This is a genomic window from Epibacterium sp. ABV4_022, from assembly GCF_056159345.1.
Window position 1 is genome coordinate 1850427 of record NZ_JBSWVA010000001.1, and the last position, 54223, is coordinate 1904649.

Consider the following 54223-nt stretch of genomic DNA (forward strand, 5'->3'; position numbering starts at 1 on the left):
GAGCGCCGGCCTCGTTGCTAGCCTGGGCGGCCGCGCGCTGGATTGTGGTTAACAACCCCTTAAAATGCTCCGGTTCTGTCGAATTCCTGCCCTCTTTGCACGACAAAACCCTGCCAAGCAGACAGAGAGAGTGCGCGCAACGGCGGCACGAAGGAGGGTTCCATGGGTTTCATGCGTTTTCTGGCAGTCCTCGCGTTGGGCGGATCGCTTGCCGCATGCGGGACGGTGGATGTGCCGTCGCGCAATGCGACTCTGGCGCCGCTGGGCAGCATTGCCCCGGCGATCGCCCCGATGCCTTCGGACAACGGCGCACATTGGGCGACGGCTGGTGGCTGGTGAGCAGAGGCTGCGCCTGACGGTTGACTGACCGGCCTCCCGGGCGGCGCGCCAGCCCTTGGGGCGGTGATGCGTTTTCTATCTTGGGGCAGGCGGGAACTCGCGCTATGTGGGGGCATGACAGATGCTGACCTGACCCTGCCGCCGCGCCCGCGCGTGAAGATGAAACCCAAATCCAATGCCCGCGCCATCCGCCACGGCTTTCCCTGGGTCTATGCCAACGAGTTGGTGACCGACCGGCGCACCAGGAAACTCGCACCCGGCAGCCTCGCGGTGCTGGAGGATGAGGCGGGCCGCAGCCTTGGGCTGGTGGCCGTGAACCCCGAAAGCAAGATCATCGCCCGGATGTTGGACCGCAAGCCAGACGCGCAGATTGATGTGGCGTGGTGTGCCGCGCGCCTGTCGCGGGCGCAGGAGTTGCGCGCCCAGCTTTACGATGCGCCGTTCTATCGTCTGGTGCACGCCGAAGCCGATGGGTTGCCCGGCGTGGTGATCGACCGTTTTGGCGACACATGCGTGATGCAACCCAATGCGGCTTGGGCAGAGGCCCATCTGGAGGCTTTGGCGCAGGCGCTGGGCGAGGTCACTGGCTGCACGGTGATCCTGAAAAACGCCTCCGGGCGCACCCGTGGGCTTGAGGGGCTGGACGATCAGAATGCGGTGCTGAAAGGCACGGCCCCCGAGGCACCGGTGCCGGTGGTGATGAATGGCGCCACCTATATGGCGGATCTGACCGGCGGGCAGAAGACCGGCCTGTTTTATGACCAGCGTGACAACCACGCCTTCGCCGCGCGTCTGGTGGCGCCGGGCGCACGGGTGCTGGATGTGTTCTCCCACGTGGGGGGCTTTGGTCTGGCGATGCTGGCGGCGGGCGCGGGCCATGCGACCTGCGTCGACGGTTCTGCTGCCGCGCTTGATCTTGCGACAGCGGGCGCCGCGGCCTCCGGCCACGGCGACAGGTTTGAAGCCCGTCAAGGCGATGCCTTCGACGTGCTGGCGGCACTTGGCGCGGAGGGCGCGCAATTCGATGTGGTGGTCTGTGATCCACCCGCATTTGCACCCTCAAAACAAGCGCTTGAGGCGGGGTTGCGCGCCTATGAGCGGGTGGCGAAGCTGGCGGCCCCCTTGGTCAAGCCCGGCGGATATCTGGGTCTGTGTTCCTGCTCTCATGCGGCGGACCTGACCCGGTTCCGCAATGCCTCGGCACGTGGGATCGGCAAGGGCGGGCGGCGTGGACAGCTGCTCCACACGGGCTATGCGGGCGCGGATCATCCGCAGATGCCGCAACTGGCCGAGAGCGGCTACCTGAAGGCCGTGTTCTTCCGTCTCGATTGAGGGTTTGCCTGTGAAGCTGCTGCTGGACACCTGTGTGCTCTACCCGACGGTGATGCGCGAAATGCTGTTGGGGGCAGCGCGGGCGGGGCATTTTGTGCCGCTCTGGTCGGCGCGTATTTTGGGCGAGTGGGAACGCGCAGCGGTCAAACTTGGTCCCACCGGTGCGGCGCAGGCCAAGGCCGAGATCGCGCTGCTGAACGCGGGCTGGCCGAAGGCGGCGGTCGCGGCCAATTCGGGCCTTGAGGCGCGTCTGTGGTTGCCGGATGAGAATGACATTCACGTTCTTGCCGCTGCGATTGCGGGCCATGCGGATGGGATTGTGACCGTCAACGCAAAGGACTTTCCCCGCCAGATGCTGGCGGAGGAGGGGCTGACGCGTATCGCGCCGGATGAGCTGCTCTATGACTTCTGGCTGAAAGATCCCCAAGGTATCGAAGCCGTGGGGCAGGCGGTTCTGGCAGAGGCGAACCGGCTGTCCGGCGAGGTCTGGCAGATGCGGGCGCTGTTGAAAAAGGCGCGCTTGCCACGTGTTGCCAAGGCTTTGGGTGAATAACAAGGCCACGTCCGACCGAGAGGTCGGACAGCCCCCGACCCTCCCCATGGGAGGGGGCTTTACCCCCACCCAGGCTCGGGGGCTGTCCTTTGTCAGCTATTGCCCAAAATCTCTGCCGCGATCTCGAAGGAGCGCAGCCGTGCGTCGTGATCATGGATCTGCCCGGTCAGGATCACCTCATCCGGCTGATAGGTCTCGATCAAACGCGACAGGTCTCCGCGCACCGTCTCCTTTGATCCCGTCGCCGATATGGTCAGTGCTTGATTGACCCCCGCCAGGATCTCCGGCGTCAAGGCGTCGGCGATATTGTCCACGGGCGCTGGTAGCTTGCCGGGCATGCCCAGACGCAGGCGGGCAAAAGCCTGCTGCATGGTGGTGCGCAGCCGCTCGCCCTCGGCATCGCTCTCGGCGGCAAAGACGTTGATCGCCAGCATCGCGTGGGGTTCTGCGAGGGTCGGCGAGGGGCGGAACTGGCGGCGATAAACATCAAAGGCCTGCTCCAATGCTTGCGGCGCAAAATGCGAGGCAAACGCATAGGGCAGCCCCAATGTCGCCGCAAGTTGCGCGCCGTAAAGGCTCGACCCCAGCATCCAGACCGGCACCTGCGTGTTCTCGCCGGGGATGGCGCGCAGAGTGCTGCCCTCACGCTGTGGCCCGAAGTAGGAGATCAATTCCTGCACGTCCTGCGGAAACCTATCCCCGGAGTCCTGCAACCCGCGTCGCATCGCGCGCATCGCCGCCATATCGGTTCCCGGTGCGCGCCCCAGACCAAGGTCGATCCTTGGGCCATGGATCTCGGCCAATGTGCCAAAGGCCTCTGCCACCATATAAGGCGCGTGATTGGGCAGCATGATGCCCCCCGCGCCGATGCGCATGGTGGAGGTTGCCTGTGCGATATGGCCGATCATCACCGCCGTTGCGGCGCTGGCGATACCGGGCATGTTGTGATGCTCCGCCAGCCAGTAGCGGTGGTAGCCCCAACGCTCTGCGTGTTGCGCCAGATCGGCACTATTGGCAAGCGCCTGAGCGGTGGTGGACCCTTCTGGCACCGGGGCGAGGTCGAGGACGGAATAGCGCATGAAAACCTTCTCCTTGCGGGAAGGTTTAGGTAAGGATCGCAGCGGGCGGGTGCAAGGGGGCGAGGAGAATAAGAGGGCCGGACCGGCGGGTCAGGCGTCGCCCCATTTGTGTTCCAGCTGCTCCAGGGCGGCAATGCGCTCTTCGGTCTTGGGGTGGCTCATGAGCCAAGCAGGGGCCATGCCCGCGCGGGAGTTGGTGAGCTCTTCCAGCTTGCGAAACAGGCTCTTTTGCGGCTCCACGCCGATCCCGGCCTTGGTCAGAAGGGCGGCCGCATATTCGTCGGCCTCGTATTCATCGCCGCGCGACAGGCGCGCCGCCAGAAGGCTGGTAAGAACACCCGCGATCCACGGGCCGATAAAGGGAATGTAGCGCCCGATCACCATCATCAGCACCGTGCGCAGCGCATTCTGGCCAGAAAAATCGATCATCCGTTTCTTGGCATGGCCCAATGCCACATGGCCCAGCTCATGCGCGATAACGCTTGTCAGCTCCGCGTCGGTGACCTCGCCGTTCTGGAACTTGCGATAAAATCCACGGGTGATGAAGATGCGCCCATCGGGGGCGGCGAGACCGTTCACCGGATCGATCTCGTAGATGTAGACCGGGATGCGCGGCAACTCCAGCGCGGCGGCAAGCCGGTCGGTCATGCGTTTGAGATGCGGATCGGCCAGCTCGGTCGAGCGGGCATCAAGTTCGCGGTGGGTGCGCCAAACGGACAGGCGGTACATCACCAGCCCGTAGATCACCGCCAAAAGGATGGGAGTCAGTCTCAGCATGGACCTGATATGGGCGGGTTTCGGCTCTGCGGCAAGCGGTTCGCGTAATTTTAAAGGGGCTGCATGCCTGCGCCATGTTACCCTAGGGCACAGTTCTGGCGACACGGGAGGGGGAAGCATGGATGGCACGGTCACGGTACTGGTGGGCACGACCAAGGGCGCGTTTCTGATCGACGGGGGCATGGATCGGACAGGCTGGCACGTGCGGGGCCCCTTTTGTGAGGGGTGGCCGATCAACCATGTGGTCGGCGATGCCGAGAGCGGGACGATCTGGGCTGGCGGTGGCAGCGAGTGGAATGGGGCCGGGATCTGGCGATCAGCGGATCAGGGCGAAAACTGGCAGGTCACGCGCCTCACCCGAGGCACCACCGATGATTGGGCCGAGAATGATCCCGATTTTGCGGCAATGATTGGCTATGAGCCCGTCGAGCTGCCCTTTGGCAGTGACTTCCAGCAGATCTGGTCCATCGGGATCGGGGCGGGGGTGCTTTATGCGGGCACCAAACCAGCATCCTTGTTGCAAAGCCGCGATGGCGGCGAGAACTGGACGCGTGTTGACGGGTTGAGCAATCATCCCTCGGCAGGCAGCTGGACCCCGGGCGCGGCGGGGCTGGTGCTGCACACGATCCTGACCGACCGGGCGCGCCCGTCGCATCTATGGTGCGGGATTTCGGCAGCCGGTGTTTTTGCGAGCGAGGATGGCGGTGAGACATGGGAGCGGCGCAACCGGATGTCCAATGCGGAAGGCTGCGCACATCACGACCACCCCGCAGCGCCGCGCGATGGCGAAACCGGGCATTGCGTTCATAACATGGTGCGCGCTCCGGGAGATAATGAGCTGATCTATCAGCAAAACCACCATGGGGTCTGGAAGTCGCGCGATGGTGGCCGCAGTTGGGACGACATCAACGCGGGGCTGCCTTCGACCTTTGGGTTTCCCATCCACGTGCATCCCCGCGACCCGGACACGATCTGGACGCTGCCCCTGAACGGGGATAGCGCCGGGCGCTTTCCACCGGACGCGGCAGCAGCGGTGTGGCGCTCGCGCGATGGGGGCGAGAGCTGGCAGGCGTGTCGGGACGGGCTGCCGCAGGAGGGGTGTTTCTTCACCGTGCTGCGTCAGGCCATGGCAGGGGATCGGCGTGACCCGGCCGGGGTCTATTTTGGCACCAATTCCGGATCGGTCTTTGCCAGCTTCAACGAAGGCGACCAATGGCAGGAGATTGCACGCCACCTGCCCACGATCCTGTCGGTTGAGGTGCTGGACCGCCGCTGAACCGAGCGCAGCCAGCGGAACAAGGGAGGTGTTGCGCTTTGCTTTGCAAATCGCGCTGGGGGGGGGGGGGGGGGGGGGGGGGGGGGGGGGGGGGGGGGGGGGAAGGCTCTGCCCGCCGCCCGGCCCAACGCTTTTGATGCAGGCTTTGCCTGTGTTGAAAGGGGCGGGAGCCTCCCCGACCACCCAATGCACCGCGACATTTGTTCCTATAGCGCCCTTACCGGGGGCGGTGTTCACTGCTGGTGACGGAGCAGGAGTTGATCCGATGAATGTCTTCTTATTGAGTGCGGCGGCCTTGGCTGCAGTCTGGACCTTGGTGCATGGGATCGTCGGGGGGCGTCAATCTGCGCGGCCCCTTGCTGCGGATCAGCAGCTCATCCCGGTTGTGCGCGAAACGGTTCTATTGTGCTGACATCTGGTGACCGGAGCATTGGCACTGATGGCGCTGTTTTTATGTCTCGGTGCGTTTGGGCGCACGGACATGGCGCTGGCGGGGATACTGCTGGCAGCGGTGACCGCGGGCATTGGCATCGCAGTGCCGCCCTTGCGCGGGGTGTCCTATGGGGTGTTGCCGCAGGGGTGGCTTTTTGTGCCAGTGGTCCTGTTGGGGGCGTGGGGGCTCTGGGGATAGCATTGGCCCTGTGCCCCTAAGGCATGTGGCAGCAAAGCTGACCTATTGTTTCGTGCGCGAAACATTGGGGAAATAACGCTGATACTTTTTGTGGGCCAGTAAACCAAGCGATCCCCCAAATGCGGGTTGCAATTTGAGAGAGCGTAGCTTTTACAATGCGTTAAGGCATATTTCTCACGTCATTCAACGTGTCAGTTCCCGCATGCCACGCTCCAGCCCGTCGAGGGTCATCGGCACCATGCGATCCTCAAAGATCTCGCGGATCATCTGGATGGAATGGGTGTATTCCCAGTATTTCTCTGGCACCGGATTGATCCACAGATGCGAGCTCCACTGCGCACGGGCGCGCTCCAGCCAGACCTGACCGGCCTCCTTGTTCCAGTGCTCATTTGCCCCGCCGGGATAGGCGATCTCATAGGGCGACATCGACGCATCGCCGACAAAGATGCATTTGTAATCCGGCCCATAGGTCCGCAGCACCTCATGGGTTGGGGTCTGGGCATCCCAGCGGCGGGCATTGTCGCGCCAGACGCCTTCATAGAGACAATTGTGGAAGTAGAAATACTCCAGATGCTTGAACTCGCTGCGGGCGGCGGAGAAGAGCTCCTCCACCAGTTTGATATGCGGATCCATGGAGCCGCCGACGTCGAGAAACAGCAGCACCTTGGCGGCGTTGTGACGCTCGGGGCGGGTCTTGACATCGAGATAGCCGTTTTCGGCGGTGGCGCGGATGGTGCCGTCGAGATCCAGCTCCTCGGCGGCGCCCTCGCGCACCCAGCGGCGCAGGCGTTTCAGGGCGACCTTGATATTGCGGGTGCCGAGTTCGACATCGCCGTCCAGGTTCCTGAAGTCGCGCTTGTCCCAAACCTTGACCGCACGCTGATGGCGGCTTTCGTGCTGGCCGATGCGCACGCCTTCGGGGTTGTAGCCATAGGCGCCAAAGGGCGAGGTTCCGGCGGTGCCGATCCATTTGTTGCCCCCCTGATGGCGGCCTTCTTGCTCCTTCAGGCGTTCCTTGAGTGTCTCCATCAGCTTGTCAAACCCGCCCAGAGCTTCAATCTCGGCGCGTTCCTCGGCCGAGAGATGTTTCTCCGCCATCTTGCGCAGCCACTCCTCGGGAATGTCCACGGCCTCCATCACCGCAGAGGCGGGGATCTGGTCTAGACCTTCGAAGGTGGCGGCAAAGGCGCGGTCGAATTTGTCGAGGTTGCGCTCGTCTTTGACCATCACCGCGCGGGCGAGATAGTAGAACGCCTCCACGTCATAGGTGGCCAGACCCGCCTTGAGCCCTTCCAGAAACGCAAGATATTCGCGCAATGAGACCGGAACGGCGGCGGCGCGCAGGTTCTCGAAGAAGGGCTGAAACATGGGGGCTCCGTCGTTTTGGGTCAGACCAGCATCCGGTGGGTGATGATGGTGCCGAACAGGCCGAGGATACCAAAGATCATGCCGTAGACAGCCCCGTATTGCAGCATATCGGCGATATTGCCGCCACGTTTGCGGGCCTTGAAGGCACCAAGGGCTGCACCAAAGAGCAATGCGAAGATCACGATCATGACGGGTCTCATTCAGATTGGGACTGACCGGTCAGAGACCGCCAGTGCGCGGAGTGGACCCCCGGGGCCGGTTTGGGGACGCGATCCAACCAGCGAAAGGGGGCGGTTGTTTCGCATATAGCTTGCGAGTCCGGGATGTGCAAAGGCCCGGTGGCGGGCGGGGAGGATGCCGGTTCCAGCGCGGGGGCGCGGGTTACGGGCGTGGCGCCTCGTGTGCGGCGGCCACCTCCTGCAGCGGGCTGGCATAGGGCACCTCGGCGCCATGACCATAGAGCCCCCACCCAAGGCTGTCGGTGCGTAAGGCAGCGGCAGCTTGCGGATCGCCGCGGAGGTCGGCCAGCTGTGCCTTGAGCATCAACAGGGTGGACAGCAGTGCGGCATTTTGGCCCCGCCGCGCAGCGGGCAAGGCGCGTTCGATCAGCGCGCTCGCGCGATCGAGGTCACCGGCCCGCAGCGCATAGGCGGCGAGGCGCGATTCGATCAGGGCGCGGTGTTTGGCGGTGTCGGCGCCGATGCCAAGATAGGTCAGCGCGGTGCGGAAATGCGCCTGCGCCAAGGCGGGGTTGCGGATCTGTTCGGAGCGCCCCACCAGAAAATGCCCAAAGGCGCGGCGGTGGTCGCGCCAGCCCAGGTCCCGGGCAATGGCAGCGGTGGCATGGGCGGCGCGCCTGCGGTCGGCATCGCTGGAGCCAGCCCCCAGCGCGGTTTCAACCGCCGCCACCCAGGCGGGGGGCGTGGCTGGCAAGGGGGCAGGGGCCTGCGTTCGGCCCCGCGGATTGAGCCGGTCGAAGATCGCGGGAAGACGGTCGGCCACCTGCTGGCGTGTCATCCCGGTGTGCAGGGCCGGGTCATATGTCGCGCGCAGGATGAGCATGTCAAACCCGGTGAGCACCGCGTGCACATTGTCATCGTTGAACACGGAATCCGGCAGGCGATAGAGATCGTTCAACGGTCCCAGCGCCTGTGCGAGCTCTTCGTGCAGACAGTCGCGCAGTTCCTGCGGGCTGACGTCATTGGGCACAAAGATGGCCAGCCGGTCCCGGCTGCGCAGCTCTTTCCAGTCGGTCTGCGGCGCGCGGCGGTTGTGACGGAACTCTTCCAGAGAGCTGACATTGGGCACCACAAAACAGGCGGCCTGGGGCAGCAGGCGCTGGATCCGATGGCGCGGCACCGCCTCGATGGTGATGCTGGCGGTGCCTGGCTCTTGGGTCATGCGGATGTCGAGGCCGGCCTCGGCGCGCAGCCGTGCCAGAAGTGCTGTCAGATCCGGTTGCATCGTGACCGTCGGCTGCCCGGTGATCGCCACCCGCACCGGGCCCTCGAACCGGGTGAAGACCGGCAGCGGTGTTCCGCCTTCGAGTTGAAAATGCAGATCAAGGAAGTCCCGCGCCATGTCGCTGTTGGCACGATGGGCCGGCGTGGCGGCGCGGGTGGGAAAGGTGCGGATCGGGGGGGGCGTCAACGTGGTCGAGGCCGAGGAGGCGCGCGAGGGCGGAGATCCGGCCGTGTCACATCCTGCCGCCAGCAGTGCCAGCGCCAGACCGGCCAGGGCCATGGGTCTTGTGACCGCCGCCAGACACCGACGTGTCCGTGCGGCTAGGAAAAGTAAAATCGTCAATCGAACATGCCCCGCATCGCTGCCAGACCGGCAGCCCCGGTAGAGTATGACAGTCTTTGCAGAAAATTGAGGCAAGAATTTGAAACAACCGCGCCCCGCCCGGTCTCGGGGCAGGGGCAGCCTTCTGTCCGGGGCTGAAACGGCTCTGCCCGGGGCAGAAACGGCGGAATCCGGCGGGCTGCTCAGCGCCCGCGCCGGGCCATGAAGGCGAGGCGTTCGAACAGATGCACATCCTGTTCGTTCTTGAGAAGCGCACCGTGCAATTTTGGCAGCGCATTGGCACCATCCCGTTTCAGATCTTCGGGGCTCAGGTCCTCGGCCAGCAGAAGCTTCAGCCAGTCGATCACCTCGGAGGTGGAGGGCTTTTTCTTCAGGCCCTGCGTCTCGCGGATTTCGTAGAACTGCGTCAGCGCGGCGGACAGCAGGTCGCCCTTGATGCCGGGATGATGCACCTCGACGATCTGGCGCATGGTGTCGGCATCGGGAAAGCGGATGTAGTGAAAGAAGCAGCGGCGCAGAAATGCGTCGGGCAGTTCTTTTTCATTGTTGGAGGTGATGATCATCACCGGGCGGTGCTTGGCCCTGATGGTCTCGCCGGTCTCGTAGACGTGGAACTCCATCTTGTCGAGCTCTTGCAGCAGGTCGTTGGGGAACTCGATGTCGGCCTTGTCGATCTCGTCGATCAGCAGCACGACCTTCTCATCCGCCTCAAAGGCCTCCCAGAGTTTGCCCTTCTTGATGTAGTTCCTGACGTCGTGAACGCGCTCCTCACCGAGCTGGCTGTCGCGCAGGCGCGAGACGGCATCATACTCGTAAAGCCCCTGCTGGGCGCGCGTGGTGGATTTCACGTTCCATTCGATCATGCGCAACCCAAGCGCGTCGGCAACCTGCTTTGCCAGCTCGGTCTTGCCGGTGCCCGGTTCGCCCTTGACCAGCAAGGGGCGCTCCAGCGTGACGGCGGCATTCACTGCCACTTTCAGGTCCTCGGTGGCCACATAATCCTTAGTGCCCTGAAATCTCATCAACTCTTCCTCCGGTTGCGCCTTAGTATTGCCGAATTGATCTGCCAGGGTCCGGTATAATCACAGCGCGCAACTATTGTGTAGTGACATTCGCGGCGCTTGGGATTAAACGCTGCGGCATGGGGGAGCTATGATGCTTGGAAAGATTGAAGAGACCAAGATTATGGGCCAGACCGAAGGAGCCGAAATGAAGCAGGACGTGTTTCTGCCGGAGGACTATCGCCCGGCCGAAGACGAGCCGTTTATGAATGAACGGCAGATGGAGTATTTTCGCCGCAAGTTGTTGAACTGGAAAGCCGAGCTTTTGGATGAAAGCCGGGATACCATCGAGGGCCTGCAAGAAAACACCCGCAACATTCCCGACGTGGCAGACCGTGCCAGCGAAGAGACCGACCGGGCCCTCGAGCTGCGCACACGCGACCGTCAGCGCAAGCTGGTGGCCAAGATCGATGCCGCGATCCGCCGGATTGACGAGGGGGAATATGGCTATTGCGACGTGACCGGAGAGCCGATCTCCCTGAAACGTCTCGACGCCCGCCCGATCGCCACCATGAGCCTTGAGGCGCAGGAACGGCATGAACGGCGCGAGAAGGTCCATCGCGACGACTAATTTTACAGTCATCCACAAGTTTATAAAGCGCCGGGCCTTTTGCTCCGGCGCTTTTTTGTTATGAGCTTGCTATTGGCAAGCGGGCATTGGGTGCATGGATTTCAAGGATATCAGGATAACGGTCATCGGTGCCGGGATTGGCGGGCTTGCAGCGGCCTACCTGTTGCAGCGCCAGGGGGCGCAGGTGACGGTGCTGGAGCAGGCCGAGGAAATCTCCGAGGTCGGGGCCGGATTGCAGGTGACACCGAACGGTGTCGCGGTGCTGAAGGCGATGGGTCTGGCCGATGACCTGGCCTGGTGTTCGCAGCGCGCCCGCGCCGTGGTGCTGCGCCATCACCGGGAAGGGCGCGAGGTGCTGCGGCTGGATCTGGATCAATACGCCCATGATCTGCGCTATTATTTCGTGCACCGCGCCGACCTGATCAATCTGCTGGCGGATGCGGTGCGCCGCTCCGGCGTGCAGCTGCGCCTGTTGCAAAAGGTAAGCACGGTGGTGCCGGGCGCGCGTCCGAAGGTGCAGCTTGGCAATGGCGCCAAATGCGGCGCCGATCTGGTCATCGGCGCGGATGGGCTGCACTCGCGGGTGCGTCCGGTGCTCAACGCCGCAGGGGCGCCGAAGTTTACCGGACAGGTGGCGTGGCGGGCGACGGTGCCAAACCGGTTTGATCTGCCGGCCGAAGCGCAGGTCTTTATGGGGCCGGGGCGGCATCTGGTGGCCTATCCGCTGAAAGACGGCTCTTTGGTCAATCTGGTGGCGGCTCAGGAGCGGCGGCAATGGGCGGAGGAAAGCTGGAGCCACGGGGACGATCCCGAAAACCTGCGGCGGGCGTTTGCGATGTTCGGAGGCCTTGCGGCGGAGATGCTGTCGGATGTGCGCGACGTGAAGCTCTGGGGGCTGTTTCGCCATCCGGTGGCGCAGGTTTGGGGGCGTGACGGTGTGGCCCTCTTGGGGGATGCGGCGCATCCGACGCTGCCCTTTATGGCGCAGGGGGCGAATATGGCGCTGGAAGATGCCTATGCCTTGGCGGATTGCCTGTCCGCTGCGGATGATCTTGAGGCGGGACTGGCGGCCTATCAGCTGCGTCGCCGGGCCCGGGTGGCCAAGGTGGTGGAGGCGGCCAATGGCAATGCGTGGAAATATCACCTGCGCCCGCCACTGAGCTGGCCTGCTCATCAGATGCTGCGTGCGGCGGGGGCGTTTGCGCCGCAAAAAATGGTGAGCCAGTTTGACTGGATCTATCGCCACGACGAGACGGCGCGCTAATCACTCCTGAATGTGATGAGGGATTTCGCTTTGGGCAAAGCCCAAAGCGACCAGCGCCGCGCAGGCGCGCCCGAAGGGCGCGCCTGCGCGGCGCTCGGCCCAACGGGAGCGGGCGCATTTTAATGCTGTCCGCGACGGGCGGGAGGGCACCCGGCGTGGCCGCTGTGCGCGATTTTTGCGTCAGAGATCCAGATCAACCCAGATCGGAACGTGATCAGAGGGTTTTTCGCGCCCGCGAATGTCCTTGTCGATCTGGCAGTCGCGCAGCAGATCCGCTGCCTGTGGTGTCAGCAGGACATGGTCGATGCGGATGCCGTCATCGCGGTTCCACGCCCCCGCCTGATAGTCCCAGAAGGTATAGTGGCCGGGGCCACGGGTGCGGGCGCGAAAGGCTTCGGTAAAGCCGAGGTTCACGATACGCTGAAACGCGGCGCGGCTTTCGGGGCGGTGCAGGGCATCCTCGCGCCAGGCCTCGGGGCGTTTGGCATCCTCGGCCTGGGGGATGATGTTGTAGTCGCCCGCCATCAGCGCCGGCATCTCATCCGCCATCAACTCGGTGGCGCGCGCCCTCAGACGCTCCATCCAGCCGAGCTTATATGCATATTTCCCCCCGGCAACCGGCGTGCCGTCATCGTTCAGTTCGACCGGGTTGCCGTTGGGCAGGTAGAGGCCACAAATACGCAGGGCCTGTTTGCCCACCACCGTTGCCTCGATCCAGCGCGCCTGTTCGTCGCTGTCATCCCCGGGCAGGCCACGACGGACATCCTCCAGCGGCAGCTTGGACAGGATCGCTACCCCGTTGAAGCTCTTCTGGCCGTGGGTTTCCACGTTATAGCCGCGCTCTTCAAAGATCTCCCGGGGGAAGGCTTCGTCGACGGATTTGATCTCCTGCAGCACCGCCACATCGGGCTGGGCCTCGTCGAGCCAGTCGGCCAGGGCGTTCACACGGGCCTTGATGCCGTTGATGTTGAAACTGGCGATCTTCATGGCGGCCTCCGAATTGAACGTGCTGCGATGTCTATCGCCCAAAACTCCGCCCCCCGCAAGGCGTCCCCCGGCACCGCGGCGCGGGCAAAGCGCAGATACCCGGTTTGCGAGAGAATCACCCTTTGTGATCCCGCTTAGCAAGAATGCACGCACAACCTGTCGGTGCTTCAATTTGTTTTGCAGTTTTGTAGTTGTGGGTAATGCTGTGGATTTTCTGTGGGCAAGTCCGAATGCATCCCGAAATCAATTTATTGTTAATCGAAATTAATGTAAGGTTTATTCTCTATTTCTGTCGTGTCGCAATTTAATGCTTGATTATTTTTGGAGGGCTGGCAGCTTTTAATTGTCGATTTATCCAGATGAGGAGAAAAATCATGGGTGCTTTGAAAAAGACTGTTGTCGTGTCCGAAACCGTTTCCGGTGCTTTTGCGGGTGAGAATGTGGGCCTGGTCAGCTCGACGTGCCTCGGTGGTGAACATGAGGGCGCGCATGTATCCCTCTACAGCTCCACATGTATTTCCACATCCAAGAGTGATCTGCACGCCGGCGATGATACCCATATGGTGTCTTCGACCTGCCTCGATCCGGTGAAGTAATTCACCATCCCCGGCCGGGATGGAGGTGTGATCCAGTTTCCGGCCGGGGCAAATTTCATTTTCCGAACATCGGGGGCTGTCATGGGGCAAGTGCTTTCATTTTCTTTGGCGCGGGCGCGTAAACCTGAATCCCCAATCCCGGGACTCCTCGAGAGTTTTGGTTCATTTCGCAAGGATCGTCTTGACGTTCTGTGGTTGAAAGAAAATGCAGAGCTTCTGAATGTTTTAGAAACCACAGGTAGTAAAATAAAAAATGAAGTAATGGAGCCTTTGTTTCCTTTTTATGAAGGAAGCCTGCGGCATCTGAATTTCTTTCGCCAGTATTACCGGTTCATTCTTTCGATCTGCCTGGATCTGGAGGATCTCGGTCTGCCGGGAACGCGTGGTGAGGTCATGGCGGATTGGGTGGCGCGCCGGGCGGTCGGGGTCAGTGAAATGTCCGATCTGCAACGGGCGGAGGCGCGCAGGCTCCTCGCGCGCAGGGGGATCGAGCTGGCCGGGGTCGACGGGCTCGACGACCGGTTGCGCGCGTTTATGCGCCAGAGTGCGGAATTTGCGGTGCCCAATCGCAAGGCGGCCTATGAGCTGACGCATGTGGTCTTCTACCTGTCCGAATACGGGCGCCGGCCGCTGCAGCTGGAGCCGGAGGAATGGCAGAGCCTGCTGTTTGCCGGGCTGGTGGCCTACCTCGACCAAGACGTTGATTTGCTGTCGGAAATCTGCATCGCAATGCGGTTCTGTGACGAGGCGCCGCCCGCGGAGTGGCAGGCCTGGCTGGACCGTCAGCTGCATGGGTTTTCCCTCACCCCGGCCCGCGGATGGGTCGGCAACGATGACTACCATCCCTACCTTATGTGCAACTGGTTTCAACTTGTGGTTGGACGCACGGCCTTTTCTGATGCAGACTGCGAAGGGTCGGTAGTGATTGAGGGGCCGCATAGCCCCGGTGCGTTACGGGGGGTGTCGATGGCGCTTTATACCTTGTTGGACCAGGCGCCAGGAGACTGGCCAAAGATCAAGAGCAGCTTGTGCCAGGCGCTGAGCGCCGAAGAGCGCGAGGTTCTGGCGCAGGCCGAGGCCAGCACGCCCGCGTTTGAAGCCTTCTTTGAGACCTTCGCGCGATTTGGGCAGGTTGGGCCGCAATGAGTCCGGTCGCCTTTGGGGTTCTGGCGGTCCTGATCTACACCGGCCTGATTGCCGGCGCCGATGGGATCACCAAGTTGATCGCCACGGGGTTTGCGCCCGCGCAGCTGTTTGCCGTCTCCGGCCTGCTGGTGGCGGGGTTCTGCCTGGCGGCCAGCCGGATGCAGGGACATCCCGAACGCCTCCGGACACAGTGTCCGCGCGCAATGGCGGTGCGGGCGGTGGCAACCGTTCTGGCCTGCACCAGCTTCTACTTTGCCTTCCGGTATCTGGCCCTGGCCGAGGTGTTTGTCTTTGTCGCGCTCATGCCGTTGATGGCGGCGGTGCTGTCCGGTCTGATCCTGAAAGAGCGCATCCGGCCTGCGGTCTGGCTGGCGATCTGCCTCGGCGGCATCGGGTTGCTGGTGATGCACCCGGGGGTGCATATGGGCGCGTTCACCGGCTCGGCGATGGCGATGGCCGGCATGAGTTTCGGAACCCTGTCCATCGTCATGGCGCGCTACATCAGCCGCTATGACGGCAATGTGCTGGCGCAGGTGTTCTATCCGAACCTGACGCTGGGGCTGGTGATGCTCTGCATTCTGCCCTTTGTCTGGAAGCCGATGACGGCGACGGATCTGGCCTGGGTGGGGGCCTATGCGGTGTTGCTGTTTGGCGCGCGCTGGCTGCTGGTGCTGGCACTGCGACATCTGCCAGCCTATACCGTGACACCCTTGCTGAACCTGCAATTTGTCTGGATGGCGCTGATCGGGCTCGTCGCCTTTGGAGAAGTGCCGCCGGTGACGACCTATCTGGGCATGGCGGTGGTCGCGGCCTCCGGTGTGTTCCTGGTGTGGGACCAGGCACAAGCCGCGCGCGCCGCGGCACAGCCTAAGCCACGCCTGCCCGCGGTGCCCGGTGGCGGTCGGCGGCGGACGCAGGCGCGCAATATCGTATCCACGGGTCGGGCGCGGCGCCGTGGCACCTGGCGGGCCGGGCGCTGAGCGTCAGCCGGTCTGCGCGTTTGTCTGTAAATGCGATTGGCGCTCGGGCGACGGTTGGTCACGTGCTGGATATATGGGCCACATCCTGCCCCGCGGGGGGCTGAGGTGCCCAAGCACGCGCCGCCGGGCCCAAGCCGTGGCGGCGCGAGCACGTTACATCGAAAACGACGTGCCGCAGCCGCAGCTGGAGGTGGCGTTGGGGTTCTCGATCGTAAAGCGCGCGCCGATCAGTTCCTCGGTAAAGTCGATCACCGCATTCTCCAGGAACGGCAGAGAGATTTCGTCGACGACGACCTTCTGACCCTTGCCTTCGAGCACGAGGTCGTCGGAATTTGGCGTGTCGAGCGCAATTTCATATTGAAAGCCCGAGCAGCCGCCGCCTTCGACCGCGATGCGCAGGGCCTGGCCCTGATCCGCTGCGCCGATCTCGGCGAGCCGGTCAAAGGCGCGATCCGTCACTTTTGGGGGCAGTTGCATGCTGGTTTTCTCCGATGGCGTGTTGCAGCGTCAGGTCAAATATAGAAAGGTGCGCGCGAGGCGACAAGATTTGCCGGGGAAAAGAAACACATGTACGCGCCCTATGCCACCATGCCCGACCGTTCGCGCGGGCGATCCGTTTCCGAGGAAGAGAGCAGTTTTCGCTCGCCGTTCCAGCGGGATCGGGACCGGATTATCCATGCCAGCGCCTTTCGGCGGCTAAAGCACAAAACACAGGTCTTTGTCGAGCATGAGGGCGACAATTACCGCACCCGGCTGACCCATTCCATTGAGGTGGCGCAGGTGGGGCGTACCATTGCGGGGGCGCTGGGGCTCAATCAGGAGCTCACCGAGGCCGTGGCGCTGGCACATGATCTGGGCCACACGCCCTTTGGCCACACCGGCGAGGATGCGCTGCACGAGATGATGGCGCCTTACGGCGGGTTTGATCACAATGCGCAGGCGATCCGCATCGTGACCGCGCTGGAAAAGCACTACGCCGAATTCGACGGGCTGAACCTGACATGGGAGACGCTGGAGGCGATTGCCAAGCACAACGGCCCCGTGATTGGCGAGCTGCCCTGGGCGCTGGCGGCCTGCAACAACGGGATCGATCTGGAGCTGCACACCCATGCCAGCGCCGAGGCACAGGTGGCGGCATTGGCGGATGACATCGCCTATAACCACCATGATCTGCATGACGGTCTGCGCGCGGGCCTGTTCAACGATGACGATGTGTGTAGCCTGTCGATCATCGCGCCGGCCTATGCGGAGGTGGATGCCAAATACCCCGGCCTCGACAAGAACCGCCGCCGGCACGAGGCGCTGCGCCGCTTTTTCGGTGTGATGGTGAGCGACGTGATCGACACATCAAGGGCCAAGATCGCCGCCTCCGGTGCGAAGTCAGTCGAAGAGATCCGCGCGCTGGATCATGCGGTGGTCACGTTCTCGGACGAGGTCTGGGCCCAGTTGAAGGAACTGCGGGCGTTCATGTTTACACGCATGTACCGCGCGCCCTCGGTGATGGTGGTGCGCGAGCGCGTCGCCGTGGTGGTGAAGGCGCTGTTTTCCTATTACCTCAAGAACACGATGGCGATGCCGGAGCGCTGGCACGAGGAGATCGGCCGGGCCGAGACCGAAACCGACCGGGCGCGGATCGTTTCGGACTATATCGCCGGAATGACGGATCGCTTTGCGCTGCAACTCTATGACCGCTTGGCGCTTGGCGAGTTGGCCAGCTGACCGGGCAACTGGCGCTATCATGACGTGCCGCTGGCCCTATGAGCGGCCCGCGTGCTGTTTCACATGCAGGAGCGAAAGGACCGCTCATGCCGTGTTGGATTGTGACATTCGAGGACAGTGACGGCGTCTCCGCGCTGCGGACCGATCCGGCGCGCCGTGCCGCGCATATCGCATTTGTGCGCGCCTGCCCGGGATTGCAGATCGGCGGCCCGCTGGCCCTGACGCCGATGCAGGATTTTCCCGGCGCCATCTGGACCGTCGAGGCCGAGACCCGGCAGGATGTGATGCGGCTGATCCAGCGCGATCCCTATTTCGTGGCCGGGCTGCGCCGTCCGGTGATCCGCAGGGAGACAGAGCAGGACCCGCTGGTCCGGCTCCTGCGCTGAGCCGCTTCGACGGTTGACCCTGAGCGCGCCCCTCGGTATCCGCAGAGGCTGATACCTATGGGACGCCAGATATGAACCTCTTTACCGATATTCGTACGCTTGTGATCGACAGCCTCGCGGCCATGACGGCTGAAGGCACGCTGCCGGAGGGGCTCGATTTTGCCAATGTGACCGTGGAGCCGCCCCGAGATGCGGCGCATGGCGACATGGCGACCAATGCGGCGATGGTGCTGGCGAAACCCGCCAAGAGCAAGCCGCGCGACATTGCCGAGGCGCTGGCCACAAAGCTGGCGCAGGATGCGCGCATCACCTCCGCCGAGGTGGCGGGGCCGGGGTTCCTGAACCTGCGGCTGGATCTGACGGTCTGGCAAAGCGTGCTGGGCAAGGCGCTGCATGAGGGCGAGGCCTATGGCCGCTCCGACATGGGGCAGGGCAAGAAGGTCAACGTCGAATATGTCTCCGCCAACCCGACGGGGCCCTTGCATGTGGGCCACACCCGCGGCGCGGTCTTTGGCGACGCGCTGGCGAGCCTGCTGGACTATGCGGGCTATGACGTCACCCGCGAATATTACATCAATGATGGCGGCGCGCAGGTCGATGTGCTCGCCCGCTCCGCCTATCTGCGGTATCTGGAGGCCCATGGCCAGACCGTGGAATTCCCCGATGGCACCTATCCCGGCGAGTACCTCAAGGACGTCGGCGCGGCGCTGAAGGAGAAGTTCGGTGATACCTTTGTCGGCCAGCCCGAGGATGTCTGGCTGGAACAGGTGCGCGCGTTCTCGACCGAGATGATGATGGATCTGATCCGCGCGGATCTCGGCCTATTGGGCGTGAAGATGGATGTCTTCTACTCGGAGAAATCCCTCTATGGCACCGGGCGGATCGAAGCGGCGCTGGACAGCCTGGAGGCGAAGGGGCTGATCTACGAAGGCGTGCTGGAGCCGCCGAAGGGCAAGAAGCCCGACGATTGGGAGCCGCGCGAGCAGACCCTGTTCAAATCCACCGAACACGGCGATGACGTCGACCGTCCGGTGAAGAAATCCGACGGCGCCTGGACCTATTTTGCGCCCGACATCGCCTATCACTATGACAAGGTCAGCCGCGGTTTTGACATGCTGATCGACATCTTTGGTGCCGATCACGGTGGCTATGTCAAACGGATGAAGGCGGCGGTGTCGGCGCTGTCCGATGGTCGGGTGCCGCTGGATATCAAGCTCTGCCAGCTGGTGAAGCTGTTCAAGGACGGGCAGGAATTCAAGATGTCCAAACGGGCAGGGACCTTTGTTACCCTGCGCGATGTGGTTGATGCCGTCGGCTCGGATGTCACCCGGTTCATGCTGCTGACGCGCAAGAACGATCAGGGCTTTGACTTTGATCTCGACAAGGCGCTGGAGCAGTCCAAGGACAACCCGGTGTTCTACGTGCAATATGCCAATGCGCGGATCTGTTCGACCCTGCGCAAGGCAGGCGAGGCGGGGATTGCCTGCGATGATGCGACCCTGAATGCGGCGGACCTGAGCCTGCTCACACATGAGGCGCAGCTGTCGGTTGCGCGGAAAGTCGCCGAGTGGCCGCGCCAGGTGGAGATCGCCGCGCGGACCAATGAACCGCACCGGATTGCCTTCTTCCTCTATGATCTGGCGTCTGATTTGCACGGGCTGTACCACCTTGGCAAATCTGAAGAAAGTTTACGATTTGTTAATGAGAGCAGCCAATCGGCAACACATGCCAATTTGGCGCTGGCGCGGGCTGTTTCCATTGTCATTTCCGCCGGGCTTGGTATTCTTGGCGTCAAACCGGCGCAGGAGATGTGACACCAAAGTCACCCGAACCGCCGGATCGAGGCAGATCAAGAGACCCGATGCACAGTGGCCCCGCCGGATTTCAGGCGGGCCGCCTGTGACACAAGGGCAGTGAGGCGGATATGGCATATTTTGCACAGGTGGGCGCCAGCGCCCCCTCTTCAAATGGCGATGGTGATAACGGGGGCGTGGCCTTCGATCCGTTTTCCTCTCATCAATACTCTCGCGCGGCAGAGCCGGCGCCAGCCCCGGCGGACCCCGTGGTCGAGGCGGCGGTGCCGGAAACACCCTATCCCAGCTTTGGCATCAGCCCGTCCCCATCGGTCAACGTCGGGACCTTTTCCGGCGCCGGTGCCGGTGGTGGGTCTACGGGCGCCTATGCGGCGGCGGATGGCTACCCGGATGCGGGGTATGACTATGTCGGCGACTATGGCGATGGCTATGGCGGCGACGAGGAAGAGCTGTTTGCCCCGCAAGCGGGGCGCGGAGAGCTGGGCCGCATGGCCGCGTTCCTGGGCGCTGCGGCCTCGATCGCGCTGGTGGTGAGCATCTCTGTCTGGGGCTACAAGCTGATCATGCGCGATGTCTCTGGCGTGCCGGTGGTGAGTGCGGTGTCCGGCCCGATGCGGGTGGCGCCCGAAGATCCCGGTGGCGAGCTGGCGGATCATCAGGGGCTGGCGGTGAACGCGGTCGCGGCCAACGGCATCGCCGAGGATCCCGCCGACACGCTGCGGCTTGCCCCGCAGGCGATCGCCCTTACCGAAGACGATCAGCCGGTGCCGACCCTGACAGAAGCAGCCGAAGAAGAAGCGGCGCTGGAAGCCGCGGCAAGCGCGGCGACCGAGGTGGCGCAAACCTCTGAGGCGCCCGAGGCGGATGTCTCTCTGATCGAGCAGCGCAGCAACGACATCGACGCGCTGGTGGCGTCCCTGACCGACGGGGCGGTGCCACTTGAGGATCTGCGCGAGACCTCTGCGGCGATCGTGCAGCCGGAACCGCTGGACGGTGCCACCGTGGCCTCCATCGATGCGACCAAAGTGCCCGCAGCCGTGCGCAATGCCCCCGGCGTGCGCGTCACCCCGCGTCCGCTTGTCCGGCCGGCCCGTTTTGCGCCTGCTCCCGTGGCCGCAAACGAGAGCGCGGCGCCGCAACGCAGCGCCGCGGCGGAGGTCGACCCCAAGAGCCTTGCCGTGGGCACCCGGCTGGCACAGCTGGGCGCCTATGAAAGCGCCGAGGTTGCGCGTAGCGAATGGACCCGGATCAGCGGCAAATTTGGCGAGTTCTTTGACGATAAATCCCGCGTGGTGCAGCGTGCCGAGAGCGGTGGCCGGATTTTCTACCGTCTGCGCGCCCATGGGTTCGAGGACCTGTCGGACGCGCGTCGCTTCTGCTCGGCCCTGGTGGCGGGCAATGCGGATTGTATCCCTGTGACGATGCGCTGAGCGGATGCGGTTTGGCGCGACGATCCTCGACGCAGAAGGTCTGCGTCTGACGGCTGATGAAAAGGCGCTGTTCCGCGAGGCAGCGCCTTTTGGCTTTATCCTCTTTGCCCGCAATATCGAGAGCGCCGATCAGCTGCGCGCGTTGTGTGATGATTTTCGCGCGGCGGCGGGGCATGACTGTCTGATCACCATCGATCAGGAAGGGGGCCGGGTGCAGCGACTGCGCGCGCCGCTTGCGCGCGAGTGGCGTCCGGCGCTGGATCATGTGGAGGCAGCCTCTGACCCGATGCGGGCGATGTATCTGCGGGCGCGGCTGATTGCGGCGGAACTGCACGACCTTGGCATCGACAGCAACTGCGCGCCGCTGGCGGATGTCGCGGGCGCGGGGACGCATCCGTTCCTGCGCAATCGCTGTTACGGGACGGATGCCGCCGATGTGGCCGCGATTGCCCGCGCCTGTGCGGCGGGGCACCTGGACGGTGGCGTGGTGCCGGTGATGAAGCATATCCCCGGTCACGGCCGCTCCACCATGGACAGCCACCATGATCTGCCACATGTGACGGCCCCGGCTGAGGTGCTGCGGGCCGAGGATTTTGCCGCCTTTGCGCCGCTGAAGGATCTGCCGATGGCGATGACGGCACATCTGGTTTACGACGCGTTTGATCCGCGCCCGGCGACGCTCTCGCCGGTGATGATGCAGGTGATCCGGCAGGAACTGGGCTATGATGGTCTGGTGATGACCGATGATATCTCGATGAAGGCCTTGTGGGCACCTGAGCTTCGGCAACCAGTAGAGCGCCCGAGCCTGGGTGGGGACGAAGCGCCCTCCCGTCAAACCGGAGGTTTGTCTTCGACAAAACGGGAGGGTCGGGCGCTGTCCGGCCTGCGGCCAGACGATCCAGACATGGCGGCCGGGGCAATTGCGCGGGCATCCCTCGATGCAGGCTGCGATGTTGCGCTGTTTTGCAACTCCTCGCTGGCGGCCCGTGCTGCCGTTGTGGAGGCTGCCGGCCTGATGACTGACGCCGCACAACGGCGCGCCGAGGCGGCACTTGCCTGCCGCCAAACCCCTGCTGCGCTTGACACCGAGGCGGTGGAGGCGGAACTATCTGCCCTCATGGGCGGACAGGTATATGGCTGACGAAGACTCGCTATTTCCAGAGGACACACTGACGGTCGAGGAGCGGCTCGAAGCCGAGGCGCTGATCGTGGATGTGCAGGGCTTTGAAGGGCCGCTTGATCTGCTGCTGACGCTGTCGCGCACGCAGAAGGTCGATCTGCGCCAGATCTCGGTCTATGAGCTGGCGCGCCAGTACCTGACCTTTGTGGAAAAGGCCAAGGAGCTGCGCATCGAGCTGGCCGCCGACTATCTGGTAATGGCGGCCTGGCTGGCGTTCCTGAAATCCCGCCTGCTGCTGCCCCCGGACCCCGAAGAGGAAGGCCCCTCGGGTGAGGAACTGGCCGCACATCTGGCGTTTCAGCTGGAGCGTTTGCAGGCCATGCGCGATGCGGCGGCCCGCCTGATGGCGCGCGACCGGCTGGGGCGCGATTTCTTTGCGCGGGGACAGGCCGAGGACGTGCAGCGCATCAAGACGGTGACCTATACGGCGAACCTTCTCGACCTGATGCAGGGCTATGCCCGCATCCGCACCAAGGATGAATTCCGCCCCTTTGTGATGGACCGCGACAGCGTGTTCACCATGGAAGAAGCCCTGGAACGCATGCGCGGGCTGCTTGGCTTTACCGGCAGTTGGACCGATATGCTGAGCTACCTGCCGGATGGCTGGCACAGTGATCCGGTCAAGCGCCGCTCGGCGACCGCCGCGACATTCGCCGCCTCGCTGCAACTGGTAAAGGAGGGCAAGATGGAAATCCGCCAGAGCGAAACATTTGCCCCGATCCAGCTGCGCAACCGGCCAGAGGAGAGTTGATGGACGACCAGACCCAGACTGACGCGCAGCAATCGCCGCGCGGTGACAGCGACAGCCTGTTTGACGCGCCCCCCATGGCGGAACAGGAGCGTATGGTGGAGGCGGTGCTCTTTGCCAGTGCGGAGCCTGTGACGGTGCGTGATCTGATGTCGCGTATGCCGCATGGTTGCAACCCCGGCGAGGCGCTGGAGCATCTGCGCAAACGCTACGAGGGGCGCGGTGTGCGGGTGGTGCAGGTGGGCGAGGCCTGGGCGATGCGCACGGCCCCGGATCTCGGCTATCTGATGCAGAAGGAAACGGTGGAGAGCCGCAAGCTGTCGCGCGCCGCCATCGAGACTTTGGCGATCATTGCCTATCACCAGCCGGTGACCCGGGCCGAGATCGAGGAAATCCGCGGCGTATCGGTGTCGCGCGGCACCATCGACCAGCTTCTGGAGATGGAGTGGATCCGGCTCGGGCGGCGCAAGATGACACCGGGGCGGCCGGTGACCTTTGTGGTGACGCCGACCTTTCTGGATCACTTTGGCCTGGAAAGCGCGCGCGATCTGCCGGGGCTTAAGGAACTGCGCGCGGCGGGGCTCTTGGAGAACCGCCCACCACCGGGCGCATTCCCCATCGGTCAGGGCGACAGCGAGGACGAACGCCGCGACGAGGAACAGCCAGAGTTGTTCGACGAAGACTGACGCATGTGCGCGATGCCAAGAAATCGCCGCACTCCGCCCCTATATGGAAGGGTGCAGTTGATATCACAGCAACCCCAGCGAGGTTTTTATGGGATTTGACCGGATCGCCAATATGGTCCTGCGCCGCCTGATTGGGCGGGCGGTGAACGCGGGCGTAAACGCCGGGATCAACGCTGTCGCCAAACGGGGCGGCGGCAAGAAATCAAGCCGTGGCGATCACCCGCCGCAGCCCGCCGAACGCACCCCGGAGGAACAGGCCGAGCGTGAGCGCATCCGTGAAGTCAGGCAGGCGCGTCGGGCACGTCGGGCGCAGCGGGATCAGTCCTGAAGGGGAGCGTGCGGCGCAGGCTTAACGCCTCGATCGCGGCAATGGTGGTGAGCGCGGCTGATATCAGCACACAGCCAAGGATGCCGAGGGTTTGAAATCCGATCCCGCCGACAAACGGGGCTGCAAAGACGCTGAGATATGTGGTGGTGGAGTAAAGCCCCATGATGGCGCCGCGCTGGCGCACATCCAGCACCGTCAGACGCGCCACCAGCAGGTTCAGCCCGAAGTGCTGGAAGATCCCCCACAGAACCGCCAGTGCAAGAAACAGCGGGTAGCTCGCACCAAAAACGCCCATCGCCACGTAAACAAGGCTCAGCGCGAGGAAGACCGGCGTTGTGGCCCGCGCCATGCCGATCCGGTCCAACAGCGGGTCAAGAAGCACCGCGCCGCCAAAGCCAAGCCCATAGATCAGCGGCAACAGCCCCGCCTGACCGGTGCTGAGACCAAGGGTGACCGTGGCATGGGCGCCGGTGTAGGAATAGGTCACATAGAAGCTGAGCATCAGCCCGACAGAGGCCAGAATGCCGCGTCCCATCCCCGGAACCCGCAGCGCGCTCAGAGGTGAGCTTGCCGAACCGCCGGGCTCGTCCAGACGTGCCAGCGGAGCACTGAGCCCCCAGACCAGCGCACAGAGCGCGGCGAGCGCGCCGTAGACCATGCGCCAGCCCACCAGCTCTGCGCTCCACGCGGCAAGGCTGACGCCCAGCACCAGCGACAGTGTCCAGCCGGTGAGAACCGCGCCCACCACACGGGCCTCGCGACCCTTGGGCGCGATCACGGCGGCCATGGTGTAGATCGACGGCAGTGCGGCCCCCCCGGCACTCCCACAGAGCACCTGTGCTGCGATCAGGGCGACCAGCGTGGGGGCCAGTGCGCTGGCGATAAAGCCAAGCGTCAGCGCGGCGAGGGCCATCCGCAACAGCCGACCTGCACCGATGCGGTCGCCTATGGGCGCAAGCAATAGCGCCGCCGCTGCCACGCCAAGCCCATAGCCGCTGGAGGCCCAGAGCACCTGCGCCGGGCTGGCCGCAAGATCCGCCCCCACCGTCTGCACCAGCGGCGACAGCAGCAGCGCATTGGTGCCCACGATGGCAATGGCACACATCAGTGTGGCGATAGAGATCCAGAGCGGCGGGGCAGAAGGTGACATGAGAGGTCTCGATTGATGTTGAATTTCATTCGGCAGTTTGGCCTAATCGGTGAAACTCATTCTGTGAAGATGTTAAAGACCGAGCGATGGAAAAAACAGAGACCATTCGGAGCAGCTCCCGTTCCAGCCGGGGCATTGATGCCCTGGACCGAAAAATATTAGGCGCGTTGAGCCGCGACGCAACCCAATCCTATGCCGCCATCAGCGAGCAGGTCGGCCTCTCGGCCCCGGCGGTGCATGAACGGGTGAAACGGTTGCGGGCGTCGGGCGCGATCAAGGCCACCGTAGCACAGATCGACGGCGCGCAGGTGGGCAAACCCATCCTCGCCTTTATTCATGTCGATACCATCGGCTGGGGCAAGACCCGCGAGATTATCGCGCTGGAGCAGTTTCCCGAAGTGGAGGAAATCCACTCCACCACCGGGGATACTTGCCTGATCATGAAGGTCCGCGTCGCAAGCCCGCATGCGCTGGAGGGGCTGTTGTCCAGGATCTACGACATTGAGGGCGTGCGCGGCACCAGCACCTATCTGACATTGTCGACGGTGTTGGAGCGCGCGGCGCAGGCCGATGTCACGGCGGATCTGGAACGCGCCAGCTACCCGAGTTGATCTGGCGGTTACTCCGGCACGCGGAAATGTTTGGAGAGCTTCAGCCCCTGACCCTGATAGTTCGAGGCAATGCCCGCGCCATAGAGCTGTTGCGGCAGCTCGGCCATGCGCTCATAGACCAGACGGCCCACCACTTGCCCGTGTTCGAGCACAAACGGCGCCTCATGGCAGCGCACCTCTAGCACCCCGCGAGAGCCAGCGCCGCCCGCTTCGGCATGACCAAAGCCGGGATCAAAAAAGCCCGCGTAATGCACCCGGAACTCGCCCACCATCGCAAGATAAGGCGCCATCTCAGCGGCGTACTCGGGCGGAATATGCACCGCCTCGCGGCTCACAAGGATATAAAACGCGCCCGGATCAAGGATGATCCGGCCCTTGTCGCTGCGCACTTCCTCCCAATAGTCGCGGGGGTCGTAAGCGGCGATCCGGTCGAGGTCGATCACGCCGGTGTGCGGTTTGGCGCGGTAGCCCACCAGATCGGTGCCGGGCAGGCGCAGATCGACGGAAAAGCCCAGCCCATCCTCGATCACAGCCTCGCCATCCACCAGCGGGGTTTCGGCGTGCAGCGTGGCCAGAGCGGCGTCGTCAAGCACCGCCTGACCGTTGCGAAAGCGGATCTGATTGAGGCGCATGCCGGGACGCGCCAGAACGGAAAACGACCGTGGGCAGATCTCGGCATAGAGCGGCCCGGAATAGCCTGCGCGGATGCGGTCGAACTCTTCGCCGCCATCGGTGATGGTGCGGGTGAGAAGGTCGAGCCGTCCGGTGGAGCTTTTGGCATTGGCCACGGCGGTGACGTCTGAGGGCAGGTCCAGCGATTCCATCAAAGGCACCACATAGACGCAGCCCTTTTCCAGCACCGCGCCATCGCTGAGGTCAATGCGGTGCATTTCAAACTCTTCAAGCCGCTCGGCCACAGTGCGACCCTGACCTGCGAGGAACGACGCACGCACCCGGTAAGCAACGGTGCCCAAACGCAGATCGAGGCTGGCGGGCTGGATCTGGCCCTCAATCAAGGGGGCGGCGAGTTTGATTTCCGCGCGCGCGAGCATGGTTTCGATCGTCTGGCTGGGCAAAACACCGGTCATATGCCGTTCCCCTGATGGCGTCCCTGTCCCGAGGGAGGCTGACGCATATTCTGTCGTGCCACAACATATGCGATGCACGCCGCGAAATCTTTTGGAAAACCAACGGCAAAGCAGGCGGCGGATACACAAACGCCCGAGCGATGACCGCTCGGGCGTTTTGTTATGGTCGGGCTAGCAGGACTCGAACCTGCGACCTTCCGTCCCCCAGACGGACGCGCTACCAGGCTGCGCCATAGCCCGTTGTTGGAGCTTTCTACTGCTTTTTGCGGCAGGGGCAAGAGGCGAATTTGATTTTTTCACGCTTTTTCAAGGCACCTCTGCACCGCGCGTCTGTGCTGTGGGATCAGCGCGGGGGCAGGCAGGCGCGCAGGTCTTCGACGATTGCAGCAAGTTCGGCACGGGCGGCAGGGGGCAGGCCGGACAGCGCCGACAGACGCGCCAAGGGACCCTGCGCGGCACCGGTGCCGGAGAGGCCATGGAGCGGCGGATCGGGCGCGTCCACAACGCGGGCCCTTAGGGGGGCGCCTACCTGATCGTGCAGGCTCTCGGTGCCGGCGTCCTCTGTGGGGTCCTGATCGGGCGCGCCGTGCGGGACGGCCTCAAGAGCATCGGTGTCGGAGCTGGCAGCAGGATCGGGCGCTGTGGTCTCAGTGGCCGACACGTCCTCGGCAGGCGCCTCTGCGGCCGCGTCCTGATCGCGCGGTTCTGCGCTTGTGTCCGCAGGGGCGGCAGCGGCAGGCACGTTCTGCTCCGGTGTGTCATCGGTGTCGATCTCGGTGCCGGCGGATGTGTCCTCGGTCGGAGCGCTGTCGCCGGGCTGCGCCTCCGCTGCATCCAGAGGGGCTGCTTCCACAGCAGCATCGTCCGCAGCGGCATCCGGCACCGGATCGCTGTCTGCGCCCAGTTCGACCTCGGACTGAGGCTCCGGAGGCATCCCGGCGGATACGGCCGCCATGGCCTCGGCAATCTCCGAAACCGTGCGGGTCTCGGCATTTTCCCCGTCGTCAGGGGCATCCGGCTCTGGCGTCTGGCTTGGCGCGGAGGCAACAGGGTCCGGTCTGTCGGAGGCCAGTGTGTCAGAGGTCAGCGCGTCGGAGGTCTCGGTCGCGGGTGCGGATGGCTCTTCAGCCTGTGGCATGTCCGGCGCGTCGGTCTGGGCGGCGGCATCAGATGCCTCTATCCCGGCGCTGTCTGTGGCCGAGGGGGCGGAAGAGGGGGCCGGTGTTGCCATCGAGGGTGCGGGCGCTGCTCCGGCCTCAGCGGCCACGGAAGGCGCGGCGTCGTTGGGTGCAGCGCTCTCTTCGATCTCGGCGGTGGGGTCGATCCCGGGCGTGGCGCCTGGCGTAGCGACGCTGTGATCGGCTTGGGGCAATGAGGGGTGCGGCGGCGTCTCGTGCGCCGCGTCCGTGGCCATCGGCGCGCTGTCCGGCGCGGAAGGAGCCCCTCCGTCATCGTCGGATGGGGCCCTCTCAGCGGATGCAGCAGGCGCTGCGGGGGCGGAGAAGAAATCAGGCTGGCCGTCCGCCGCCTGCGCCGGGGCGGATGCTGACGGAGGTTTGGGCACAAGGCGTGCGGTCTCTGCGGCCTGTGTTGCCATGTCGCGGGTCGGCGGCGGCGTGTCAGGCAGATCAAAGGGCATGGCGATCTGCCCGCCGCGTGAGGGCGCGGGCGCGGCTGGCGGCGGTGTGCCCGTGTCAGCCTCGTTGTTCGCGTCGGTTGCGCCAGCGACGTCAGGGGCTGTGGGGACGGATGCGGACTCAATCTCGGCGGTCTGCGGCGGTGTCGGCGCTGTGTCCGGGGCAGGCGATCGCGTGACCTCAGGCTCCGCCGGGGCGGTCGGATGCGCGCTGGTCTCGGTGGGCTCCGCAGCGCGCGCTGTCCCAGCGCTGACCTCGGGAGAGGTTGCGGGGGCGGCGGGATCCGCGGCGATGGGCTGGTCCGGTTCTGCCGATGGCCCCTGGGGGCCCGGGGGGACGGGGGCCACGGCGGCATCGGGCGCCTGCGGCTGCTCTGCGCTGGTGGCGGCGGGCGGCGCCTGCGCGACGTCAGCCTCGGTCCCATCCGGCGCGGGGCTGCTGGGGGCCGCATCAGGACGCACGGTGGCGGGCGCGGGGGCCGCCGGTCCGGCATCGGACGGGGGGGCGGCTGGTGGCGTGGACGGCGCTGCCGACGGTGGCTCAAAAGGGGGCGGCGTGGGCGGAGCGGCCTTGCGCGGCGGCGGTTCCGTGCCTTCCGGCGGGTCGCGATCCAGGGCGCTTCGACGCGGGGCTTTCTCTGCGGGATCAGAGGCTTGATCCTCGTCCGCCCATTTGCTGACCGGTTTGGCCTCGACCGGCTCCTCTTCGGGATCGAGCGATTTGGAGAGCGCCTGAACATGCTGCACGCCCTTTTCGCGGATCAGTGCCTGCGTGTCCTTGATCGACAGCCCTTCCTCGTGCAGCAGGTGCTGGATGCCACCCAACAGCAGCATGTCGGAGGGGCGATAGTAGCGCCGCCCGCCGGCACGTTTCACCGGTTTGACCTGGTTGAACTTGCTTTCCCAGAACCGCAGCACATGGGCCTGGATATCCAGCCATTCCGCGACTTCGCTGATGGTGCGAAAGGCGTCAGGGGACTTGGACATTGGGGCGACCTTCTACTGTTCTGGGTGCGAAAGCTCCGCACGGGTTGCGGCCCCGGAGGGGGCCGGTTCTGATTGGCGCTCGCTATCAGATCTTGGTTTATTTCCGGTTACCGTCGGCGACCCGGTCCTTCATGAGATGCGAGGGCCGGAAGGTCAGCACCCGACGCGGCTGGATCGGGACCTCTTCACCGGTCTTGGGATTGCGCCCCACGCGGGCGGATTTGTCCCGCACGCTGAAGGTGCCGAAAGAGGAGATTTTCACCTGCTCGCCCCGCACCAGCGCGTCGGACATGTGTTGCAACATGCTCTCGACCAGCTGAGCGCTTTCGTTGCGCGACAGGCCAACTTCGCGAAACACGGCTTCGCTCAAATCCATTCTCGTAATCGTCTTTTCAGTCATTGCCATCCCCGTTGTTTTCAAAAACAATAGGGCGAGGGCAATTTCCCTGTCAATATCAATGAATTGGAAGGCGCGGTTTCGGCCGTATTACCAACGCAAAACCACGGCACCCCACGCCAGACCGCCGCCGATGGCTTCGGTCACGATGAGGTTGCCCGGTTTGATCTGGCCACGTTCGACCCCGACCGAGAGCGCCAGAGGAATCGAGGCAGCAGAGGTGTTCCCGTGATCCTGAACCGTCACGACCACCTTGTCCATCGACAAGCCCATCTTCTTGGCGGTGCCCTGGATGATGCGGATATTGGCCTGATGCGGCACGATCCAGTCCACATCCTCGGCGCTGGCCCCGGCGCGCGCCAGCGCGGTATGGGCGGTGGCGGCGAGTTTTTCCACCGCGTGGCGGAACACCTGGTTGCCCTGCATGCGCAGATGGCCGGTGGACTGGGTCGACACGCCCCCGTCCACGTAAAGAAGGTCCTTGTAGCGCCCGTCGGAGTTCAGGTCTGTGGCCAGGATGCCACGGTCGTCCGCGGTGCCAGCGCCGTCCTGCGCCTCCAGAAGCAGCGCCCCGGCGCCATCTCCGAACAGCACGCAGGTGGAGCGGTCGGTCCAGTCCATGATGCGCGAAAAGGTCTCCGCGCCGATCACCAGCACCCGGTCGGCCTGACCTGATGCTATCAGCGCGTTGGCATTGGACAGCGCATAGACAAAACCGGCGCAGACCGCCTGTACGTCGAAGGCAAAGCCGTTGGTCATGCCCAGCTGCGACTGCACCATGGTGGCGGCAGAAGGGAAGGTCAGATCGGCGGTGGAGGTTGCCAGGATGATGGCATCCACCTCCGATGCGCTGCGCCCAGCGGATTTCAGTGCCTCTTCGGCCGCGCGGGTGGCCATCTGAGAGGTGGTCTCATCCTCCGCGGCAAAGTGACGGCGCTCGATGCCGGAACGGGAGCGAATCCATTCGTCGGACGTATCCAGCGTGGCTTCGAATTCCGCGTTTTCTACAATGCGTTCTGGGAGGTAGTGCCCTGCGCCAATCACAACTGCGCGTCGCGTCATTCGTTTCCCTGCCTTTTACTTCGTGTGCCCGGCCTCAGAATCGCCGGGCTCGTCTGCGTCGGTGGACGCTGCGTCATCTTGGGCAAGCTCTACGGCGGATGCAACCCGGGCCGCGAGCTTTTCCGCAAAGCCCTGTTCAGCAAGAAGAAACGCGAGTTTGACCGCGGCCGACACGCCGGTCGCATCGGCGCCGCCGTGGGATTTGACGACGGTGCCGTTCAGCCCGAGAAAGATCCCGCCATTGACCCGTCGCGGGTCGATGCGCTTGGACAGGCGCGACAGCGAGGTATAGGCCAGAAGCGCCGCCAGACGCGACAGGACGGAGTATTCGAAGGCCTCGCGCATGGCGGAGCGCAACAGGCTGGCGGTGCCTTCGCCGGTCTTGATCGCCACATTGCCGGTAAAGCCGTCGGTGACGATCACATCGGCGATGTCGCCGGGAATATCGCTGCCCTCGACAAAGCCGACAAATTCGAAATTCGCCTTTTCCGCGTTCTGGGCGATGAGGCTATAGGCCTCTTTCAGCTCGGCGCGGCCCTTGTGCTCTTCGGTGCCGACATTCAGCAGCCCGACGCGCGGGCAGGGGATGTCCATCGAATTGCGGGTGTAGGAGGTGCCCATCAGGGCGTATTGCAGCAGATCCTCTGCATCGGCGCGCACATCGGCGCCGACGTCGAGCATGACGTTGAACCCCTGCGGATTGCGCGAGGGCCAGAGAATCGCGATCGCCGGTCGATTGACGCCAGGCAGCTTACGCAGGCGCAGCATCGACAGCGCCATCAGCGCGCCGGTATTGCCGCAGGAGACGACGCCAGCGGCCTCGCCATTGCGCACCGCTTCCAGGGCAGACCACATAGAGGTGCCCTTGCCGTTGCGCATGACCTGGCTTGGCTTGTCTTCCATCGTGACGACGTCGCGCGCGTCACGGAGTTCCACGCGGCCCTTCAGGTGCTTCCTGCGGGCCACGAGTGGTTCCAGCTGTTCGATGGGGCCATGCAGAAGAAACCGGATGTCCGGGTTCTTGCGGGCGGATTTGGAGATGCCAGAGACCACAACTGCGGGTCCGGCATCACCACCCATGGCGTCCACCGAAATCACGGTGCGGCGGGCATCTGCCTGCGATGGAGCGGTGTTACCCGTCATACGACTGCGTGCCTGCCTGGCATTCGTGATCCCGTTTTGGCTCAGGCTGCGTCTTCGTCCAGGTCGATCTCGTCGGCCTGTGCAACGATTTCCTTGTCGTCGTAGTGACCGCAGGAGGGGCACACGTGGTGGGGACGACGCAGTTCACCGCAGTTCGAGCATTCGTTCGGGTTTGCAGCAACCAGGGCATCGTGCGCGCGGCGGTTGTTGCGGCGCGATTTGGATACTTTGTTCTGTTGGACAGCCATGTCTCAACCTTTGTCTAACTGGGGCCGTCAGGCAGCAGGAGCCGTCGGGCGCGTTTCATGTTTCCGTGTCAATCGGTCTGACGGGCGGTGTGACGTGCGTGTAGGCCGCAGCCGTCCCGATGTCCAACCAAAAATTCCGATGAGCGCGCGAAAATACTGCGAATCTGCGTTTGCGCAAGCGGTTTTTTGGCAGAGTGCGGTGTCGCAGGCGCGGCGGGCGCGTTCAGTTGTCCTTGTCGCCCGGTTTCAGCAGATCTGCAAGCCCGGCAAAGGGGCGGGTGTCCTCATCCGTCATCGGGGTGGTGCCGGGTTCGGCATGCAGATGCTGGCCGAGTTCGGCATCCGCCTTGCGCGGATATTGCGGCAGGTGCAGCGCGACACTCTCGACCATGACCTCGAAGGGGTCGATGACATCGCCGAGCTGTTCGATACTGTCATCCTCGCCCATTTCGACCTCGCTGGCCTCCGGCACCGGCAGATCGGCCAGGAACAGCCGCTCGACCGTCGTGTCGATGCGGGTGGTCACCGGCTCCAGCGTCACCACGCAGGGCTGCACCACGGTGAAGCCGAGCTTGCCGGAGAGCGTCCAGTCGCGTTTGCCGCGGGCCTTGATCTCGCCCTCAAAGCGCAGCTTGCGCAGCGTCTCGACGTCCAGTTCGCGCGCCAGCTCTGCCAGGACGCCGGCCTCGGGCGCCAATGTGAAGGGCACCGGGCGGTTCTGGGGCAGGTCGGCCACCCGCTTGGCGGTCGGGGATGTCGGGTCTGAACTCACGTGCGTACTTTCATTTCTTGAACCACAGGCCCGGTTTAGGTAATCGGGACTTCAGTCTTAATCAAGCCGATGGGCAGGGGATGCGCATGTTTGCAACACCGAAGACCGTTAAATCCGTGCTGCGGACCGCGCTACTGGTCGGCTCCGTTGTCGTCGTGACGGCCTGTACGGCGCAATATCGCAAGCATGGCTGGGTGCCCGGTCCCGAATTGCTGAACGAGGTAGTGGTCGGCGTCGACACCCGCGACTCGGTGGCGGAAACCGTCGGGGAACCCACCATCGACTCTCTGGTGGATGACAGCGGCTATTATTATGTGACCTCGCGGATGAAATTCTATGGGGCCAAGGCACCGCAGGTGGTCTCGCGCGATCTGGTGGCGATCACCTTTGACGGGCGCGGCGTGGTGGACAGCGTGCAGCGCTACACGCTGGAGGACGGCCGCGCCATCCCGCTGGAGCGCCGGGTCACCGATTCGAGCCTGCAGGACAAGACCTTCCTGCGTCAGCTGATCGGCAACCTGGGCAACTTCAACCCGGGCAGCTTCTTGCAACAGTAACGCGTTTCACGCCGCCCCTCAGGCGTGAAATCCGGCAGTTGGGGGTGAATTCGTCACTCGGGCTTCACATGTGTCATGATAGCAAAGCGCAACATCTCGTCCCGGACGGGATGGTTGCGACGGAAACATGAGCAGACGCGAGCACATAATGGCGATTCCCTCCCGCTCTTCCCGCCCCACCGACAGTGATGATGACGGCCTGTTGCTGAGCAAGGGGCGATACCGTGCCCGGCTTGCAGCGAGCCCTGCGGATGTTGCCGCTGTTCAGGCGCTGCGGACCTTGTGTTTTCGCACCGCGCAAATCGACCGCGACGAGTTTGACGACACCTGCGCCCATGTGCTGGTCGAAGATACACGCAACGGGGCATTGGTGTGCTGTTTCCGCATGCTGGTTCTGGAAGGCGGCGCCGAGGTCGCGCGCACCTATTCGGCGCAGTATTACGATCTCTCGGGCTTGCAGGATTTTGAGGGCCGGATGGTGGAAATGGGCCGGTTCTGCATCCATCAGGGCTGGAACGACCCGGACATTCTGCGGGTCGCATGGGGGGCGATGACCACCTTTGTGGATCGCGAAAACATCCAGATGCTGTTTGGCTGTTCGTCGTTTGCCGGGACCGAGACCGAAGACTATCTGGACGCCTTTGCGATGCTGAAACATCGCCATCTGGCCCCCAAACGCTGGCTGCCCCGTGTCAAAGCGCCCGATGTGTTCCGCTTTGCCGCGCGGCTGCGCCGCAAACCCGACGCCAAAAAGGCGATGCTCAGGATGCCGCCCTTGCTGCGCACCTATCTGATGATGGGCGGCTGGGTCAGCGATCACGCGGTGGTCGACCGGCATATGAACACGCTGCATGTGTTCACCGGCCTTGAGATCGGTGCCATCCCCCCCGCCCGCAAACGCCTGCTGCGGGCTGTTGCGGGCTAGGCAGACCCTCTGCATCTCATGATACGTTGACGAAGGCAGCGGCGCGGTTTAGCTCCGCTCCTATGGCACGTATTCCTCTTTTGCAGATGTCCGGGATTTCGCTGACCTTTGGTGGCGATCCGGTGTTTTCCGACCTCGACCTCGTGGTGCAACCCGGTGACCGGGTGGCGCTTGTGGGGCGCAATGGGTCGGGTAAATCGACCTTGATGAAAGTCATGGCCGGTCTTGTGGAGGCGGATGCCGGCTCCATCGTGATCCCGCCCGGAAATTCCGTGGGCTATATGGAGCAGGACCCCAAGATGGAGGGGTTTGCCACGCTGGGGGATTTTGCGTCCTCTGAGCTGGAGCCCGGCGAACTTTATAAGGTGGAGCGCGCGGGCGAAGGTCTGAAGTTCGATCCCGCTCGCCCGGTGGAGACCGCCTCCGGTGGCGAGCGTCGCCGCGCTGCGCTGGCCAAACTCATGGCCGAAGCGCCTGAGCTGATGCTCTTGGACGAGCCGACCAACCACCTTGATATTGAAGCGATTTCCTGGCTGGAGAGCGAGCTGGCCGCGACGCGCGCCGCCTTTGTGCTGATCTCGCACGACCGGGCGTTCCTGCGCGCACTCACCCGCGCCACGCTCTGGGTGGACCGTGGTCAGGTACGCCGTCAGGACAAGGGGTTTGAGCATTTCGAGGCGTGGCGCGACAAGGTCTGGGAAGACGAGGACATGCAGCGCCACAAGCTCAACCGGCTGATCAAATCCGAGAGCCGCTGGGCGGTTGAGGGGATCTCGGCCCGGCGCAAACGCAACATGGGCCGGGTGCGCGCCTTGCAGGATCTGAAATCCGAACGCGCCAGCCAGATCAAGCGGCAGGGCGCGGCGGCGATGGAACTGGAGGCGGGGCCAAAATCCGGCCGTAAGGTGATCGAGGCCGAGGGCATCGCCAAGAGCTTTGGCGACAAGCAGATCCTCAACCACTTGTCCCTCACGGTGCAGCGCGGCGAGCGCGTCGCCTTTGTCGGCCCCAACGGGGTGGGCAAGACGACGCTGTTGAAGATGCTCTTGGGGCAGGAAACCCCGGATGAGGGCACGGTCAAACTGGGCACCAATCTGGAAATCGCCGTGTTCGATCAGACCCGCGATCAGCTCGATGGTGATTCGAGCCTGTGGGAGAACCTCACGGCTGATCCGTTGATGGGGATTTCCGGCAAGGCGGATCAGGTGATGGTGCGCGGACAGCCCAAACATGTGGTGGGCTATCTCAAGGAGTTCCTCTTTGACGAGCGCCAGGCCCGCGCGCCGGTGCGCTCGCTTTCGGGCGGTGAAAAGGCCCGGCTGCTGTTGGCCAAATTGATGGCGCGCCCGTCGAATATGTTGGTGCTGGACGAGCCGACCAACGATCTCGACGTGGAGACGCTGGACCTGCTGCAGGAGCTTCTGGACGCCTATGACGGCACCGTGCTGCTGGTGAGCCATGATCGCGATTTTCTGGATCGTGTGGCGACCACGACGGTGGCGATGGAAGGGCAGGGGCAGGCCACGGCCTATGCGGGCGGATGGAGCGACTACCTCGCACAGCGCGCGCCGGTAGAGGGACTCGAAAAGGTCGAAAAAACAAAAGTCTCTAAGCCGAAGCCAAAGGTCGAATCGCCCAAAGAGGCGCTCAGTTTCAAGGAAAAGCACCGGCTTGAGGCGCTGCCCGACGAGATTGACCGGCTGGAAAAGGAGATCGCCAAGCTCGAAGAGCTGATGGCAGATCCAGAGCTGTTCACGCGTGAACCGGTGAAGTTCAAGAAAGCCACTGAGGCGCTTGTGGAGCGTCAGGAAAAACTGGCCGCATCCGAAGAGGAATGGCTGCTATTGGAAGAAAAAGCGGCCGGATGAGGTGTTTCGCTTCGGGCTTTGCCCGAAGCGACCAGCGCCGCGCGCGCCCCTGCGGGGCGCGCGCGGCGCTCGGCCCAACGGGATCGATCCGTCCCTTTGGGGCGGTGAGGACGGGCGGGAGGGCTCCCGCCGTTGACATCTGGGCGTCAACGCATCCGCAATGCACCGTCGAGGCGGATCACCTCGCCATTCAGATAGCCCATTTCGACGATAGACCCGGCCAGACGTGCGTATTCCTCCGGCTGCCCTAGGCGAGCGGGGTTTGGCACATCGGCGGCAAGCTGAGCCTGCGCCTCTTCGGGCAGGCCCGCCAGCATCGGCGTCATGAAAATTCCCGGTGCAATCGCCATCACCCGAATCCCTGAAGAGGCCAGATCTCGTGCCATGGGCAGGGTCATGCCCACGATCCCCCCCTTGGAGGCCGCGTAGGCAGCCTGGCCCTTCTGACCGTCAAAAGCGGCGATCGAAGCGGTGTTGATGATGACGCCCCGCGCGCCATCTGCTTCGGGGGTGTTTTTTGCAATCTCTGCCGCCGCCAGACGCGAGACGTTAAAACTCCCCACCAGATTGATATCGACGGTTTTCTGAAACGCGCCAAAGGGATGCGGGCCATCGCGGCCAACCGTTTTGATCGCGTGGGCAATGCCGGCACAGTTCACAGCCGCGCTCAATCCACCCATTTTCTCCACCGCCAGTGCAATTGCAGCCTCAACACTGTCCTCGCTGGTCACATCGGTTTCAGCAAAATGCGCACCGATGCTTTCGGCGATTTTGGTGCCGCGATCAACATCACGGTCCAAAATGGTCACCTCGGCGCCCGCACTGCGGAAATGACGGGCGGTGGCCTCGCCCAGACCGGATGCGCCGCCAGTGACCACGGCGCGTGTGGTTGCGAGTTTCATCTGTCCCGCTCCTCCCATGAAATGAACACGCGTTCAAATAACCACGGCAAGAGGAGGCTGTCCAGTGCTGTCCCGGGCTCCTGGCCCTCGGATCAGGTGCCCATCAGGTTCAGGTCGATCGAGGCCAGAGGCGCCAGTCGCCGCCCCAGCGGCGGCCAATAGAGCCACGTCCCACCGAGCCGTTCGAGACGGGCACCGGTCCCAAGTTTGAACCGGGCAAGCCCGCTGGCGTCCTCGGTATTGATCACCCCAAGATCGAGCTGGCGAATGCGCTTGCTGGCGAGCCAGTCCATTGCACTCCACATCAACAGGTTATGCGCCGACAGAATTCGTCCGCGATCCGTGCTGTGGGCAATGTGATAGGTGGCGCCGTCGCCATGGGTGAGCACCAGAATGCCCGCCACCGTTTCGCGCCCCTCATGCGCCTCAAACAGCTTGGCCGCGCCGCGATTGGCCTCGCCGTAGGCCAGGGTCAGCGCGGTGGGCCAGCTGCGATAGCGGCGTTTCTGCTGTTGGGCGGCATCCGCGCGCAGGAGCCAGTGATCGGGGGCCATCGGCATATTCTGCCGGGTGATCCGCAGCGGTTGTGCTTCGGCATGGGACAGGCGATTGCGCCATTTCTGCTCCAGCCCGCTGCGTCGCAGCGTACGATCCGGATGGATATCCAGAACCCCGACACTGGCCGGAGTCATCAGGGGCAATGCCCCGAGGCGCGCAAGCTCGGGCACCGGGCGCTCCGGCGACAGGATCACCGGGGTGCGTCGCAGCCCTTCTTCCTGCAGAATTTCCAGCAGGCGCGCGGGTTTGTGAAACTCCGCCCGGTTGATCATCGCAACCGGCAGGCCCCAGATCTTCCGCCGCAGCACGAGCATATCCTGCATGCGGTCCAGATGCATCGGGGGCTGCCCCAGCATCTGCAGAGCACGCGAAAACTCGGTCGATTGCGGGAGCGCGCGGATGGTTTCTGTACGCTTCAGGGTGCGGGGCATGACAGCTGCGGAGCCAAGATCAAACATGACGCCATTAACAGGATGGAAACCTAATTCATGGTTAATGAGAGCATGAAAAAGGCCGTTAAAATCTACGGAAAAACCGCCCCCGGCGCGCGCATGACAAAATGCGCGGCGCTGCTGATCGCCACGGTTCTGTCAATCCCAACCTTTGTCATCCTGACGTTGATCGATTTCGCCTTCCTCTAACGCGGAAGCCGAAAGGTGCGAAATCACAGAGCACATTCTGCTAACCCCAAATATCCTGGGGTGAATGGGCCGCAGGCCAAGAGGGGCAACGCCCCTCCTGACAGGTCTTGATCTGCGCGAGGCGCTCAGCCGTCGAGCTGCACCAGCGCGTGGCGTTTTTTGCCCGCAGAGAGCTTGATCGGCGACGCAAGCGCTGCTGCGTCGATCATCAACCCCGCATCCGTAAGCGGCGCATCATCGAGCTTTGCGCCATTCTCGGAAATCAGCCGCTTGGCTTCCTTGCCGGATTTGGCCAGACCCGATTTTACAATGATCTGCACGATCGACATACCTTCGCCCAGCTCTGCAGCCGAGAGCGACAGGGTCGGAAGATCATCGCCCACGCCGCCTTTCTCGAACACTTCGCGCGCGGTGGCCTCTGCGGCTTTGGCGGCCTCGGCCCCGTGCAGGAGCGTCGTGACCTCATTGGCGAGGATGATCTTGCCCTCGTTGATTTCGGACCCTTGCAGTGCGCCCAGACGGTCGCATTCCGCAACCGGCAGCTCGGTATAGAGTTTCAGGAAACGTCCCACATCCGCGTCGGTGGTGTTGCGCCAGAACTGCCAGAACTCATAGGCGCTCAGCATCTCGTCATTGAGCCAGATCGCGCCACCTTGAGATTTGCCCATCTTGCGCCCGTCCGAGGTGGTCAAGAGCGGCGACGTCAGGCCAAAGATCTCGTGATCCAGCACCCGGCGTGTCAGGTCGATACCGTTGACGATATTGCCCCATTGATCCGAGCCGCCCATCTGCAAAACGCAGCCATAGCGGCGGTTCAGCTCGAGGAAGTCATAAGCCTGCAGGATCATGTAGTTGAATTCGAGGAAGGACAGCGACTGTTCGCGATCCAGACGCGATTTCACGCTCTCGAAGGACAGCATTCGGTTTACCGAGAAATGCCGGCCGATGTCGCGCAGGAACTCAAGGTAATTGAGATCGTCCAGCCACTCGGCGTTGTTCAGCATCATCGCGCCGGTCTCGCCGTAGTCGAGGTATTTGGCAAAGACCTTCTGCATGCCGGCGATATTGGCGTCGATCTGCTCGGGGCCGAGCAAGGGGCGTTCGTCCGAGCGGAAGGAGGGATCGCCGACCTTGGTGGTGCCGCCGCCCATCAGGGTGATCGGACGGTGGCCGGTCTTTTGCAGCCAGCGCAGCATCATGATGTTCAGAAGGTGACCCACATGCAGCGACTGTGCTGTGGCGTCATAGCCGATATATGCCGTCTGCGTACCGCTCACCAGCGCCTCATCGAGACCCTGATAATCGGTGCAATCCGCCAGGAACCCGCGTTCCATCATGATGGCGATGAAGTCCGATTTCGGATGGTAGGTCATAGCATGCCTCGGCTTTTGAATATGCAAGCGGCTGTATAAATCGCATCGCGAAGGGTTGGAACCTGTTTTCGGGACAAAATGCGCGGTGTAATATGTCTGCCAACGGGCGGGACGGCCCGGTTTTGCAAGGAAGAGTGCAGAGATGGGCAGAGCCATATCCAAGTCAGGCCCGGTGCGGGCGTTGGGCGCGATGAGCGGGACATCGCTCGACGGGGTGGATGTTGCGGTCCTGGAGACCGACGGGCAGGCGATCTTCGGCTTTGGCGAGACGGGCTATCGCGCCTATTCAAGCGCGGAGCGTGAGGTGCTGCGGGCGGCCCTCGGCCAATGGAGTGGTGATGCGGTGACGGCGGCGGCACGGGTGGTCGAGGCCGCGCATATCGAGGTGATGAAGGATCATCTGGATGTGGATCTGATCGGATTTCACGGCCAGACGGTGGCCCATGCGCCGCGCTTGCAGGGCACGCTTCAGGTGGGCGATGGTGGCACCCTGGCAGAGGCACTGGGGCGACCGGTGGTTTGGGACTTCCGCACTGATGATGTCAGTATGGGCGGCGAGGGTGCGCCGCTGGCGCCGTTCTTTCACCACGCCTGCGCGCGCTATATTGGTGCAACGGAGCCGTTGTGTTTTCTGAACCTCGGCGGGGTCGGCAATCTCACCTACGTCGATCCGCGGGTGGAGCACCCCGAGGATGCCGGTGCTTTGCTGGCGTTTGACACAGGGCCTGCCAATGCGCCGATCAATGATTTCCTGCAGGCGCGTCTTGGCCTGCAGATGGATGAGGGCGGCAAGGTGGCCAGTGAAGGTGTGGTCGAGAATGGCGCGCTGGAGCTGTTTCTGGCAGAGCCCTATTTCTCAAGGATGCCACCGAAGTCTTTGGACCGAAATGATTTTCCGGAGATGATCGGCCTTGTGACCGAGTTGAGCGATGCGGATGCCACTGCCACACTTACGGCCATGTGCGCCGCTGCGGTGGCGCAGGGGATGGACCATTGCCCCGAGGCCCCTGCAAAGGCGCTTGTGACCGGTGGGGGGCGGCATAACCCGGTGTTGATGGAAATGCTTAGCGTGTCGCTGGATTGCCCGGTGGAGCCAGTGGAGGCCGTTGGGCTGGATGGCGATATGTTGGAGGCGCAGGCCTTTGCCTATCTGGCGGTGCGGGTGGCGCGGGGCATGGCAACCTCCGCACCCCGCACAACCGGGGTGCGCGCCTGCGTTGGAGGCGGTATCGTGACGGTGCCCGAGGGCTGGACTGCGCGCGCCAGTTAATGTGTTTCTTAGGTGCGGGGAGGCTCCCGCCCGTCGCGGGCCGCATATGAAATGCACCCGCTCCCGTTGGGCCGAGCGCCGCGCAGCCGGAACGGCTGCGCGGCGCGGGTCGCTTCGGGCTTTGCCCGAAGCGAAATACCTCAGGCGTGGTTAGTTGCGTGGAATGTCAAAGCCGTCTGGCGCGAGGGTGAAGCCGGAAAACTCAAACCCCGGCGACACCGTGCAGCTGACCAATGTCCACGCGCCAGTGCTGCGTGCGGCTTGCCAGTGATCTTTGGGAACAATCACCTGCGGGCGGCCCTCCCGCAGGTTTGGGGTCAGGAGGTGATCGCTGGCCGGGCCCTGGTCGGTCTCTGAAAGGGAGAGGATGAGCGGCGCGCCGGCGTGATAGAGCCAGATTTCCGTGGCATCGACCCGGTGCCAGTGGCTGCGCTCGCCCGCGCCAAGCAGGAAGTAGATGCAGGTGCCACAGGGCCGAGACGAGGGGTCACGGGGGTCTTCGCCGGGGTCCTCAACCCAGGTCTGGCGGTACCAGCCGCCTTCGGGGTGACGTTCCAGTCCAAGGATCTGGATAATCTCATCTGCGCTCATGTCCTGCGTCATGCACTACGGCTCCGAAGTTGGTGTGATTGCGGGTGGTAATTCGGGTGGGGCGGCATATGTTTGGCTCATGACCCTCGATATCCCGTTTGACAATACATATGCGCAACTTGCGCCTGAGTTCTACAGCCGGCAGGCCCCAACCCCGGTAAAGGCCCCTCGGCTCATTGCCTTCAATGACGCGCTTGCCGCCCGATTGGGGATCGCCCGCGGGCGCGATGAGGAACTGGCTGACATCTTTAGCGGCAATGTGGTGCCTGAGGGGGCTGACCCGCTGGCGCAACTTTATGCGGGGCATCAGTTTGGCAGCTACAACCCGCAGCTTGGCGATGGGCGCGCGGTGCTCTTGGGCGAGGTTGTGGGCACCGATGGCATCCGCCGTGATATCCAGCTCAAAGGCTCGGGTCCCACGCCTTATTCGCGCAATGGCGACGGGCGCGCATGGCTCGGCCCGGTTCTGCGGGAATATGTCGTCTCTGAGGCCATGCACGCGCTTGGCATCCCGACCACGCGGGCGCTGGCTGCCGTGGAAACGGGCGAGACGGTCTGGCGCGAGGGCGGCTTGCCCGGGGCGGTTCTGACCCGCGTGGCGCGGAGCCATCTGCGCGTGGGCACCTTTCAGATCTTTGCCGCGCGCGGCCATCACGAGGCGCTGCGGACCCTCACGAACTATGCTATTGCACGCCACTACCCGGAGGCGCAGGGGGTGATGGGATTGCTGCGAGCGGTGCGGGATGCACAGGTGGAGTTGATCTCCGCGTGGATGGGCGTGGGGTTCATTCATGGGGTGATGAATACGGATAACTGCTCCATTGCGGGGGAAACCATCGATTATGGTCCCTGCGCCTTTATGGACGTCTATCATCCAAATCGGGTGTTTTCCTCGATTGATCGCACCGGGCGTTATGCCTATGCGAACCAGCCGCAGATCGCGGTCTGGAACCTCGCGCAACTCGCCACGGCGCTGATCCAGCTGGAGGACGATCCCGAAAGCGTGCTGGAAGAGGCAACCGAAATCGTCCACGCCATGCCGGATCTGTTGCAGGAAGCCTGGCTGCGTCGGTTCTGTGCAAAGATCGGCATCGGCACTGTCGCTGAGGGAGATTTGGAATTGGTGAGCGATCTGCTGCAAGTGATGGCACAAGGGCAGGCCGATTTCACCAATTGCTTCCGTGCGCTTCTGGAGGGACATGCCCGCGATCAGTTTCTTGAGCCTGCAAGCTTTGACGCCTGGGAGGCGCGCTGGAAAGAGCGTATCGAAAGCGAAACGGATACCGACGCGCGGATGGCGCGCGCCAACCCGGTTCTGATCCCGCGCAACCACCGGATCGAGCAGATGATCGCCTCGGCGGTGGCAGGTGATTATGCACCGTTCGAGCGTCTGATGACCGCATTGGCAGCGCCGTTTGAGACCAGCGAAGAATTTGCCGATCTGCGCCGCCCGCCTGCGGAGGATGAGGTGGTGCAGGCGACGTTCTGCGGCACCTGAACGGCGGAATTGTCCTGTATCTATCCTCTGCCAAGGCAAGAGGGTTTGCGCCGCGTTCCGCGTCGCCCGGGGGCGCAGGCCGCGCCTTCGGCGCGGCCTGCGCGGCCCAACACTTTTGTTGGCGCTTTAGCGCCTGTGAAAGGGGCGGGAGGATGCCCGGGAGGGAGGCTCAAGATCCACGGATCTTGAGCCTGCGCGCCGCAGGCGCGCTGCTCGCAAGGGCGCTTCGTTCAGGACTGGCGCCGACGCCGCCCGCCACCGCCCGTAGAGTTCCGGGCTTCGCCACCACCGGGCTGCCCGTCGGGTTTGCCCCCGCCAAAGCGACGGCGCCCGCCACCGGGCTTGCCGCCGCCTTTGCCACGGCCGCCACCGCCACCGGGGCGACCACGTCCGCCGCCACCACGTGCGGGTTTCGCGGCCGGGTCGGGCAGCTCTTCCCAGGCGCGGCCCGAGGCCACGGGAATGGTGATGTTCATGGTCTTCTGGATCGCCTTCAGATCGCCGATCTCATCGGGGGCACAGAAGGCCACGGCCTGACCATCCTTGCCCGCACGCGCGGTGCGGCCGATCCGGTGCACATAGGCATCCGGCACATTGGGCAGCTCGTAGTTGTAGACGTATTTCACATCCGGAATATCCAGACCGCGCGCGGCCACATCGGTGGCCACCAGCACGGTGATCTCGCCTGACTTAAAGGCCTTCAACGCCCGCTCGCGCTGGCCCTGGCTTTTGTTGCCGTGAATCGCCGCCGCCTTGAAACCTGCCTTGTCCAGCACCTTCATCAGCTTTTCCATGCCGTGTTTGGTGCGGCCAAAGACCAGCGTACGCTCGCCATCATGTTTGGCCAGCAACTCCTTCAGAAGGCTGAGTTTCTCTGCCTTGGCAATGAAATGCACGGACTGGGTCACCTTGGCGGCGGGCTTGCCCGGAGGGGTCACCTCAATGCGTACGGGGCTCTTGAGATAGGCATTTGCGATCTCGTTCATCTGCTTGGGCATCGTGGCCGAAAACAGCATGGTCTGGCGCTTTTCGGGCAGAAGCGCTGCGATCTTGCGCAGGGCATGGATAAAGCCCAGATCCAGCATCTGGTCGGCCTCGTCCAGAACCAGAAAGTCACAAGATCCCAGATCCAGCGCCTTGCGGTCGAGAATATCCAAGAGACGTCCGGGCGTGGCGACCAGAATGTCGGTACCACGGGACAGCCGGTTGATCTGCGGATTGATGGAGACACCACCCACCACCAGCCCGGTCTTGAGCGGGCTGCCTTCGGTCAGACCCTTGAGGGTTTCGGCGATCTGGTTTGCAAGCTCGCGCGTCGGGGCAAGGATCAAACCGCGCACAGTCCCGGCGGCGGGCTTGTGGCCATATGCCAGCATCTGCGCCACCAGCGGCACACCAAAGGCCGCGGTCTTGCCGGTGCCGGTCTGGGCGAGACCCAGTACATCCTGACCGTTCAGGGCATGCGGAATCGCGCGCGCCTGAATGGGGGTCGGAGTGTTAAAGCCCATGGCTTCCATGCGGGTGTGCAGGTGCTTGGGCAGATCCATCGTGGAAAATTCAGTCATTCAACGTCCTCTCGACGGCTGCCGCCCGCAGGCGCACAGCCGTTTCGGGGGCAGGCGTTCAGCCGTACCTCCCGATCATTCAGTGGGGCGGAGACCTCAGACCCGGACGGCCGCATGCCGTCTGGCCGATCTCTCGCAACTAGCCCCACGCGTGATCTTGGAACCATGGCATCCCTGATCAGCCCCCGATATGTCTGTGATGTCCTGCCGGGATCCGGCCGGAGATCACGCGCCGGTCCCTTGCGGGGCGGCGTGGTCACGGGGCTCTGCTCACGCGGCAGAGGGTATGCCTGAAGGCCAAATGGCGGCCTGCGCGGTAAATGTCAATGACCTGTTGTGTGACTTGGCTGTTTTCGACGGGGGTTGCATTCGCTAAAAAGAAGCGCCAAGCAAGGACCCCCGCATCGAGTGACAGGGATAAGACAGGCATGACCGACACGATCATTTCCCGCTGCGAGGCGCAGGGCCTGCGCATGACCGGACCGCGCCGGACCATTGCCCGCGTTCTTCAGGAAAGCCTCGATCATCCCGATGTCGAAGAGCTGCATGCCCGCGCCAACGCCATCGACAACGGGATTTCCCTGGCCACGGTGTACCGCACAGTAAAACTGTTCGAGGAATCCGGCATTCTCGACAGGCTGGAGTTCGGCGACGGGCGCGCGCGCTACGAGGATGCGGACCGGGACCATCACGACCACCTGATCGACCTCAACACCGGCGCGGTGATCGAGTTCTGCGACCCCGAAATCGAGGCGCTTCAGGAAAAGATCGCCGCAAAGCTGGGCTATCGCCTGAAAGGGCACAAGCTGGAACTCTACGGCGTTCCGATCAAGAACGACGGCTGATCGCCGCCCTTTCATCACGAATTGTCATGGCTGGCGTCACAAACTCTGGTGAGGCCGCGGTGTTTTCCGGCTTGCGTCAACCGGTCGCATCGCGCGATGCCGGAGCAACCCCGACTTCGCCGCCGTATGAGGATGCACGCCATGGACAACGTTAAAGGTATTCTGCTGCTGCTGGTCGCCATGGTGGGATTCACCATCGAGGATCTGTTCATCAAGCAGCTGTCCGGCGGTTTGCCGGTGGGGCAGATCCTGATCCTGATCGGACTGGGCGCCGGGGTGGTGTTCTTCGTCGCCCTGACAGTGCAGCGGCAAAGCCTGCGCAATCCGGCAGCCTGGCGGATGATGCCCATCCTGCGAGCGCTGGCAGAGGGTGGGGCGGCGATGAGCTTTGCCACCGCGCTGGCGCTGGTGGATATCTCCGTGGTGGCGGCGGTGTTTCAGGCCACGCCCCTGGCGATCACCATGGGGGCGGCGCTGTTCCTCGGCGAGCAGGTCGGCTGGCGCCGCTGGAGCGCGATCTTTGTCGGCTTTGTCGGGGTGCTGCTGATCATTCGTCCCGGTCTGGAGGGGTTTGAGCCAAACGCGCTGCTGGTGCTTATCTCGGTGCTTTGTGTGGCGGCGCGGGACCTGATGACCCGGCGCATGAATGTCAGCATTCCGTCGTCGATCGTCAGCGTGCAGGCCTATGCGGCGGTGGTTGTGGCCGGGGCGCTTCTGTTGCTGCTCACAGGCGAGCAGATGGTCGCGCCGACCTCGTTCGAGTGGGGCATGCTTGCCTGCGGCACGCTGTTCGGGGTTATTGCCTATTACGGTATCGTCACCGCGACGCGGATCGCCGATGCGGCGGTCATCACGCCGTTCCGCTATTCGCGTCTGGTGTTTTCGATGATTGGCGGCGCGATCGTGTTTGCCGAGCGCCCCGATGCGATGACTCTGCTGGGATCGGCGCTGATCATTGCCACCGGGCTTTATACCTTTGTGCGTGAACGGCGTCTGGCCCGTCGCGCTGCGCGGATGGCGGTACAGCCCGCCTGATCTCAGGCGGGCGCCGCGATGAGCCGCCCGCGTGCCGCAGCGACACCGATCACCATGCAGAGGGTGGTGAGCAGGAAATATACCGCGATCCCATAGCCTTGTTTGTCAAAGCTGATGCCAAGATCGATCAGCAGCCCGGTCAGGCCCGGCCCGACGGCGGTGCCAAAGACCATAACCGCCATCACCAGCGACTTGATCGCGCCGATGCTGCGGGTGCCGTAGACCTCGGCCCAGAACGAACTGGGCAACACCGAATGCGCCCCGACCGAGGCGGCCATGCAGAAGAACCCCGCAGCCATGCCCACCCCGCTGGAGACGGTGGCAAAGATGACGAAGGCCGCGACCAGGGGCAGCTGATAAAGCGGCATCAGCCGTGTCGCGCCCCAGCGGTCCAGCGCCCAGCCCGCCACCAGCATGGAGACGACCGACATCACGGTGAAAAAGGGGAAATACGCCACCAGTTCCAACAGGGTCCAGCCTTTGGTTGTGGCGAAATGGAGCTGGTGAAAGAAGAATGCCGTTGTGAAGGCCGCAGGTCCCAGAATGGACGGCACCATCAGCCAGAACACCGGGGAGCGCAGAGCCTCCCAGCGGGTCCAGTGGCGGTTGTCCATGCCGGTGCTGCTGACATCCTCTGATGTCGATTGCGGCGTGCGTTCCTGTGACAGCAGCCGCACCAACACCGGCGCGCCGATCAGGCAGACCGCGGCGCTGACCAGCCAGAGCGTGCGCCAGTCCAGTATCGTCATCAGTGCCACAAAGATCAGTGGCAAGAGGGCCTGGCCGAGGGAGACGCCAAGGGCCGCAATCGACAGCGCCCGTCCGCGCGTGGCGACAAACCACCGCGCCATGGCGACGATCGCCAGATGGGTGCTCATGCCCTGACCAAAGAACCGCAGCGCGAAAATCGACAGCGGCAGGACCCAGTAGCTGTGATTGAGCGCCATCAGCACGCAGGCCGCCGCCAGTCCACAGAGCACAAGCGCACCGAGCTGGCGCACCCGCAGAATGTCCGACAGGCCCCCCGCCGCCACCATCACCAGGGCCGAGGCCGTGGTGCCCACCATATAAAGCCCGCCCCAGCCCGCATGGCTGAGACCAAACTCCGTCTGGATCTGCCCGGCAAAGACCGAGATGAAAAAGGTCTGCCCAAAGCTCGACAGAAAAGTCAGCAGCACACCCGCCGACAGATAGGGCGCATTGCTGAGAAGAAATTCGTGGAATCGGACGGGTTTGGGCATGCGCGTATGCTTGACCTGTTAAGGATCGGGCGCAAGGGTGAGCGCTATCACTCCGAGGTTTCGTGGTCCTGCTGCGTCATTTTTGTCGTGGTGTGCAGAGCGGCAATCGGTGGGCTGGCGAAAATTTTCCAATGTTAGGGTTAAACCTCTCGAAATACATCCGTTAGCGATAACGCCTCCGGTTTACTTTTTACACGGGCTTGCTATGACCGGGGGCAAATCGTGTCACAGTGAGGGACCATTTGCGATGAGCACCATTATCGACATCCACGCCCGCGAGATCCTCGACAGCCGGGGCAACCCCACCGTCGAAGTCGACGTCGTTCTCGAAGACGGCACCATGGGCCGCGCGGCGGTGCCGTCTGGCGCATCGACCGGTGCCTATGAGGCGGTGGAAAAGCGCGACGGCGACACGTCCCGTTACATGGGCAAGGGCGTGCTTGAGGCGGTTGCGGCCGTCAATGGCGAGATTGCCGATGAGCTGGTCGGCTTTGATGCCACCGAACAGGTCTCCATCGACCGCGCGATGATCGAACTCGACGGCACCGACAACAAGAGCCGTCTGGGCGCAAACGCCATCCTCGGCGTGTCGCTGGCGGTGGCCAAGGCGGCAGCCGATTTCACCACCCAGCCGCTCTATCGCTATGTCGGCGGCACTTCCGCACGGGTTCTGCCGGTGCCGATGATGAACATCATCAACGGCGGCGAGCACGCGGACAACCCCATCGACATTCAGGAATTCATGATCATGCCGGTCGCCGCGGAGAACATCCGCGACGCGGTCCGCATGGGCTCTGAAGTGTTCCACACCCTGAAAAAAGAGCTCTCGGCGGCGGGTCTGTCCACCGGGATCGGCGATGAGGGTGGCTTTGCCCCCAACATTGCCTCCACCCGTGAAGCACTTGATTTCATTCTGAAGTCCATCGAGAAGGCGGGTTACAAGCCCGGCGAAGAGATCTACCTCGCACTCGATTGTGCAGCGACTGAGTACTACAAAGGCGGCAAATACGTCCTGTCCGGCGAGGGCAAGACCCTGACCTCGGAAGAAAACGCCGCGTATCTGGCCGCTCTGGTCAATGATTACCCGATCATCTCGATCGAGGACGGCATGTCCGAGGATGACTGGGACGGCTGGAAGGCGCTGACCGACCAGATCGGAGACAAGGTGCAGTTGGTGGGCGACGATCTGTTCGTGACCAACCCGGTGCGTCTGGCCGAGGGGATCGAGCGCGGCTGTGCCAACTCCATGCTGGTGAAGGTGAACCAGATCGGCTCGCTCACCGAAACCCTGCAGGCGGTCGATATGGCGCATCGCGCGCGCTATACCAACGTGATGTCGCACCGCTCGGGCGAGACCGAGGACGCCACCATCGCCGACCTCGCCGTTGCAACCAACTGTGGTCAGATCAAAACCGGCTCGCTGGCGCGTTCTGACCGGCTCGCGAAATACAACCAGCTGATCCGTATCGAGGAAACCCTCGGCGAGATCGCGGAATACGCCGGTCGTTCGATCCTCAAGGGCTGAGCATTCCGCCTTTGATCGTGACAGGCGCCCCGGAGAAATCCGGGGCGTTTTTCGTTTTTCGGCAGGGGGTTGTACTGGGCTCTTGTGGTGAACTAGCCTGTGGCAACTGACCTTTGACCGTTGGAGGACCCGATGACCCTGCCTGATGGAATCACCGAGCTTGCGCCCGGTAAGATCGCTTCGGTGGTGACCTATCTTGAGATGACGCAGCGCCCCGAGCCGCGCGCGGTTCCGGATCTGCCGGAGCTGAGTGTGCAGCTGCAGGACGCGCCCTCTGCCGAGGCCTATCTCAACCTCTACCGTTTGGTCGGGGAGGAATACCTGTGGTTCTCGCGGCTGATGATGGAGCCCTCGGCACTGGAGGCGCATCTGGCATCGGACAGCGTCGAAGTCTGGACGGTGCAGAAGGATGGCACCGACCTCGGGCTGCTGGAACTGGAATGGATGCAGGACGGGGCCTGCGAGCTGTCGTTCCTGGGGCTGTCGCCAGCCTTGACCGGCGGTGGCGTGGGCCGGTGGCTGATGGAACATGCGCTGGAGCGCGCGTTCAAGCGACCGATCTTGCGGTTCTTTGTGCATACCTGCACCCTCGACAGCGCGCCGGCGCTGGAGTTCTACATCCGGTCGGGCTTTGTGCCCTATCGGCGCGCGGTGGAAATCGCGGATGATCCCCGGCTGACCGGGCTGATCCCGGAAAGCTGTGCGCCGCATGTGCCGCTGGTGCGGGTCTGACCGGATCGATGCGGGGTCAGCGTGCCAGGAGGCTCCTGTACAGGCGGGTTGCCGCGTCGGACAGGGGGCGGTTGGTCTGATGGGCCAGATAGTAGCCATTGCGCGGGTGCGGCAGCTCTGGCAACAGCGGCACCAGCGCCCCGCTGCTGAGTTCGAAATCGAGGAGATGGCGGCTGCCGAGCGCAACACCATCGCCCTGTAGCGCCCGGCCGATGGATTGCGCATAGGTGCGGCAAGGTAGGGTTTTCCACCCCGCCAGGTTGGGCAAGCCCGGCCAGTTCTGCCAGTTGGTCCAATCTGGCGAAAGACGGTCAAATGTCAGCAATGGCGGTGCGGTTTCGGGATCGTGATCGGCCAGACCCTGGTCCGGGCGCAGGAGGGCTGCGACCTCCGGGGCGGCGACCGGCAGCATGACATCGGCAAACAGCGAAACGCAGTCCATGCCCTCCCAATGGCCATTACCATAGAGAATGGCGAGGTCATTGCCGCCATCCAACAGCGCCCCGATCTGATCCGTGGTGACCATTTCCACCGGCGCGGCCTCGGCCGAGAGGCCAAAGCTGCGCAAACGGGGGGTAAGCCAGAACAGCGAGACGGCGCTGTTGGCGGCGATCCGCACCGCCGCGTCCGGGCGCTGGATCAGGTTCGAGAGAGTCATTTCGGCAAAATCCAGCAACAGGCTGGCGTGGTCGCGCAGGCTCTCGCCCTCGGCGGTGAGCCGCAGTCGGCGCCCATCGCGCAGGAACAGGGCGCGGCCAAGATGGGCCTCCAGTTGCTGGATGCGTTTGCTGACGGCGGTCTGGGAGACCAGCAACTCCTCCGCCGCGCGCGAGAAATTCATGTGCCGCGCGGCGGCTTCAAAGAACATCAGCCCGTCCAGCGGCGGCAGGTTCCGGCGATAGTTTTTCATAACCATAGGTTGGGAAAATGACCGGGAATTTGGAATTTCACAAGCCCCCGCGTGCTGCGTCAGACTGGCGCCAAGAAAACGCACCTTGAGAAGGAACTGCCCGATGGCAAATTTCGACTGGCACGCAGAACGCAGCGACCTGAGCGGTATTGCGCTCTTGGACCGGGCACCGGAGAGTGAGGGGATCGACCTGAAGGCCGTACGTCTTTATCGGCTGGGGCAGCTGCGCAAGGAAATGGCAAAGCGCGGCGTCGGTGCGGTGATCCTGTCGGATCCGATCAACATCCGCTACGCCACCGGCACCCGCAACATGCAGGTGTTTTCCATGCGCAACGCGCCATCGCGCTATCTGCTGGTGACCGAGGCCAAGACGATCCTGTTCGAATTCACCGGCTGCCTGCATCTGGCCGATGGGTATGAGACGGTGGACGAGGTGCGCCCGGCGATGACCGCCTCTTTTGTGGCGGCGGGGCCGGAGATTGCCGAGCGGGAGCGCAAATGGGCCCGTGAAATGGGTGACCTGATTGCGTCTCTGGTGGGCAAGGGCGCCACCGTCGGCATGGAGCGGATGAATGCGGGCACCGCCATCGCCATGAAGGAGGAAGGCTTTACCATCGTCGATGCGCAGGAGCCGGTGGAGATGGCCCGCGCGATCAAATCCGATGAGGAGATGAAATGCGTGCGCGCCTCCTTGCGGGCGACCGAGGTCGGGGTGCACAAGCTGCGCAATGCGCTGCGTCCGGGGCTGACGGAGAACGAACTCTGGTCGGTGCTGCACAAATCGGTGATCGAGCAGAATGGCGATTATTGCGAGACCCGTCTGCTGAACGCGGGCGAGCGCACCAATCCCTGGTTCCAGGAGACCGCCAACCATGTGATCGGCGAGAACGAACTGGTGGCGCTGGACACCGATGTTGTGGGCTGCCACGGCTATTACTCGGATTTCTCGCGCACGTTTCACGCCGGCCCGGGCAAGCCGACCGACACCCAGCGGGCGCTCTACCAGACGGCGGTGGAGCAGGTCTATCACAACATGGGCATCCTGAAGGCGGGCATGAGCTTTCGCGACTATGCAGACCGCGCCTGGGACATCCCGGCGAAATACTACGCCAACCGCTACTACCTGTCCTCGCATGGCTGTGGCATGACCGGGGAGTATCCCTACCTCTATCACCACGGCGATTTCCCGGATGCGGGCTATGACGGGGTGATCGAGGCCGGCATGACCATCTGCGTCGAAAGCTACATCGGCGAGGAGGGCGGCCGCGAAGGCGTCAAGCTGGAACAACAGGTGCTGGTGACCGACAGCGGCATCGAGCTTCTGTCCGAATTTCCCTTTGAGGAGAGCCTGATGGACAGCGGATTTGATGCCCCTTTCCCGCTGCCGAAAATCTAGGCGATCCGGCCACAGGTTGCGGGGCGGCAGGGCGCCTGTCCCCCGTGATATATCTTTTGTAACGACTTTATGACACGCTTGACCACGTCGCAAATCAAGAACTGCGACACCTCGTAACCTTTTGGAGGTGTGTCATGTTTCGAGTAAACCGCCTGTCAGCCGCGCTGATGGCAAGCCTGATCGGCGCGGCGGTTGTGCAGGCACCACAGGCAAATGCAGGCTGGAGCCGGGTTCCCGGCGGGCTGCGATTGGATGGCGAGATCAACGCGGTCGATTTCGGCGCTTTCCTGCATCATTTTGAGGCCGCCATGCTGGAAGAGCCGCGTTATGCGCCGATCGCCATCTGGTTGGCCGGGAGCGGCGGCGATGAGGCCGCAGCCAGGCGAATTGCGGGTATTCTTGCCGTGGCACAGGATCAGGGGGTCCGGCTGGCCACCGTCATGGCCCAGGGCCACGCCTGTGATGGGGCCTGTTCCATTCTGTTCGCCGTCGGGGATGAGCAGATCGCCTCTGCCAGCGGCACGCGCCTGATTTCCGGCAACTGAGCGGCGCCGGGCGCGCGGACTACAGCTTGCGGCTCATCAGCACGTAGCGCTCTCGCGCCTCGAACCGGGCGCGGGAATACAGTTTGACGGCGGCTTCGTTGTCGCGGTCGACTTCAAGATGCAGCGCATGCACGCCGGCCTCGGCGAGGGTGCGGGGCAGGGCGTAGAGCACTTCGGTGGCGATACCGCGCCCGCGCACGGCGGGGCGAATGAAGAATTCGTCGATCATCCCGTCGAGCCCGCCAAATTCCACCGACCAGGTGAAGGTCACGATGATATAGCCGATCGGTGCGCGCACCGGCCCGATCAGGTAGATCGCCCCATAGGGGATCCCCTCAAGGAGCGGCAGCAGCGCGCCGCGGCGCTGCTCATCGGTGCTGTCGATGCCCTCTTCGGCGTGAAACCCCTGGACCAGCGTCAGCAGCTTTTCCAGGTCTTCGGGACGGGCCAGATGCAGCGAGGCGCTCATAGCCGCGCCAGCCGTCCGGTCAGCAGGGCAAAGAACCCATCTGCGTCGACATCACCGATGAACAGCGCATTGGCCGGGCGATCCGTGACGCCCCACCAATCGGCAACCGTCATCCCAAGCGTCAGAGCCGAGGAGGTTTCAACCTCGACATTGATGCGACGACCGGAGAACAGCTCTGGCTGGATCAGATAGGCGATCACACAGGGATCATGCAGCGGCCCCCCTGCGGAGCCGTATTTTTCAACATCAAACCGTTCAAAGAAATCAAGCATCTCCGCGGTGAAACTGCCGACGCGGCTGCCAAGGTCGCGAAAGGCCCGAACCCGTGCGCGCGAGGTCAGCGCCTTGTGGGTCACATCAAGCGGCATCATGGTGACCTTGGCGCCGGAGGCCAGTACCTCCTGCGCCGCCTCGGGGTCGACGTAGATGTTGAACTCGGCGGCGGGGGTTATATTGCCGACCTCGAAATAGGCGCCCCCCATCAGGACGATTTCCTGAACCCGATCTATGACATCCGGCGCCTTGCGAAAGGCCGCGCCGATATTCGTCAGCGGCCCGAGCGGGCAGAGCGTCACGGTTCCGGCGGGCTCGGCGCGCAGGGTGTCGATGATGAAATCGACCCCATG

56 protein-coding genes and 1 tRNA gene (1 of these 57 running past the window's edge) are annotated in these 54223 nt (G+C 63.5%); 30 read left to right on the top strand and 27 right to left on the bottom strand.

All coding sequences use genetic code 11. The features are described from left to right. The first annotated feature begins 162 nt into the window (after nucleotides 1-162). From ACXAF5_RS08715 to ACXAF5_RS08725, 3 genes are all read left to right on the top strand, one after another. Complete coding sequence (locus ACXAF5_RS08715; protein ID WP_474946298.1) at nucleotides 163-339, top strand: hypothetical protein; 177 nt, start codon at nucleotides 163-165, stop codon at nucleotides 337-339. A gap of 114 nt (nucleotides 340-453) precedes the next feature. Next, nucleotides 454-1671, top strand: coding sequence for an RSP_2647 family RNA methyltransferase (locus ACXAF5_RS08720; RefSeq protein WP_474946299.1), 1218 nt, complete (start codon nucleotides 454-456; stop codon nucleotides 1669-1671). A 10-nt stretch (nucleotides 1672-1681) separates the two neighbouring features. Then, nucleotides 1682-2224, top strand: a complete 543-nt coding sequence (locus ACXAF5_RS08725; protein WP_474946300.1) for an RSP_2648 family PIN domain-containing protein — start codon at nucleotides 1682-1684, stop codon at nucleotides 2222-2224. A 92-nt stretch (nucleotides 2225-2316) separates the two neighbouring features. On the opposite strand, the gene ACXAF5_RS08730 is transcribed toward ACXAF5_RS08725, so the two are convergent. Both ACXAF5_RS08730 and ACXAF5_RS08735 read right to left on the bottom strand, forming a co-directional pair. Beyond that, entirely contained in the window at nucleotides 2317-3303 is a 987-nt protein-coding gene (locus ACXAF5_RS08730; RefSeq protein WP_474946301.1) for an LLM class flavin-dependent oxidoreductase, read from the bottom strand. Between the two features lie 90 nt (nucleotides 3304-3393). After that, a complete protein-coding gene (locus ACXAF5_RS08735) occupies nucleotides 3394-4080 on the bottom strand; it encodes a M48 family metallopeptidase (RefSeq protein WP_474946302.1) in 687 nt (228 codons plus the stop codon). A 118-nt stretch (nucleotides 4081-4198) separates the two neighbouring features. Here ACXAF5_RS08735 and ACXAF5_RS08740 point away from each other — a divergent pair, with 118 nt between their 5' ends. Together ACXAF5_RS08740 and ACXAF5_RS08745 are read left to right on the top strand one after the other, a co-directional pair. Further along, a complete protein-coding gene (locus ACXAF5_RS08740; protein ID WP_474946303.1) occupies nucleotides 4199-5356 on the top strand; it encodes a WD40/YVTN/BNR-like repeat-containing protein in 1158 nt (385 codons plus the stop codon). Nucleotides 5357-5774: 418 nt separating this feature from the next. Beyond that, nucleotides 5775-5987 carry a hypothetical protein gene (locus ACXAF5_RS08745; RefSeq protein WP_474946304.1) on the top strand — a complete coding sequence of 71 codons (213 nt, stop codon included), beginning with the start codon at nucleotides 5775-5777 and terminating at the stop codon, nucleotides 5985-5987. A 183-nt stretch (nucleotides 5988-6170) separates the two neighbouring features. On the opposite strand, the gene ACXAF5_RS08750 is transcribed toward ACXAF5_RS08745, so the two are convergent. From ACXAF5_RS08750 to ACXAF5_RS08765, 4 genes are all read right to left on the bottom strand, one after another. Further along, a complete protein-coding gene (locus ACXAF5_RS08750) occupies nucleotides 6171-7355 on the bottom strand; it encodes a vWA domain-containing protein (protein ID WP_474946305.1) in 1185 nt (394 codons plus the stop codon). Between the two features lie 20 nt (nucleotides 7356-7375). After that, nucleotides 7376-7543, bottom strand: a complete 168-nt coding sequence (locus tag ACXAF5_RS08755) for a hypothetical protein (protein WP_239321883.1) — start codon at nucleotides 7541-7543, stop codon at nucleotides 7376-7378. Nucleotides 7544-7736: 193 nt separating this feature from the next. Then, nucleotides 7737-9098, bottom strand: coding sequence for a DUF2927 domain-containing protein (locus tag ACXAF5_RS08760; RefSeq protein ID WP_474946306.1), 1362 nt, complete (start codon nucleotides 9096-9098; stop codon nucleotides 7737-7739). 245 nt (nucleotides 9099-9343) lie between these two features. After that, nucleotides 9344-10183, bottom strand: coding sequence for an AAA family ATPase (locus ACXAF5_RS08765; RefSeq protein WP_239321879.1), 840 nt, complete (start codon nucleotides 10181-10183; stop codon nucleotides 9344-9346). Between the two features lie 187 nt (nucleotides 10184-10370). On the opposite strand from ACXAF5_RS08765, the gene dksA reads away from it, so the two are divergent. Both dksA and ACXAF5_RS08775 read left to right on the top strand, forming a co-directional pair. Further along, nucleotides 10371-10793, top strand: coding sequence for an RNA polymerase-binding protein DksA (gene dksA / locus ACXAF5_RS08770; RefSeq protein WP_005634254.1), 423 nt, complete (start codon nucleotides 10371-10373; stop codon nucleotides 10791-10793). Between the two features lie 94 nt (nucleotides 10794-10887). Further along, on the top strand, nucleotides 10888-12057 hold the full coding sequence (locus ACXAF5_RS08775) for an FAD-dependent oxidoreductase (protein ID WP_474946307.1): 1170 nt from the start codon (nucleotides 10888-10890) through the stop codon (nucleotides 12055-12057). Nucleotides 12058-12237: 180 nt separating this feature from the next. Here ACXAF5_RS08775 and xth read toward each other — a convergent pair whose 3' ends face one another. Next, entirely contained in the window at nucleotides 12238-13044 is an 807-nt protein-coding gene (gene xth / locus ACXAF5_RS08780; protein ID WP_474946308.1) for an exodeoxyribonuclease III, read from the bottom strand. A 254-nt stretch (nucleotides 13045-13298) separates the two neighbouring features. After that, nucleotides 13299-13604, bottom strand: coding sequence for a hypothetical protein (locus tag ACXAF5_RS08785; protein WP_474946309.1), 306 nt, complete (start codon nucleotides 13602-13604; stop codon nucleotides 13299-13301). A 117-nt stretch (nucleotides 13605-13721) separates the two neighbouring features. Here ACXAF5_RS08785 and ACXAF5_RS08790 point away from each other — a divergent pair, with 117 nt between their 5' ends. Continuing rightward, a complete protein-coding gene (locus ACXAF5_RS08790; RefSeq protein ID WP_474946310.1) occupies nucleotides 13722-14786 on the top strand; it encodes a DUF6902 family protein in 1065 nt (354 codons plus the stop codon). Next, a complete protein-coding gene (locus ACXAF5_RS08795; RefSeq protein WP_474946311.1) occupies nucleotides 14783-15766 on the top strand; it encodes a DMT family transporter in 984 nt (327 codons plus the stop codon). Before ACXAF5_RS08790 ends, ACXAF5_RS08795 begins: the two co-directional genes overlap by 4 nt. 153 nt (nucleotides 15767-15919) lie before the next feature. On the opposite strand, the gene ACXAF5_RS08800 is transcribed toward ACXAF5_RS08795, so the two are convergent. Beyond that, complete coding sequence (locus ACXAF5_RS08800) at nucleotides 15920-16243, bottom strand: HesB/IscA family protein (RefSeq protein WP_239321867.1); 324 nt, start codon at nucleotides 16241-16243, stop codon at nucleotides 15920-15922. A gap of 90 nt (nucleotides 16244-16333) precedes the next feature. Here ACXAF5_RS08800 and ACXAF5_RS08805 point away from each other — a divergent pair, with 90 nt between their 5' ends. The 8 genes from ACXAF5_RS08805 (at nucleotide 16334) to ACXAF5_RS08840 (ending at nucleotide 24057) form a co-directional block, all read left to right on the top strand. Next, nucleotides 16334-17485, top strand: a complete 1152-nt coding sequence (locus tag ACXAF5_RS08805; protein WP_474946312.1) for a deoxyguanosinetriphosphate triphosphohydrolase — start codon at nucleotides 16334-16336, stop codon at nucleotides 17483-17485. Nucleotides 17486-17571: 86 nt separating this feature from the next. Then, nucleotides 17572-17871: a YciI family protein gene (locus ACXAF5_RS08810; RefSeq protein ID WP_239321864.1), complete on the top strand. Its 300-nt coding sequence runs from the start codon at nucleotides 17572-17574 to the stop codon at nucleotides 17869-17871. Between the two features lie 71 nt (nucleotides 17872-17942). Beyond that, nucleotides 17943-19685 carry an arginine--tRNA ligase gene (argS, locus tag ACXAF5_RS08815; RefSeq protein WP_474946313.1) on the top strand — a complete coding sequence of 581 codons (1743 nt, stop codon included), beginning with the start codon at nucleotides 17943-17945 and terminating at the stop codon, nucleotides 19683-19685. 110 nt (nucleotides 19686-19795) lie between these two features. Continuing rightward, nucleotides 19796-21115, top strand: a complete 1320-nt coding sequence (locus tag ACXAF5_RS08820) for an SPOR domain-containing protein (protein ID WP_474946314.1) — start codon at nucleotides 19796-19798, stop codon at nucleotides 21113-21115. A 4-nt stretch (nucleotides 21116-21119) separates the two neighbouring features. Beyond that, the gene (locus ACXAF5_RS08825; protein WP_474946315.1) at nucleotides 21120-22256 is read left to right on the top strand and encodes a glycoside hydrolase family 3 N-terminal domain-containing protein; all 1137 of its coding nucleotides are present in this window, start codon (nucleotides 21120-21122) and stop codon (nucleotides 22254-22256) included. Then, nucleotides 22249-23046, top strand: a complete 798-nt coding sequence (locus tag ACXAF5_RS08830) for a segregation and condensation protein A (RefSeq protein WP_474946316.1) — start codon at nucleotides 22249-22251, stop codon at nucleotides 23044-23046. The genes ACXAF5_RS08825 and ACXAF5_RS08830 overlap by 8 nt, the downstream gene beginning before the upstream one ends. Next, nucleotides 23046-23729: an SMC-Scp complex subunit ScpB gene (gene scpB, locus ACXAF5_RS08835; protein ID WP_474946317.1), complete on the top strand. Its 684-nt coding sequence runs from the start codon at nucleotides 23046-23048 to the stop codon at nucleotides 23727-23729. The genes ACXAF5_RS08830 and scpB overlap by 1 nt, the downstream gene beginning before the upstream one ends. An 88-nt stretch (nucleotides 23730-23817) precedes the next feature. Next, a complete protein-coding gene (locus ACXAF5_RS08840) occupies nucleotides 23818-24057 on the top strand; it encodes a hypothetical protein (RefSeq protein ID WP_474946318.1) in 240 nt (79 codons plus the stop codon). Here the strand turns inward: ACXAF5_RS08840 and ACXAF5_RS08845 are convergent. Further along, entirely contained in the window at nucleotides 24011-25207 is a 1197-nt protein-coding gene (locus ACXAF5_RS08845) for an MFS transporter (protein ID WP_474946319.1), read from the bottom strand. The genes ACXAF5_RS08840 and ACXAF5_RS08845 overlap by 47 nt on opposite strands. An 86-nt stretch (nucleotides 25208-25293) precedes the next feature. On the opposite strand from ACXAF5_RS08845, the gene ACXAF5_RS08850 reads away from it, so the two are divergent. Continuing rightward, complete coding sequence (locus ACXAF5_RS08850; protein ID WP_474946320.1) at nucleotides 25294-25818, top strand: Lrp/AsnC family transcriptional regulator; 525 nt, start codon at nucleotides 25294-25296, stop codon at nucleotides 25816-25818. Between the two features lie 8 nt (nucleotides 25819-25826). Here the strand turns inward: ACXAF5_RS08850 and ACXAF5_RS08855 are convergent, their stop codons facing one another. The 8 genes from ACXAF5_RS08855 to ACXAF5_RS08890 all read right to left on the bottom strand — a co-directional run bounded on the left by ACXAF5_RS08855 (nucleotide 25827) and on the right by ACXAF5_RS08890 (nucleotide 33151). Then, the gene (locus ACXAF5_RS08855) at nucleotides 25827-26906 is read right to left on the bottom strand and encodes a 2'-deoxycytidine 5'-triphosphate deaminase (protein ID WP_474946321.1); all 1080 of its coding nucleotides are present in this window, start codon (nucleotides 26904-26906) and stop codon (nucleotides 25827-25829) included. Between the two features lie 163 nt (nucleotides 26907-27069). Continuing rightward, nucleotides 27070-27146, bottom strand: a tRNA-Pro gene (locus ACXAF5_RS08860). Between the two features lie 103 nt (nucleotides 27147-27249). Continuing rightward, nucleotides 27250-29529: a MerR family transcriptional regulator gene (locus tag ACXAF5_RS08865; protein ID WP_474946322.1), complete on the bottom strand. Its 2280-nt coding sequence runs from the start codon at nucleotides 29527-29529 to the stop codon at nucleotides 27250-27252. A gap of 97 nt (nucleotides 29530-29626) precedes the next feature. Then, nucleotides 29627-29929 carry an integration host factor subunit alpha gene (ihfA, locus tag ACXAF5_RS08870; protein ID WP_106164605.1) on the bottom strand — a complete coding sequence of 101 codons (303 nt, stop codon included), beginning with the start codon at nucleotides 29927-29929 and terminating at the stop codon, nucleotides 29627-29629. An 87-nt stretch (nucleotides 29930-30016) separates the two neighbouring features. Then, nucleotides 30017-30988, bottom strand: a complete 972-nt coding sequence (locus tag ACXAF5_RS08875; protein ID WP_474946323.1) for a beta-ketoacyl-ACP synthase III — start codon at nucleotides 30986-30988, stop codon at nucleotides 30017-30019. 15 nt (nucleotides 30989-31003) lie between these two features. Beyond that, the gene (gene plsX, locus ACXAF5_RS08880; RefSeq protein WP_239321842.1) at nucleotides 31004-32131 is read right to left on the bottom strand and encodes a phosphate acyltransferase PlsX; all 1128 of its coding nucleotides are present in this window, start codon (nucleotides 32129-32131) and stop codon (nucleotides 31004-31006) included. A 41-nt stretch (nucleotides 32132-32172) separates the two neighbouring features. Continuing rightward, nucleotides 32173-32379, bottom strand: a complete 207-nt coding sequence (rpmF, locus tag ACXAF5_RS08885; RefSeq protein ID WP_005623419.1) for a 50S ribosomal protein L32 — start codon at nucleotides 32377-32379, stop codon at nucleotides 32173-32175. 223 nt (nucleotides 32380-32602) lie between these two features. Next, a complete protein-coding gene (locus ACXAF5_RS08890; protein ID WP_239358915.1) occupies nucleotides 32603-33151 on the bottom strand; it encodes a YceD family protein in 549 nt (182 codons plus the stop codon). 86 nt (nucleotides 33152-33237) lie between these two features. Here ACXAF5_RS08890 and ACXAF5_RS08895 point away from each other — a divergent pair, with 86 nt between their 5' ends. The 3 genes from ACXAF5_RS08895 to ACXAF5_RS08905 all read left to right on the top strand — a co-directional run bounded on the left by ACXAF5_RS08895 (nucleotide 33238) and on the right by ACXAF5_RS08905 (nucleotide 36501). Continuing rightward, nucleotides 33238-33708 carry an outer membrane protein assembly factor BamE gene (locus tag ACXAF5_RS08895; protein ID WP_239321838.1) on the top strand — a complete coding sequence of 157 codons (471 nt, stop codon included), beginning with the start codon at nucleotides 33238-33240 and terminating at the stop codon, nucleotides 33706-33708. A gap of 148 nt (nucleotides 33709-33856) precedes the next feature. Next, on the top strand, nucleotides 33857-34633 hold the full coding sequence (locus tag ACXAF5_RS08900; protein WP_474946324.1) for a GNAT family N-acetyltransferase: 777 nt from the start codon (nucleotides 33857-33859) through the stop codon (nucleotides 34631-34633). Between the two features lie 62 nt (nucleotides 34634-34695). After that, nucleotides 34696-36501, top strand: a complete 1806-nt coding sequence (locus ACXAF5_RS08905) for an ABC-F family ATP-binding cassette domain-containing protein (protein WP_474946325.1) — start codon at nucleotides 34696-34698, stop codon at nucleotides 36499-36501. Nucleotides 36502-36647: 146 nt separating this feature from the next. Here the strand turns inward: ACXAF5_RS08905 and ACXAF5_RS08910 are convergent, their stop codons facing one another. Both ACXAF5_RS08910 and ACXAF5_RS08915 read right to left on the bottom strand, forming a co-directional pair. Then, a complete protein-coding gene (locus ACXAF5_RS08910; protein WP_474946326.1) occupies nucleotides 36648-37403 on the bottom strand; it encodes an SDR family NAD(P)-dependent oxidoreductase in 756 nt (251 codons plus the stop codon). 92 nt (nucleotides 37404-37495) lie between these two features. Next, entirely contained in the window at nucleotides 37496-38419 is a 924-nt protein-coding gene (locus tag ACXAF5_RS08915; protein ID WP_474946327.1) for a GNAT family N-acetyltransferase, read from the bottom strand. Nucleotides 38420-38449: 30 nt separating this feature from the next. On the opposite strand from ACXAF5_RS08915, the gene ACXAF5_RS08920 reads away from it, so the two are divergent. Then, a complete protein-coding gene (locus ACXAF5_RS08920; RefSeq protein WP_239321829.1) occupies nucleotides 38450-38602 on the top strand; it encodes a hypothetical protein in 153 nt (50 codons plus the stop codon). 125 nt (nucleotides 38603-38727) lie between these two features. Here ACXAF5_RS08920 and tyrS read toward each other — a convergent pair whose 3' ends face one another. Next, nucleotides 38728-39975, bottom strand: coding sequence for a tyrosine--tRNA ligase (gene tyrS, locus ACXAF5_RS08925; protein ID WP_474946328.1), 1248 nt, complete (start codon nucleotides 39973-39975; stop codon nucleotides 38728-38730). A gap of 142 nt (nucleotides 39976-40117) precedes the next feature. Between tyrS and ACXAF5_RS08930 the strand changes: the two genes are divergently transcribed. Then, nucleotides 40118-41245, top strand: coding sequence for an anhydro-N-acetylmuramic acid kinase (locus ACXAF5_RS08930; protein WP_474946329.1), 1128 nt, complete (start codon nucleotides 40118-40120; stop codon nucleotides 41243-41245). Between the two features lie 150 nt (nucleotides 41246-41395). On the opposite strand, the gene ACXAF5_RS08935 is transcribed toward ACXAF5_RS08930, so the two are convergent. After that, entirely contained in the window at nucleotides 41396-41836 is a 441-nt protein-coding gene (locus tag ACXAF5_RS08935) for a cupin domain-containing protein (protein WP_474946330.1), read from the bottom strand. Nucleotides 41837-41915: 79 nt separating this feature from the next. Between ACXAF5_RS08935 and ACXAF5_RS08940 the strand changes: the two genes are divergently transcribed. Beyond that, nucleotides 41916-43334: a protein adenylyltransferase SelO gene (locus ACXAF5_RS08940; protein WP_474946331.1), complete on the top strand. Its 1419-nt coding sequence runs from the start codon at nucleotides 41916-41918 to the stop codon at nucleotides 43332-43334. Nucleotides 43335-43564: 230 nt separating this feature from the next. On the opposite strand, the gene ACXAF5_RS08945 is transcribed toward ACXAF5_RS08940, so the two are convergent. Further along, a complete protein-coding gene (locus tag ACXAF5_RS08945) occupies nucleotides 43565-44899 on the bottom strand; it encodes a DEAD/DEAH box helicase (protein WP_474946332.1) in 1335 nt (444 codons plus the stop codon). Between the two features lie 428 nt (nucleotides 44900-45327). On the opposite strand from ACXAF5_RS08945, the gene ACXAF5_RS08950 reads away from it, so the two are divergent. After that, entirely contained in the window at nucleotides 45328-45744 is a 417-nt protein-coding gene (locus ACXAF5_RS08950; protein ID WP_239321817.1) for a Fur family transcriptional regulator, read from the top strand. Between the two features lie 141 nt (nucleotides 45745-45885). Continuing rightward, nucleotides 45886-46779: a DMT family transporter gene (locus ACXAF5_RS08955; RefSeq protein WP_474946333.1), complete on the top strand. Its 894-nt coding sequence runs from the start codon at nucleotides 45886-45888 to the stop codon at nucleotides 46777-46779. A 2-nt stretch (nucleotides 46780-46781) separates the two neighbouring features. On the opposite strand, the gene ACXAF5_RS08960 is transcribed toward ACXAF5_RS08955, so the two are convergent. Further along, a complete protein-coding gene (locus ACXAF5_RS08960; protein WP_474946334.1) occupies nucleotides 46782-48020 on the bottom strand; it encodes an MFS transporter in 1239 nt (412 codons plus the stop codon). A gap of 247 nt (nucleotides 48021-48267) precedes the next feature. Here ACXAF5_RS08960 and eno point away from each other — a divergent pair, with 247 nt between their 5' ends. Continuing rightward, the gene (eno, locus tag ACXAF5_RS08965; RefSeq protein ID WP_474946335.1) at nucleotides 48268-49545 is read left to right on the top strand and encodes a phosphopyruvate hydratase; all 1278 of its coding nucleotides are present in this window, start codon (nucleotides 48268-48270) and stop codon (nucleotides 49543-49545) included. A gap of 132 nt (nucleotides 49546-49677) precedes the next feature. Beyond that, nucleotides 49678-50277, top strand: a complete 600-nt coding sequence (locus ACXAF5_RS08970) for a GNAT family N-acetyltransferase (RefSeq protein ID WP_474946336.1) — start codon at nucleotides 49678-49680, stop codon at nucleotides 50275-50277. Nucleotides 50278-50293: 16 nt separating this feature from the next. Here the strand turns inward: ACXAF5_RS08970 and ACXAF5_RS08975 are convergent, their stop codons facing one another. Continuing rightward, nucleotides 50294-51187 (bottom strand): LysR family transcriptional regulator, encoded by an 894-nt coding sequence (locus tag ACXAF5_RS08975; RefSeq protein WP_474946337.1) that lies wholly within the window; start codon nucleotides 51185-51187, stop codon nucleotides 50294-50296. Between the two features lie 103 nt (nucleotides 51188-51290). Here ACXAF5_RS08975 and ACXAF5_RS08980 point away from each other — a divergent pair, with 103 nt between their 5' ends. After that, a complete protein-coding gene (locus tag ACXAF5_RS08980; RefSeq protein WP_239358970.1) occupies nucleotides 51291-52583 on the top strand; it encodes a M24 family metallopeptidase in 1293 nt (430 codons plus the stop codon). A 134-nt stretch (nucleotides 52584-52717) separates the two neighbouring features. Further along, nucleotides 52718-53128, top strand: a complete 411-nt coding sequence (locus ACXAF5_RS08985; RefSeq protein ID WP_239321803.1) for a hypothetical protein — start codon at nucleotides 52718-52720, stop codon at nucleotides 53126-53128. 19 nt (nucleotides 53129-53147) lie between these two features. On the opposite strand, the gene ACXAF5_RS08990 is transcribed toward ACXAF5_RS08985, so the two are convergent. Together ACXAF5_RS08990 and ACXAF5_RS08995 are read right to left on the bottom strand one after the other, a co-directional pair. Beyond that, the gene (locus ACXAF5_RS08990; RefSeq protein WP_239358972.1) at nucleotides 53148-53597 is read right to left on the bottom strand and encodes a GNAT family N-acetyltransferase; all 450 of its coding nucleotides are present in this window, start codon (nucleotides 53595-53597) and stop codon (nucleotides 53148-53150) included. Further along, nucleotides 53594-54223, bottom strand: the 3' portion of a protein-coding gene (locus ACXAF5_RS08995; RefSeq protein WP_474946338.1) for a nucleoside hydrolase. Its footprint extends 312 nt past the window's final position; only the last 630 of its 942 coding nucleotides appear in the window; its start codon lies beyond the right edge, outside the window; it ends in the stop codon at nucleotides 53594-53596. Before ACXAF5_RS08995 ends, ACXAF5_RS08990 begins: the two co-directional genes overlap by 4 nt.

Excerpts from the sequence above, each read along its gene's own strand:
- ACXAF5_RS08715 (WP_474946298.1), top strand. The coding sequence starts at position 163 with ATGGGTTTCATGCGTTTTCTGGCAGTCCTCGCGTTGGGCGGATCGCTT.
- ACXAF5_RS08720 (WP_474946299.1), top strand. The coding sequence starts at position 454 with ATGACAGATGCTGACCTGACCCTGCCGCCGCGCCCGCGCGTGAAGATG.
- ACXAF5_RS08730 (WP_474946301.1), bottom strand. The coding sequence starts at position 3,303 with ATGCGCTATTCCGTCCTCGACCTCGCCCCGGTGCCAGAAGGGTCCACC.
- ACXAF5_RS08735 (WP_474946302.1), bottom strand. The coding sequence starts at position 4,080 with ATGCTGAGACTGACTCCCATCCTTTTGGCGGTGATCTACGGGCTGGTG.
- ACXAF5_RS08740 (WP_474946303.1), top strand. The coding sequence starts at position 4,199 with ATGGATGGCACGGTCACGGTACTGGTGGGCACGACCAAGGGCGCGTTT.
- ACXAF5_RS08750 (WP_474946305.1), bottom strand. The coding sequence starts at position 7,355 with ATGTTTCAGCCCTTCTTCGAGAACCTGCGCGCCGCCGCCGTTCCGGTC.
- ACXAF5_RS08755 (WP_239321883.1), bottom strand. The coding sequence starts at position 7,543 with ATGATCGTGATCTTCGCATTGCTCTTTGGTGCAGCCCTTGGTGCCTTC.
- ACXAF5_RS08760 (WP_474946306.1), bottom strand. The coding sequence starts at position 9,098 with ATGGCCCTGGCCGGTCTGGCGCTGGCACTGCTGGCGGCAGGATGTGAC.
- ACXAF5_RS08765 (WP_239321879.1), bottom strand. The coding sequence starts at position 10,183 with ATGAGATTTCAGGGCACTAAGGATTATGTGGCCACCGAGGACCTGAAA.
- dksA (WP_005634254.1), top strand. The coding sequence starts at position 10,371 with ATGAAGCAGGACGTGTTTCTGCCGGAGGACTATCGCCCGGCCGAAGAC.
- ACXAF5_RS08775 (WP_474946307.1), top strand. The coding sequence starts at position 10,888 with ATGGATTTCAAGGATATCAGGATAACGGTCATCGGTGCCGGGATTGGC.
- xth (WP_474946308.1), bottom strand. The coding sequence starts at position 13,044 with ATGAAGATCGCCAGTTTCAACATCAACGGCATCAAGGCCCGTGTGAAC.
- ACXAF5_RS08785 (WP_474946309.1), bottom strand. The coding sequence starts at position 13,604 with ATGGGTATCATCGCCGGCGTGCAGATCACTCTTGGATGTGGAAATACA.
- ACXAF5_RS08790 (WP_474946310.1), top strand. The coding sequence starts at position 13,722 with ATGGGGCAAGTGCTTTCATTTTCTTTGGCGCGGGCGCGTAAACCTGAA.
- ACXAF5_RS08795 (WP_474946311.1), top strand. The coding sequence starts at position 14,783 with ATGAGTCCGGTCGCCTTTGGGGTTCTGGCGGTCCTGATCTACACCGGC.
- ACXAF5_RS08800 (WP_239321867.1), bottom strand. The coding sequence starts at position 16,243 with ATGCAACTGCCCCCAAAAGTGACGGATCGCGCCTTTGACCGGCTCGCC.
- ACXAF5_RS08805 (WP_474946312.1), top strand. The coding sequence starts at position 16,334 with ATGTACGCGCCCTATGCCACCATGCCCGACCGTTCGCGCGGGCGATCC.
- ACXAF5_RS08810 (WP_239321864.1), top strand. The coding sequence starts at position 17,572 with ATGCCGTGTTGGATTGTGACATTCGAGGACAGTGACGGCGTCTCCGCG.
- argS (WP_474946313.1), top strand. The coding sequence starts at position 17,943 with ATGAACCTCTTTACCGATATTCGTACGCTTGTGATCGACAGCCTCGCG.
- ACXAF5_RS08820 (WP_474946314.1), top strand. The coding sequence starts at position 19,796 with ATGGCATATTTTGCACAGGTGGGCGCCAGCGCCCCCTCTTCAAATGGC.
- ACXAF5_RS08825 (WP_474946315.1), top strand. The coding sequence starts at position 21,120 with ATGCGGTTTGGCGCGACGATCCTCGACGCAGAAGGTCTGCGTCTGACG.
- ACXAF5_RS08830 (WP_474946316.1), top strand. The coding sequence starts at position 22,249 with ATGGCTGACGAAGACTCGCTATTTCCAGAGGACACACTGACGGTCGAG.
- scpB (WP_474946317.1), top strand. The coding sequence starts at position 23,046 with ATGGACGACCAGACCCAGACTGACGCGCAGCAATCGCCGCGCGGTGAC.
- ACXAF5_RS08840 (WP_474946318.1), top strand. The coding sequence starts at position 23,818 with ATGGGATTTGACCGGATCGCCAATATGGTCCTGCGCCGCCTGATTGGG.
- ACXAF5_RS08845 (WP_474946319.1), bottom strand. The coding sequence starts at position 25,207 with ATGTCACCTTCTGCCCCGCCGCTCTGGATCTCTATCGCCACACTGATG.
- ACXAF5_RS08850 (WP_474946320.1), top strand. The coding sequence starts at position 25,294 with ATGGAAAAAACAGAGACCATTCGGAGCAGCTCCCGTTCCAGCCGGGGC.
- ACXAF5_RS08855 (WP_474946321.1), bottom strand. The coding sequence starts at position 26,906 with ATGACCGGTGTTTTGCCCAGCCAGACGATCGAAACCATGCTCGCGCGC.
- ACXAF5_RS08865 (WP_474946322.1), bottom strand. The coding sequence starts at position 29,529 with ATGTCCAAGTCCCCTGACGCCTTTCGCACCATCAGCGAAGTCGCGGAA.
- ihfA (WP_106164605.1), bottom strand. The coding sequence starts at position 29,929 with ATGACTGAAAAGACGATTACGAGAATGGATTTGAGCGAAGCCGTGTTT.
- ACXAF5_RS08875 (WP_474946323.1), bottom strand. The coding sequence starts at position 30,988 with ATGACGCGACGCGCAGTTGTGATTGGCGCAGGGCACTACCTCCCAGAA.
- plsX (WP_239321842.1), bottom strand. The coding sequence starts at position 32,131 with ATGACGGGTAACACCGCTCCATCGCAGGCAGATGCCCGCCGCACCGTG.
- rpmF (WP_005623419.1), bottom strand. The coding sequence starts at position 32,379 with ATGGCTGTCCAACAGAACAAAGTATCCAAATCGCGCCGCAACAACCGC.
- ACXAF5_RS08895 (WP_239321838.1), top strand. The coding sequence starts at position 33,238 with ATGTTTGCAACACCGAAGACCGTTAAATCCGTGCTGCGGACCGCGCTA.
- ACXAF5_RS08900 (WP_474946324.1), top strand. The coding sequence starts at position 33,857 with ATGGCGATTCCCTCCCGCTCTTCCCGCCCCACCGACAGTGATGATGAC.
- ACXAF5_RS08905 (WP_474946325.1), top strand. The coding sequence starts at position 34,696 with ATGGCACGTATTCCTCTTTTGCAGATGTCCGGGATTTCGCTGACCTTT.
- ACXAF5_RS08910 (WP_474946326.1), bottom strand. The coding sequence starts at position 37,403 with ATGAAACTCGCAACCACACGCGCCGTGGTCACTGGCGGCGCATCCGGT.
- ACXAF5_RS08915 (WP_474946327.1), bottom strand. The coding sequence starts at position 38,419 with ATGTTTGATCTTGGCTCCGCAGCTGTCATGCCCCGCACCCTGAAGCGT.
- ACXAF5_RS08920 (WP_239321829.1), top strand. The coding sequence starts at position 38,450 with ATGGTTAATGAGAGCATGAAAAAGGCCGTTAAAATCTACGGAAAAACC.
- tyrS (WP_474946328.1), bottom strand. The coding sequence starts at position 39,975 with ATGACCTACCATCCGAAATCGGACTTCATCGCCATCATGATGGAACGC.
- ACXAF5_RS08930 (WP_474946329.1), top strand. The coding sequence starts at position 40,118 with ATGGGCAGAGCCATATCCAAGTCAGGCCCGGTGCGGGCGTTGGGCGCG.
- ACXAF5_RS08935 (WP_474946330.1), bottom strand. The coding sequence starts at position 41,836 with ATGAGCGCAGATGAGATTATCCAGATCCTTGGACTGGAACGTCACCCC.
- ACXAF5_RS08940 (WP_474946331.1), top strand. The coding sequence starts at position 41,916 with ATGACCCTCGATATCCCGTTTGACAATACATATGCGCAACTTGCGCCT.
- ACXAF5_RS08945 (WP_474946332.1), bottom strand. The coding sequence starts at position 44,899 with ATGACTGAATTTTCCACGATGGATCTGCCCAAGCACCTGCACACCCGC.
- ACXAF5_RS08950 (WP_239321817.1), top strand. The coding sequence starts at position 45,328 with ATGACCGACACGATCATTTCCCGCTGCGAGGCGCAGGGCCTGCGCATG.
- ACXAF5_RS08955 (WP_474946333.1), top strand. The coding sequence starts at position 45,886 with ATGGACAACGTTAAAGGTATTCTGCTGCTGCTGGTCGCCATGGTGGGA.
- ACXAF5_RS08960 (WP_474946334.1), bottom strand. The coding sequence starts at position 48,020 with ATGCCCAAACCCGTCCGATTCCACGAATTTCTTCTCAGCAATGCGCCC.
- eno (WP_474946335.1), top strand. The coding sequence starts at position 48,268 with ATGAGCACCATTATCGACATCCACGCCCGCGAGATCCTCGACAGCCGG.
- ACXAF5_RS08970 (WP_474946336.1), top strand. The coding sequence starts at position 49,678 with ATGACCCTGCCTGATGGAATCACCGAGCTTGCGCCCGGTAAGATCGCT.
- ACXAF5_RS08975 (WP_474946337.1), bottom strand. The coding sequence starts at position 51,187 with ATGAAAAACTATCGCCGGAACCTGCCGCCGCTGGACGGGCTGATGTTC.
- ACXAF5_RS08980 (WP_239358970.1), top strand. The coding sequence starts at position 51,291 with ATGGCAAATTTCGACTGGCACGCAGAACGCAGCGACCTGAGCGGTATT.
- ACXAF5_RS08985 (WP_239321803.1), top strand. The coding sequence starts at position 52,718 with ATGTTTCGAGTAAACCGCCTGTCAGCCGCGCTGATGGCAAGCCTGATC.
- ACXAF5_RS08990 (WP_239358972.1), bottom strand. The coding sequence starts at position 53,597 with ATGAGCGCCTCGCTGCATCTGGCCCGTCCCGAAGACCTGGAAAAGCTG.